We start from the raw sequence: 57,671 nt of genomic DNA, 5'->3' as shown, positions 1-57,671 counted from the left end.
GGACAGAACGTGGCCCTAATAATGTAGGAGGGCGTACTCGTGCTTTGATGTGGGACCCCAACGATGCAACAAAAAAGAAAGTTTGGGCAGGTGGAGTATCAGGAGGCTTATGGTATAACAATGATATCACAGATGCTAATATGGCATGGACAAAAGTGAATGATTTTTGGGATAATGTAGCTATTGGTTGGATAACCTATGACCCCAGCAATACTCAGATCATGTATGTTGGCACAGGAGAAAGAGGGGCTTCGGGCAATACCGACAACACTGGTGCAAGTGGCACAGGTGGAAATGGCATCTGGAAATCAACTGATGGAGGAGCATCGTGGACAAGGCTGGCTTCAACCACCCCTGACTTTGTTAATTCTGAGAATGCGGCCTCTGGTTGGAGAGAAATCTTTAAAATTATTGTCAATTCACAAGGACACATCTTTGCACTTAATTTTCAGGGAATCGTTAAATCAACTGATGGTGGAGCGACTTGGACTACTTTGACTGGTACTAATGCCCCTGACCTTGATTATGCCAATCCAAGAATTATGAACGACATTGAAATGGGATCAGACGGTATTCTCTACATTGCTGAGGGTGGTGTAAATGACCCAAAAATCTATAAATCAACAGATAATACAGTTTCGGCTTTTACGATTATCACGCCACCGAATGCCAATGTAAATGGTGTAGGAAGGGTAGAAATTGCCCTTGCTCCGAGTACGAATGGAGCGTCACAAGTCATATATGCAGTTTGTGCTTCAAGCTCTGCACCTAATATCAAATTTTTCAAGAAAAGTGTTAATGCAGGTACCACTTGGACAGATATGACTGTACCTACTTATGACGATCTAAATAATGCAGGTGAAAAACCATTTGTGGGCGATCAAGGAGACTATGACCTTATTTTGGGAACGCACGAAACTAACCCTAATATATTATATGCTGCGGGGGTTTGTATGAGTATTTCGACAAACGGAGGCACAAGTTGGTTACCTAAAATAGGGTATTCGGCTCAAGGAGCATTGATGCACGTTGATCATCATTCGTTTGCAACTCGACCAGGATTTCCGAATGATGCTATTTTTGGTAATGATGGAGGAGTTTATTATTCTGCTAATTGGGCAAATTCGGGAGCAAATACCTATCCTAATTTTATAAAAAGAAATAAAAACTACAATGTTACTCAGTTTTTTAGTATTGATATCAATAGTGTGGCCAATAACGGAACAATCATTGCTGGTGCTCAAGACAATGGAACTCAGACACTTACATCGTCTTATGGCACTGTAAGCGGAAGTTTTGAAATCAACTCAGGAGATGGTGGATTGGCATTTATTGATAAAATAGATTCTACTATTGTTATCAGTAATTATACGAATGTAACGCCAAAACTAAATAAAGCGGGCCCAGTCAATGGAGAAGCTTTTGAGGAAATGAATCCGCAGTTTAGCAATAGAGGAAAATTCATTAATCCATGCGACTACGACTCACCGAATCATACACTCTATCATAATAATACGCTGGCTTCGGAGGCGGATACAAAAATTATTCGTTACCATATCGCAGGTTCGTCACCAAACCATACCTACACCACCTCTACCCTCACAATAACTGGTGTAGGAGCATTGAGTATTTCATTTCTAAAACTTGGAAAAACACAAGGAAACATGTATTTGGGAACTTCTACGGGCGATGTTTACAAAGTTTCGGGTATTAATGTTTCGGGAGATCAAACACTGGCGAGTATCGCAAAAATTATGGATGCAACCAATACTTCGGCAGGGAATGTATCATCACTTGACTTTGGCACTGATGAAAATACAATTATTGTCACAAAATCAAATTATAACATTAAATCGGTTTTTTACACAACCAATGCTGGTACAAACTGGGCTTCAAAAGATGAATCAGGTCATGGTTTAACAAATATACCAGTACGTTATGCACTCATCAACCCAGTTAACACGAAGCAAGTGCTTTTGGCTACTGAATTAGGCGTGTGGTCAACCAACGACATCACAGCAACCAATCCGCAATGGGCTCCAACCAATACTGCTTTGGCCCATGTACGTTGCGATATGCTCAAGTACCGTTCTTCTGATAATACAGTAGTCGTAGCAACTCATGGGCGTGGTGTTTTTTCAACAAAACTCAACCAAAACGGTACTCCATGCCCAACTACTTTGGTATTGATTAGCACGGCAGATAATAAAACGACAGGCACAACCTCTTTCCAAGCCTCAGAAACTATCTCAGCCAGTAATAAAATTACAGGCAACGCAAACGTAACAATGAGAGCAGGAAAATCAGTTGAACTTAAACCAAGCACTACAGGTGGAGGGACAACTTTTGAGGCAGCCAATGGCACAGTTTTCCAAGCCTTTATCCAAGGATGTGCTAACTAATATTGGTTAAAAGAATAATTTTAAGTAAGAGGTATCCAAAGAAGAGAAGTCTTTGGATACCTCTTTTTTTTGGAAAAGCAGCACAAATTACTAAGATTCTCCTTTCATTAAATTTCTCTCACGTTATAAACTCTACCATTCACGTATAAAACTCTACCACTCACGGTGTAGTTCGTACATGACTATTGCATATAGGGTTTTGAAAAGGTAATCTTTGCACACATCAAATGCTATTGAGTGAATAGCAAATCTAAAACAGGGGTTTCCCCCTACTCTGTCTAAAAAACCTTCACCATACCTTTGTATTGTGATACTTTAGCGAAAAAGGGGATACAAAAAAACAATTCAAAAAATGATTTTAGGCTTTCTCAAAAAGCAGAACATTATTAATTGAGTGGCCTTTTTTCTATAAAAGTAAAGATTTCGCCGAATATACTATTAAAAAAATCGCTGTATGAAACGTAACTCAAGAGTAATTAAACCACAAGAACACCAAAATATTCTCTACATCAAGCATCTCGGACAAGAACCTTACAACGAAGTTAAGTTTGACTGTGGTAAAAAACTAATTGTCAGCTATAGCCTTAGCTATTGGCAGAGTGTTTTTCAAGATTTTCACCGAATCAATAAAGGGGTATTGATAAATCCCAAAAAAATCATTAGCCAGCAGGGAGTTATAGAAGTTGAATTGTGTGATAATTCAAAATTTACTTATTCTCGTCGCAAGCATAAAACTGCATTTTCATAACCATAGCCTACTTTTAAAAATTAAGAAAGCACTTAGTATATGGTTATCCAACTAAACTCTTTTGTCTTAAATTAAACAACAAATACAATGAAAATATCCTTTACACTTTCAAAATTAATTCCGTTAGTATTTATTTTTGCCATAGTATTTTCGGTTGGAGCATCAGCCCAGCAAGCAAAGAAAATATCACTTCAAGGCTTCTTAAAAGATGCCAATGGTAAAGCCGTGGCCGATGGCTCGCAAACAATTACATTTAAACTCTACACGCAAGAAGCAGGCGGCACTGCCGAATGGACAGAAGAGCAAACCATCAATGTTTTTGGTGGAGTGTATAGTACGCATCTCGGCAAGACTGTTCCGCTCGAAAATCTAAATTGGGGGGCGGCTACTTACTACGTAGGTGTAACGGTACAAGGTACAGAACTTACACCACGTACCGAACTTACTTTTGCCCCTTACTCTCTCGGTTCGCCAAAAGCCCAAGAAGTAGTTTGTTCGGGTGCAGTAGGTGATATAAAGCACTCCATTTTGAACCCAACCCAATTTGCAGCCGTAAATGGCAATTGCTGGGTGCCGATGGATGGACGTGCATTGTTAGCAGCCGATAAATTAAGACAAATTACAGGTATGACTACCTTACCAAATGGTGGTGGTTTGTTTATCCGTAGCCAAGAATTTGCCAATAGCACAAATTTCGATGATAGTAGAGATGTCAATACGCCTATTGCTTCATTCCAGTCTGAAGATTATAAAAGCCATGCTCACTCTGCGAGTTTATCAGTTAGCGGTGGGACTTCCGGTTCTGGTTCACACTCACATACGACGGGAGTTCCGGGCCGCTCAGAAGATGGAGGATTCATTGGTTCGGGTCAATCATTTGCTACTTTTAGTGCTACTGACAGAACTTCAGGGATGTTTTATCACAACATTACATCATCTTCAAACGGCGACCACTCACATTCTATTTCAGGGACTGCTTCTGGAAGTACAAGTAATGCGGGAGGTGTCGAAACCCGCCCCGATAACTTAAACTTCTGGGTATATATCCGTATCAATTAATAGTATTAGTCAATTCTTAAATTAAAAATTTTATGCAAAAGAGAATACTCTACGTTCTCTTGGGTTGGCTCATGCTGTTTGGTTGGCAAAAAACTTTTGCCCAAGCCGATACATTATGTGACCCAAACGAGAATAAAAAAATATTCGGCGAGCTGTATTTCAATTATGGCTCTGTCACGAATGCCTACTCGGCATTCAACCGCTCTACTTTTGTGGTAGGTCAGCCTTTGGCCACCCGTCAGAATATGCTTTCACAGAGCTATCAAGCAGGTTTTGGTGTGTATAGTCCGTGGTTTTTACCTCCACAGCCACCAATCTTGATAGCCTCGCAGGGAGATTTCAAAGACAGAATAAAGGTTGCATGGAATGTGAACCCACTTTCTACGCCACCAACTGGCTTTGTCTTATACCGAGATGGCTCATTCTTAGCCGATTTAGGAGAAGATGTACGTGAGTTTTTAGATTTTAATACCCAAGCAGGTGAGTTTTATGAATATAGCATCATAGCCAAAAATATCTTTGGGGTTGGTAGTCCTTCTAAATTTGTAGGTTTCGTAAACCCCAATGGAGTTGTGAGCGGAAAAGTTGAAACCAATTCGGGTAATCCAGTACCCGGAGTTGAAGTTCGTCTGACTCCACTCACAGGAAATTCGATGGCTTTTGATGGTGTAAACGATGAACTTTGTGTTACATACAATGATGAATTCCCGACCGATAAATTCACGGTTTCGGCCTATGTAAAACTCGGCGATGTAAACAACGAAGGAGCAATTATTGACTGGGGTAGCTCATTAAACAAAAACTGGTGGATTACGACAACACCAAGCAATGAAGCCAAAGGTTATATTTTCCACATCGGTAATGGCACAGGAAGCGATTCATTAAAGTATTATTTACCCAACTTGCCAACCAACCCATTTAACGTAACCGACTGGCACCAAGTGACGATGGTTTATAATGGCACAGCGATGTCGGTAATGGTTGATGGTGTTTTTATTGGAACAAAACCAGCAAGTATCGTTCGTGAAAAAAACTACCTGAATATCGGTAGTAAAATCGGAAACAATGGTTTCTTCAAAGGAAAAATTGATGATATTAGAGTCTATAACCGCCCACTTACTCAGACTGAGGTCAATAACACTAAAAACCGCTCGGTATCAAAATCTGAGTTGGGTTTGGTTTCTTACTGGAAAATGGATGAAGGCATTGGCGTAAAAGTGTTTGATAATACAACACTTCCGACTAATGCCAATGTCTATGGGGCAACATTTTCATCTGATAAACCAGAGGTTTATAGTGCGGGTATAACCGATGTAACGGGTTATTATGTAATTGACGGTGTAAACTATAGCCAAAACGAAGGCTTTAGAGCAACCCCCATCAAAAACTTTGAGTTTAACTCCGCTCTCGAATTTAATGCTGTTGATAAATCTTATGGTAATCTAACTGATTATGACATGCCTGATACTTCGACTGTTGAGGTATTATTTTATCCATTCGACTTAAAATCTCGTCAAACTGTACTTTCAAAAGGTAACCTTTACGAAGCCTACATTGACAATGGTAAACTTTTCTTAAACCTAAACGGTACTACTACTGATTTGGGAGCAATCAGAGCCAAATATTATCATTTGGCGGTAACTCTTGATAATTCGGCTGGTAGTGCAAAGGTCTATTTAGAGGGCGAATTGAAAGGAACTGTTTCGTTTGCTGGTACATCCAACTGGCAAAATGGAAGTCCGTGGCTGTTGGCTACTAATTCAACCGATGCCGCTACTGGTAAATTTTATACGGGTTTGGTAGATGAATTTGTTATTTACAAAACAGCATTACCACAAAATACCATTCAAGAGCATTTCGTAGTAGGACTACCTAAAGATTCAACTACGGCACTACAATGGAGTTACTTCGACCTTAATGAAGGAACAGACACAAAGGTTTATGATTATGCTGCTATCAATTTCGGTGCTGCTGTACCAAGAGAGGGTACTATCACAAAAGCGTCTTGGAGCAATAACGCCCGTAGAAAAGAAACAAAACTTCATGAATTTGAGCCAAATGTACGTGTAGTCAACTTAAATACGAGTAACACGGCTGTTGGTAGTATAGATTTTAGAGATGTTTCAACAGTAAATGTCTCTGGATATGTACGTTTTGCTAATACTTTTTGTTTTGAGGAGAATATCGAAGTAAAAGTTAATGGACAAACTCACTTTCCTCCGATTTATACAGATAAAGACGGAAAGTGGAGTGCTGACTTTGAGCCAGGTCGCACTATCAAACTTGCTGCCGAATATGGTGACCATAAATTTTCGCCAAGTTTCTTTGAAATTCGTAAAATACAAGCACCTAAAGCTGGCATTGTATTCTTAGATAATACAAAACGCACCATCATGGGTCAAGTAGCAGGAAATGAGGAGTGTAGAAAATCTATTATCCCAGAAGGAGCAAGAGTCGTTGTGAAAGTGGCAACACTTGATGGGTGTTTTGAACGTACAGATACGCTACGTAACCCAGATGGAAAATTTATTTTTAGAGATTTACCAGCAAGAGCATTTAGAGTAAGTGTAGTAGAACATTCTAATTCAGTTATTTATAACTATTTCCAAGCCAAGGGTGGTTATGAAGTTGACTTGCGAGATGCTGTATCTGATACAACAGACTTTATTTACATTGCTCCGCCAAATGTTGAGATTGATAAATTTCCACTCGCTTGCGAAGACTTGACCGTACCGTTTATTCAGCAAAATACTAATACGTTCAAAACACCACATAAAAAACGTATCAAAGTTTATGAAAACTATGATGGTGGAAAATGTTATTTGAATAATGCCGAATTGACTATCAATAACCAAGTTGGTATTTCAGTAAAAACAAAAGAAGCCGTTGAAGAAGTTACGATGGATTCGGTGGTGCATGTTTATGAATTTTATGCAGGATTGCCAAATATCATAGCTCCGCACTACAAAACTATGCAAATTGTGGCAAATGTAAATGGTGCAACAGCCTCGGCAATTGATACTGTAATCGTTGTGGGTGAACGCTCTCGTACGACCACGTTCACAACCGAAGCACCTTCTACAAAACCATTCTTCATTTTGCGTGACCCACCAGGCGATGCCAGCTTTACGACACTCGAAAAGGGTAGTACAACTTGTCAAAACTGGTCGAATGCTGGTTTCCAGAGTGTATCTCTTGATAAATCATATTCTATTGAGGTTGGTAAAAAAGTTACTACCTATCAAGGTACACCATTTGGCGGTACTATTGAAGAAAATGGTGCGGTAAATACGCATTCATTCAAAGGATATTTCTCTGAAAGTGTAGGTGGTGGAGAAGACAAGAGTTTCTGCATATCAACCCTCGAAACTTTCTCGACTGCCGCCGATGACAGGATTGTGGGTAGAGATGCCGATATTTTTGTGGGAGCTTCGATGAACTTTGAGTTTGGTCTTAATGACGAAGTTTACTATGACCGTAATTCTTGCCAAATCAAGACCAACATTAAGTATAATGTATCACCAACAACATTCGGCACAAAATATGTCTATACCAGACATTTTATTGAGAATGACGTGATTCCGTCGTTAGAAGCTTTGGGCAGAACCAAAGATGTGGAAAGATGGAAAAATATAATTAATGACGACCAAGAAGGTGGCAACCTCCAAGAACTTGGGGTTATTTTGCAAAGAGATTGGTCGCTTCATCGAAACATCTCATTTGATGCTGGGGCATCATATACTGAGACCCTATCTGCTGAAAAAACAACAGATACTTATCAGACTTGGGAGTTTAACGCTGGTTTTGAGTATAGCAACGAATTAGAAGCAACATTCTTCTCAAACGATGCTACAAGTAGCTTTACTTTGGATATTGGTGGTACATACTCTGGCTCGCATGGTATAACCAATACCGAGACAACAACGTACAGCTATACACTTGCCGATGATGACCTCGGAGATAACTTTACTGTGGATATTTATAAGTCAAATTTCAATAGCGATCCTCGTAAAGAAGATGCCATGAGTGTGAGTATGAGGTTTGTTACGAAGAACGGTGAGTCAATGTGTCCGCACGAAGTCAAAACCGCTCCTCGTGAAGGTGTTGCTCTACAAATTGATAGAAATAATGCAATAAATGTGCCTGCCAATACAGATGCTGTATTTACGGTTACACTTGGTAATATTGGGCAAGCCGTAAACTCTGGCGACCAAATGACTTATAAATTGGGAGTCGTAACGGGTACAAATCCAAGAGGAGCAATCATCAAAGTAGATGGGCAGAATCTGCTACAACCAGTATCTTATGTATTGAACCAAGGCGAAGCCATTACGGCAACCGTAACGGTTGAGAAAGGCCCTGTTGACTTTAATTATAGCGATATAAAACTGGCTTTTTATAGTGAATGTGAAACAGGAGTACCAAATCAAAACTCAAAAGAAGACATTGACAGTACTTTCTATCAAGAAGTAGCCTTGAATGTTTCTTTTATCGAACCTTGTAGCCCAGTCGATATTAGTTTCCCGCTTCAAGGATTTGTAGTTACTCCTGCCGCTGAAAATAACTTGAGTGTAACACTTAATGAGTATAATAAAGGAGATGATGACCTCAAATTAATACGTTTACAATACCGTCCTATTGGTGGTGATGGCTCATGGATTAATATCAACGAAACCCCCAAAGCCGATTTAGGAGATGTTTTTACAATCAAACAATGGAATACATCCCTTTTAAAAGATGGTCCTTATGAAATTCGTGCTGTGGCAGAGTGTTTTAACCCAACTTTAGCACCAGGTATTTCAACCGTTGTGAAAGGGGAAGTGGCTCGAACCCCACCAGTAGTGTTCGGCGTACCAGAGCCAGGCGATGGCACTTGGGACCCAGGTGATGAAATTTCTATTACTTTCAACGAAAATATTAATTGTGATAAGGTAGTACAAGCCGATATTTTGGCTAATAATACCATTGGTCTTTACGATGCCACAACCAATGCACTCGTTGATGCAACTATCACTTGTGTGGGTAATAAAATTATCATTACACCAAATATTAACCCTGTTTTCTTCGAGAACCGTGCGTTTAGGGTAATAGTAAGTGGAAAGGATTATGACGATGCCATGTTGGTTCAAAACCCTAACCATCAAGCGGCTGCAATCAGAGATAAAGCAGGTAATATGATTGCCAAAACCATCAAATGGGAGTTTGCTGTTAACCAAAATAACCTTGAGTGGATAGGTACTGATGTCATAGAAACTAATGAAGTATTAAAACCTTTCTCGGTGAAGCGTCAGGTACGTAATCGTGGGGGTAGTATCGCCAGTTTCCGTATGGAAAATGTGCCTTCATGGTTGACAGTTACCCCTTCAACGGGTACATTAAACCCTGGACAAACAGCAGATGTAACACTCACATTCCAAGAAGACCTCTTGATTGGTGATTATACTGCTACATTTAACTTAGTTGGTTCGAAAGGCAAAGAACCTTTGAGTATCGACTACCGTGTGCGTTGTCCACAACCAAATTATGTAGTTGACAATCCTTCGCAGTTTGAGAGTTCGATGAATATCGTCACAAGATTGAGCATTTTCGATAAATTCTCGGTTGACCCTTCAGATGTCATCGTTGCTAAAATTGATGGTCAGATTAGAGGTGTTGGTAAGGTAAGCTATTACAGAAATATACCAGCCGCCGATGCTACTATTGATGGATTAACGGGTAAACCCAAAGATGAGAGTAATCGTTGGTTAGTATTTATGACCGTTTTTGGAGACGAAGCAGACAACGATAAGCCAATCGAATTCCGTGTTTGGGACGGAGATAAATGTAATGAGTACGTTGAGGTAATCAATCGAATAAACTTCCAAACTGGAGCATTAGTTGGTAGCCCAATTGAGCCTGATACTATTAAGGTGATCAATGTTGTCAAGAAATGTATTCCATTAAATAAAGGATGGAACTGGGTATCGTTTAATCTTAATTTGCCAGAAGGAAATACAGTATCGAATGTACTCGCTTCTTTAAAGTTAAAATCTGGTACACTCATCAAGAGCGAAGATTTCAGTGCGAAGTATTATGGTAGCCCAATCAATGATTGGAAAGGTAGTTTGATTGACATCACACCTCAGAAACGCTACATGATTAATGTGGCTGAAAAAGACACCATTTGTATGAAAGGGAGTCCGTATCTCACTGAAGAGTTTCCAATAACTATATCTCCAGGCTGGAACTGGGTGGGTTATGTACCTTCAACGGGCATGACGGTCACTCAAGCATTCCGAGGTCTAACGCCGCTAAATGGAGATATCATTAAAAGCCAAACTTTGTTTGCTCAGTATGTGGCTGGGATTGGTTGGATTGGTAACTTAAATTTCTTAGAACCACTCAAAGGATATCTGTTGAAAATCAGCAATGCGGGAACACTTGTCTATCCGACAAGCACAGGCAACCGACCAGTAGAAGCAATTAGGCCAGAGACCTTAGCAGCACAGGCTGTCCAAGAAGCCCCTATGACTTTTGACTTCACCAAATACCAATTAACAATGAACCTAATTGGTAAAGTCAACGGAATGACAATTGATGCTGATGACGAATTAAGAGCATATATTAATGGCCAATTGGTTGGTGTTAATAAATCTATTGCATACACAAAAGATAGATTATTTTTCCAGACTATCTATTTTGAAGATGAAACAACTATCAACTTTAAATTGTACAAAGCTGATAGACAAAAAGAGTATAACCTCAATAGAACGATTTCGTTTAAATCAGAAACACTGGCGGGTTTAGTTGAAGATCCAATTGTTTTTGATTTAGAGACTGCCAATTTGGTACCGATTACAATTAACATTAAAGACCAATTAATCTGGCAACCAACGAAAATTTTCCCAACTGTTTCAATACCAAGTGCGGTTAGCGGACAATCAACCGCATGTGGTTCATTTACATTTAGTAGTGTATTGCCAATTAGCACTGAAACCAAGCCAGTGTGCGTTTCACAAACAGGGCTTGAAGGCAACATGACAGGTGTAATGAAAATCAAGTACAATGAGCGTTCTACTTTCGTTTCGAATAATGACGTACTATCATTTGTCAACCCAACAACTGGCTTGACAGTAGGTTGTGCTACGTTTGATAGTCAATTCAGCGTCTTCAACTTTACCATAAAAGGAGGGGTTACTTCAACAGAGACACCAATTGATGTGAAGTATTACTCAAGTGTAATGAAGAAAACCTTTGTAGTAAAATCGGGTGTGATGTACAAAAACAATAAAGAATTGGGTGATTATATCACTCCTACTCCTTTGGATGTTTCGCCTTTATCAATCACAAACAATAACGGCGTTATTACGGCGGTCATGCGTGATACATCATGGACTGGTAAATATTGTATTGATGCCTTTGCCTTGAACTGTCCGAACTTTGGTGATGGGCAGACTACCTTCTGTTTCCAACGAATGAAACAAGGTGCTTGTCTGGATATAGTTGTGCGAAATGTTACAGAAAGTACTAATGATATAGTAAAAGCCGTATCTATCTCATCACAAGCAGTTGTCAATTCGGGTATCCGTTTAGAATACAAAGGTGGAAATACGATTGAGTTAAAGCCTGGCTTTGAAACAAAATCGGGTACTGTTTTCACTGGACGAATAGAAGGTTGTAATAACTAAAAACACAAAACCTCAAAAACAGTATTGTTTAGTTAAAGATTTTTATAAACTCTTGAGAATATTCCAATCTTTAACTAAACGATATCTCTTTGGTGGTAAAATAATGTCGTTTATTCCACTCTTTTTAAGGGTGGAATATTTTCAAAATATCAGATAGGCATTCTGAAGCATTTTCTCTACAAAATCGCAATCATGAAAAATAAACATCTACTTTATATTATACTATTCTTTAATAGCATAATCATTGCTAAAGCTCAATCTATTTGTGTGAATTCACCTTCCGTAAGTGTGAATTTTACTGGTTTCTGTGCGGGGAAAAGTGAATTACTTACAGCTACACCAACCAATGGCGGTTTAACTCCATTTTATACATGGAAATTAAACAATGTCATTCAACCAATCTTCACCAATAAAACCACCGAAACAGGTTTGAGTGATAATAATATCCATGAAGTGTATGCAATAGGAAGTAATATCTACGCCGCCACTAACCTTGGTCTGAGTATTTCGGCCAACTCGGGCAGTACTTTTAGTAATAAAACCAAAGCTGCTAACGGTTTAGGAAACGACCTCGTTAATGGTCTTTTTGTGAGTTCGACTAAGATATATGCAGCCACTGCTGGTGGTTTAAGTATCTCAGATAACAATGGAGCTACTTTCAGTAATAAAACAACTGCTAATGGTTTAGGTAGTAATATTGTCAATGATGTTTTTGTAGATGCTGCGGGTAATAATATTTATGCCGCCACTTTATCTGGACTTAGTATTTCGATTAACGCAGGTGTTAGTTTTACTAATAATGCGATAGGTAGTGTTCGTGGAGTCTTCGTCGAAGGTACTAATATTTACGCAGCCACCGCTACTGGATTGAGTATTTCAACTGATGCCGGAGCTAATTTTATTTCTAAAACTACTGCCAATGGTTTAGGTAATAATAATGTAAACGATGTATATAAAGTTGGTAATGTACTTTATGTAGCAACATCGGGTGGACTAAGCATTTCAACAGATAACGGTAATACCTTTAGCAATAAAACTACTGTTAATGGTTTAGGTAATAACAATGTCTCAAGCGTTTTTGCCATTGGAGGTTTCGTTTATGCTTCCACAGTAGGAGGTCTGAGTTTGTCAAATGATAATGGCAATACCTTCTTTGTCAATAAAAATACAACTGACGGTTTAGGAACAAATACCATAAATTATGCTTTTTCCTTAGGAAATAATATTTATGCGGCCACTACTGGCGGTCTGGCTATTGCTACTATCAATGTTTTACAAGTAAATGATGCAAAAGCAAATGATGTTTATTCGGTAACAATGCTACCCTCTACTGAAGGTTGTCCAAGTGCTTCAGCAGCAGTTTCTATTTATCCTTTACCTATTCCAAATATTACTACTAATTCGCCTGTCTGTACGGCAATGCCTTTGACTCTTAATTCTTCCAACGTGAGAAGCAATACAGGTAATACTTATAGCTGGACAGGGCCGAATGCTTATTCATCAACCAGCCAAAATCTTTCATTCTCAGAAACAACCGTTGCTTTATCGGGTGGGTATAGTGTAACCATTACTGATGTAAATGGATGTACAGCTACAACATCTACTCCTGTGATAGTCAATCCATTACCGATTCCAACGATTGGAAGCAATACTCCTATTTGTACTGGTTTTACGCTCAATCTTACGTCGTTGAATACAAGAAACATAAATGGAAACTTTTACTCTTGGACTGGACCTAATACCTATACTTCAAGTAATCAGAACCCATCTATAACGAATGCGAATACTTCGATGTCGGGTACTTACAGCGTAACTATTACTGATGTAAATGGATGCACAGCTACTGCTATCACAAATGCGATTGTAAATCCTCTACCAACACCAAGTGTATCTAATAATTCACCAATTTGTACTGGGTTTACTCTCAATCTTAACGCAACAAATACAAGAAGTGAAACTGGAAATTCTTACGCTTGGACGGGGCCTAATGCTTATACTTCAAGTAATCAGAACCCATCTATAACGAATACTAATACTTCGATGTCTGGAACTTATAGTGTCACGATTACTGATGCGAATGGGTGTACAGCTACTGCTACTACAAGCGTAACCGTAAACCCTTTACCAACACCGGGTGTAGCTAATAATTCACCAATTTGTACTGGGTTTACTCTCAATCTTACCGCAACAAATACAAGAAGTGAAACTGGAAACTCTTTCGCTTGGACGGGGCCTAATGCTTATACTTCAACTAATCAAAACCCATCTATAACGAATGCGAATACTTCGATGTCTGGTACTTACAGCGTAACTATTACTGATGCGAATGGGTGTACAGCTACTGCTACTACAAGCGTAACCGTAAACCCTTTACCAACACCGGGTGTAGCTAATAATTCACCAATTTGTACTGGGTTTACTCTCAATCTTACCGCAACAAATACAAGAAGTGAAACTGGAAACTCTTTCGCTTGGACGGGGCCTAATGTTTATACTTCAACTAATCAAAACCCATCTATAACGAATGCGAATACTTCGATGTCTGGTACTTACAGCGTAACTATTACTGATGCGAATGGGTGTACAGCTACTGCTACCACAAATGCGATTGTAAATCCTCTACCAACACCGAGTGTAGCTAATAATTCACCTATTTGTACTGGGTTTACTCTCAATCTTAACGCAACAAATACAAGAAGTGAAACTGGAAACTCTTACGCTTGGACGGGGCCAAATGCTTATACATCAGCCAATCAAAATCCATCTTTTGCCAATGCCACAACTACATTATCAAGTATTTACAGCGTAACTATTACTGATGTAAATGGGTGTACAGCTACTGCTACTACAAATGCGATTGTAAATCCTCTACCAACACCGAGTGTAGCTAATAATTCACCAATTTGTACTGGATTTACGCTTAACCTTACCGCAACAAATACAAGAAGTGAAACTGGAAATTCTTACGCTTGGACGGGGCCGAATGCTTATACGTCAGCCAATCAAAATCCATCTTTTATCAATGCTACAACTTCATTATCGGGTGTTTACAGCGTAACTATTACTGATGTAAATGGATGTACAGCTACTGCTACTACTTCAGTAATTATCAAACCCAAGCCCCCTGTTCCTGTGATTAGCATGCCGAGCCAAGCAGTTGTTTGTTTTCCAAGTACATTAGCTTTAACAGCAAGTGGTTGTGCTGGAGCGGTTACATGGTCTGATAATTCAACTGGTTCAACAATCACATTATCAGCAATTGGAACTTACTCTCTATCTGCAACATGTACCGTTGACGGTTGTGTGAGCGAAGCGAGTTTACTTATCACAGGTTTAGAAATAAAAGTAGCTCCAACAGCACAAGCAAGTAATGGAGGTCCATATATTGTTGGTCAAACTATCAATCTAAATGCCAGTAATGGGCCTAATTATTCTTGGACAGGTCCCAATAATTTTACAAGTCTGGTTTCATCACCAACGATTCCAAATGCATCCTTGCAAAACAGTGGAATTTATAGCGTAACTGTTTCGATAAATGGTTGTACAGCTACTGCAACAACCAATGTAATAGTCAATGATTTTTCTCCGTGTAGCCCACAGAGAATCGTTGATTACAGTTATGTAAAAGCTGGAAATCCACACCAAGCAGTATTTCCGTTGAGTAATGGAATGGTTCTCCAACAAATTCCAGAACAATCTTCTATTCTTGTGACCCCTGTTTGTCCGACAGTAAATATTGAAAGTTTTGAGATGAAAATCGTTGGGCCAGAATTGAACTATTTAACGGTTCAGAACTTACCATATTTTGCTCTTTTTAGCAATGAAGGGGAAGATGTTTTTGGTAGAAACTTCATCCCTGGTGATTATACTTTGACAGTAACTGGATATGCTCAAGATGATAAAAATGGAGCAATTGTCTATGGCCCAGTTGTGACTACCTTCAAAGTCGTTGGAGCACTTGGCATTATTTCAATGCCAACAATTTCATCACAAAGTATTTGTGCGGGCAGCAACATTGATGTAAGTTTTACTACTTCTGGAAATTTCAACCAAGTTAATCAATTCCAAGTACAATTATCTGATGCCAACGGCTCATTCCAAAACCCAACTACTATCGGAACATCTAATACGACAGGTACCGTTTCTTGTTTTATACCCGCAAATATCGCTGAAGGAACAAATTATCTGATTCGAGTGGCATCTTCTAACCAAATAGCAGTCGGAAACCCAACAATGAGTGCGGTAACAGTCAATCCAGTCACTTCAAATATTTTGCAAAATATATCGACTGGCACAGTGACCAACAAAGCTACCCAGACATTATCAGCGAGTAATAAAATCATTGCCCCTGCGAATGTCAGCTATCAAGCAGGGAATGCAATTTCATTAAATGCAGGCTTTGAAGCAAATAGTGGAAGTGTATTTAAGGCAGAAATAAAAGGCTGTAATTAATTGACTATCAATAAATTAAAATACTCTCCTTTTTTGTGGCAAAAAAATGGGGTGCAGATTATACAGATGCAAGCACTGCAGATTTTTCGTAAACATTTATTAGTAAAAGACCCTAAAAGCCAATGCTCTTAGGGTCTTTTTTTACCAGTAATTAATCAACCGATAACTAATAACCATGCTCTCACTTTACACAATTTTCTTTCCTACGGGTATCAACAATACCCACAATTTTCCAGCCCTTATCGGTTTTCATCATTGTAAATAAATCTACCCCACAATGATTAAATTTATCATTGACATAAAACTCATAAGGAGTCCAAGCCATTGCCATTTCTCCATCAACTTTTATATCATAACTTGTCAATCTTTCATCCAAAATTACACCTTCTCGCTTAGTTCCTATTTGTTTTAGCCAACCCAAAATTGCATCTTCTTGCAGACGCACTTCTCCAGTTTTACTTTTTCCAATAGATTTGAGTGAACAAGATGGATGTAAAGCTGCACGCACAAGGCTCGAATCGCTCTTACGCATACCATCGAACACTTGATTAATGGTTGCTTTTATTTGCTCTTCGTCGGTTTGAGCAAATGATTGAGTTGCTGCCGTGAGCATCAATAAAGTCAATAGTTTTTTCATAATGAATAGTTTAGAGTGAATGATGAAAAAATTTACAACCAAAAGTACAAAAAAGATTGAATCTCAAAATAGATTCAACTGTTTCGGGTAAATTCTTGGTAATAAATGCTCAAAAAATATTTCCCTGAAATGATTAGGTGGGTACAAAATTTGCTTATTTTAGTGCCAAACGTAGGGTTCAATAATAATTTCCTCCAGCAACTTATTATTCTTCCATACTAAACCAACACTTTTCTTAAACTCATTTCTTTATGCTGAAAATTATTACAACTCTTTCTGTGTGCTTCTTAGTGACATCATCATTATTTGCTCAAAAACCTGCTCCTGTGAAATTTGGAGACGTACTGCCTGAAACCATTAAAATGAAAGTTTACCCTAAAGATTCTTCGGCCGAAGCCGTAGTTTTGTATGATGGCGGCGAAACCTATTTCGAAATTATGGGCAGTAATATTTTTATCACTCAAATCATTCATGAACGCATCAAAATTCTAAAAAAATCAGCTTTGGAGCGAGGATCTATCAAAATTCCTGTGGTGCGTGTCAATGGCACTATCCAAGAATTCTTGAGTGATATTAAAGGCTACACTTACAACGATAATAATGGCTCACCTACCAAAGAAAAATTAACTAAAGATATGATTTTTCAGGAAAAAGCCTCAGAAAGTATCTATTATACAAAAATTTCAATGCCCAATATCAAGGAAGGCTCAGTGATTGAATATAGCTACAAAAAACAAACACCAATGCCAATTAGTAATAATCCAGCTACTTGGTATTTCCAACAAGGAATCCCAGTTGAACGTAGCGAATATAGAATCACTATTCCTGCATATTTCTATTATCGTATGATTATGAATGGTTATCTGCCTTTGGCTCTCAACGAAAATAAAGATGTCAATATCAGCGAATTTAATATCAATGGTTTGCAATACCACTTCGTTGTGCTTGATGCTCCCGCCTTCCGTGACGAGTCTTATATTACTACCGAAAGCGACTACCTTTCAAAAATCGACTTTGAGTTGGCAAGCGTAAACTGGCCGAATGTATTGATGAAAGATTTTTCGCTCGATTATGCAAATTTGAATAAAACGCTCCTCGAAAGCGAAGATTTTGGCCAACAACTCAAACGTACTGGTTTTCTGAAAGACATTGCTTCCGAGATAAAAACCAAACACAGAGATTCTACTGCTCGTATGCAAGCAGCCGTTGACTATATAGTGAAAACAGTAAAATGGAATGGCGAACGAAGTATTTATAGCACAGGTTTACGAAAAATCCACGACAAAAAAACTGGCGATGCCGCCGACATCAATCTCATGCTTATTGCCTTACTTCGAGAAATAGGTTTCGATGCCAACCCAGTGATTCTGAGTACCCGTGACCACGGCCGTATTCACGAGCAGTATGCTTTGATGCGTCGCTTCAACTATGTAGTTGCCCACATAGATAACAATGGAAAAGATTTGCTAATTGATGCCACCGACGAGTTTCTGAAAGTAGGAATGTTGCCTTATCAATGCCTCAATCATAATGGCTGGTTAGTACATCCAACTTTTCCACGTCTTGTATCGCTCGAACCAACCGAACGTGATGTTGAATTTGAAAAAGCCGAAATGAAAATAGACGAAGAGGGCGAAATGAAAGGGCAGTTTACGAAATCGTACTCTGGATACAGTGCTTGGGGTGCCAGACAAACTTTCAAAAAAGAAGGCAAAGAGAAATTTTTGGAAGAAGTAAAAAAAGCTAAAACTAACTGGACAATTAGCAAAGCCGAATACCAAAACAATGATGATATTAGCCAACAAATGGAAGCAAAGTATGAAGTAACAATGACCGATTTCGTAACAAAGGCTGGTAATATGATGTATTTAAAACCAATGCTTTCGGAAGGACACACCGAAAATCCATTCAAGGATACCGAACGCACCTATCCGATTGATTTTGCAATGCCAATCGATGAGACTTTCATGGCAAATTATGAAATACCAGCGGGTTATAGTGTCATAGAAAAACCGCAAAGTGTATCACTCACTCTGCCCGAAGGAGGAGGTAGATTTACTCATGCTGTAACCGTACGAGAAAATACAATTTCGGTTCTGAGTCGTTTGAGTTTTCGAAAAGCTCAATATGCTCCAGAAGAATACCCATTTTTAAAGGAGTTTTATGACCAAATCGTAAAAAAACACAACGAACAAATAGTCTTGAAGAAACAATAGAAAAAACTTTTAATTACTATTTTTCTTTCACAATCAATATAACTCAACCATGACAAAAACACTCTTTTTCCTTATAACACTACCATTTTCGAGTGTTTTTGCACAGAAATATCCAGTTTCGTCAATCCCTGCCGAACTCAAAGAAAAAGCCCATGCCGTTGTGCGTGAACACATAACTTCATTTATTGTGAAAGACATAGGTTCGGCTGTCACGAAAGTAGAGGGGGCAATCACGATTCTGGACGAAAAAGGCGAACAGCACGCCACCCTCGTGATTCCATACAACAAATTCACGAAAGTAAACGATATGGAAGCCCAACTGTATGACGAAACAGGCAAAAAAATCAAGAGCCTCAAACGTGCCGACATCGAAAGTATTGGTGGCTCATCGGGAGCAAATAATATTGATGATAGTTTTGTAAAATATGCCAGTTTGACGCATACAAAATACCCTTACACGATTGTGTTTTTTTATGAATACACAACCAAAAATATGATGTTTTACCCAAGTTGGGAAGCGATTCCGTATAATGCAGAAGCTACTTCGGTCGAGAGGTCATCGTTTACGGTTTCAATGCCCAATGGCGTGCAGTTACGTTACAAGGAGCAAAATATGCCCAGTAAAGTAGTGATGGGTCGAGATGGCGAAAAATTTCTGTATTCATGGGAAGTGAATAACCTAAAAGCTGTTGAGAAAGAACCTTACAGTCCAAGTCTGAGCGAGATTTTACCAACCGTTTACACCGCTCCTACCCTTTTCAAAGTTGATGATTACGAAGGAAATATTCAGTCTTGGGCTGATTTAGCAAAATTCTACGGCAATCTTAATAAAGAGCGTGAAAAACTCCCTGCCGAATTGATAACGAAAATCAAAGATTTGGTTAGGAGCGAAACCGATGAAACCAAGAAAATAAAAAAGGTTTATGAATATTTACAGGCCAATACTCGCTACGTGAGTATTCAGTTGGGCATTGGAGGTTGGCAGTCAATGAAGTCGGAAGATGTAGCTAACAAAGGCTACGGCGACTGCAAAGCCCTCACGACTTTTACGATGGGCATGCTCCGAGAATTGGGCATAAAATCATACCAAGCACTCGTAAAAGCAGGCGATGATGCCGACGATATTCTGACCGATTTTCCTTCGTTTCAATTCAATCACGTCTTTTTGTGTGTACCACAACCTAAAGACACTCTTTGGCTTGAATGTACGAGCCAAACCAATGCTTTTGGATATTTGAGTGATTTCACGAGCAACCGTCACGTAGTTTTGATTCAAGAAAATGGTGGAAAACTCGTAAAAACACCTACTTACAGACCAAATGATAACATGATGGTAAGAAAAGGGAAATTTGTACTGACCGAAGATGGCATGGCCGAAGCCGAAATCGAAACTCGCCTAACGGGTTTGCAACAAGACTCGCACGCAGGCGTGATTCACACGCTCGGAACGGATGAACAAAAGAAATGGCTGACCAATAATTTGAGCCTTTCGAGTGTCGAAATCAAGCAATTTTCGCTGACCGAAAAACGAGAAAAAATACCGAGTGTCAGCGAAAAAATCACTCTGTCTCTTAGAAATATCTCGAATAAAAGTGGCACAAGGATTTTCCTGACGCCCAATCTTTTAAATCAAACCCGAACAGTTCCGCTACCCAATCCCGACCGCAAAGTTGATTTTGAGTTATCGGGTAATTACATGGATGTCGATAGTATTACGTTTCAGATTCCTACGGGTTTTTCGTCGGAATATCTGCCCGAACCAAGCAAAATACAATCAAAATTTGGCACTTACACAACCACCGTGCAAATGACGGGCGATAAGATTCTATATATTCGTCAGATTACGCTACTTCAAGGGCGTTATCCTGCGGCGGCCTTCAATGAATTTGTTGATTTTCGTAAGAAAATAGTAAAAGCCGACAAAAATCAGATTGTTTTGGTGAAGAAGATGTAAATGAACTAAAACACCAAATTAATTCGTTTTATTTTTGAAATTTGCACATTTTTTGCAAATTTTAGATTTAAAATTACTTTTACTATGCTCATAGATTTCTCAGTCACAAACTACCGCTCGATAAAAGATAAGCAAACCTTCTCAATGCAACCCATCAAACGCATTGATGAATTACCCGAACATATCATAAATAATGGTAAACATTCGGCTCTTTCCTCAGCTATTATTTACGGAAGAAATGCTTCGGGGAAGAGTAATTTGTTGCGAGCAATGGGTGCATTGATTGATTTAGTTAATCATTCTCAACGAAACAAGCTTGGGAAAAAAATAGAAAAATATGAACCTTTCAAATTAGATAGAAATAGTATTAATCTCCCAACAGAGTTTGAAATAACTTTTCTAACAAGAAAAAGTATTAAATATACTTACAAAATTATCTTTGAAAGCGAAAATATCATTCTTGAAAGTCTATTTTCTTTTCCTAATGGTAGAGAGAAGAAAATTTTTATAAGAGAACAAAACAAGAAAATTGATTTTGGAAATGACATTAAAATAGGGAGATTAAACGATATAGCTGAAACACTTTTCCCAAATCAAGCATTTTTAGCTAAAATGATGATATTTTCAGATAAGGTTTTTGATGAACTTAGCATATTTTTCATGTCGTATATTGAACTCGCAGAAGAAGAAGATTTGCTTGAGTACGACTCTGAGTTATCAATTAGCAAAGGATTTAAAGAACGTCATAAAAAAATATTAGATGCTGGAGATACAGGGATAATCGGTTTTAAAGAAATTGAAGAAATTGTCAACGGTGAAAAAGTTTTAAAATTCAAACCTTTGCATAATCTTTATCAAAATGGAAGTATTGTAGGCACAGCATACTTTGACTTGGAAGATGAGTCGCTCGGAACAAGAAAGTTATTAGGTTTAACAGAGCGTATTGGTAACGCTTTAGATGATGGGGGAACAATAATCATAGACGAATTTAATAACAGCCTCCACCCACTTTTAACCAAAACTTTAATCAACCTCTTTCACAATCCAAAAACTAACCCAAATGGTGCTCAGTTGATTTTTGCTACGCACGATGTATCGCTATTGGATAATGAGCTTTTCCGCCGTGACCAAATTTGGTTTTCGGAAAAAGGCAATGATGGGGCATCTACTTACTATTCGCTGGCTGATTTGAAAGGAATTAGAGCGGGCGTCCCTCTCGAAAAGTATTACTTAAAAGGAGCTTTCGGTGCTACGCCTATTATCAACGAACACGATTTAGTATTTAACTTCAGAGAAAAAAATGAGCAGAAATAGAGCCAGAATTTCTCGTCAGATTCAACCTCCACGCCAAATTCTGATTTTAACTGAAGGCGAAACCGAAGAAATCTATCTGAAAAGTTATAAATCTGACGATGAAAATAGAAGACGGCTTTCGGGTGTGGGCATTGAAATTTACAAACCCAAAGACCATTCTCCGCTTGGTTTATTGGCCGAAGCAAAGAAAAGAATAAAAGAAGCCAAGAAAGATAAAATGCCTTACGAAAAAGTTTGGATAGTTTTTGACCGAGACGGACACGCCAATATTCCTGCTACATTCCACGAAAAACAAGCAGTCAATGAAATTGAAATTGCCTTTTCGGTTGTATGCTTTGAATACTGGGTATTATTGCATTTTGAGAAAACTACACGTTTGTTCAACGATTGCGATAGTATCGGCAGTTATATTAGACAAAAACACTTTCCCGAATACGAAAAAAGCAGAAATAATTATCATAACCTCAAAGACAAAATTAGTCTTGCCATTGAAAATGCTACTTGGACTACTAAACAAAACCAAAATGATTTGAACGATGGTTTAAAGCCTTATCAGTTACAAGCTTATACCAACGTCCATGAATTAATCTCTTTCTTGAAAGATTTAAAATAATTTTCCCACTTTCATGCAACATTCTTTTCACTCATTACATCTAATAAGAAACTTAAACATAAAACGCATGAAGAAATTATTTACATTATTTTTATTGATTAGCACTTGTAGCTTTGCACAAGAAGTAAAACGCTCTTTCAACCTCAAGGATTTCGAAAAACTCAATATGGGTAGTGCCTTTATCATTACTGTTACGCAAGGAAATACCTACAAAGTTGATGTACGAGGACGTGAGCAAGATGTCAAAGAAATCATCGGTAAAGTCAGTGGCAGTACCCTTGATTTACATTTTCCATCAAACTGGAGTGGGAATAAAAACCGTAAAGAAGTTTATGTAACCATCACAATGCCCAAACTTACTGAAGTCGATTTTTCGGGAGCTTCAAAATCAACTGTTTCGGGTTTCAGTTCTGATAAAATGTCTATCAGTATTTCGGGGGCATCTATTGGTAATTTTAAGGTCAATGCCAAAGCTTTATCAATAGATTGTTCGGGAGCATCGAGTCTTACACTCATCGGTAGTGGGCAAAGCATTGATGCCGATGTTTCGGGGGCTTCAAACGTTAATTCTTTAGATTATAAAGTTGCTACGGCCAATATTGATGCTTCGGGAGCAAGCGATATAAAACTATTCGTAACCAGTAAAATCGTGGCTGATGCCAGTGGTGCAAGTAGCGTACGCTATAAAGGAGGAGCTTCGGTGAGGTCAAGTACTTCGGGGGCAGGTTCGGTTAAGACTATGAATTAAAACAAAGAGTCACGGTTTTACTCGAAAACCGTGACTCTAAATACTTTTTGACAGAAAACTTACTTCAATTTCGCCAATTCCTGCTTTACAAAATCCATCAATTCGGCGATGTATTCTTTTGAGAAATCAAATTTTACGTTGGCTGCTTCGTAAATTTTACTGATGGTTGTAGTATAGCCCAACCTCAGTGCATTTAGATAACCATCGAGTCCTTTTTGGGCATCTTGTTTGTAATTTCGCCAAACGCTAATTGCACCCAACTGAGCCATTCCGTATTCGATATAGTAGAATGGCACTTCAAAAATGTGCAACTGACGCTGCCAATTGTATTTTTTGAATCGCTCAAAACCTTTCCATTCGGTCACAGAATCGGAGAATTGCTCAAACGTCTGCACCCAGCGGGTCTGACGTTCTTCGATGCTATGTGCAGGGTTTTCATAAATCCAATGTTGGAACTTATCGACTGTTGCAATCCACGGCAAAACCTCCAAAATATCTTCCAAATGCTCTATTTTGGCACGTTTTAGGTCTTCTTCATTCTCGAAAAACACGCCCCAATGCTCCATCGAAATCAACTCCATCGACATCGAAGCCAATTCGGCCACCTCTGAAGTTGTACTACGGAATGAATTCAATGGCAAATCACGCACCTCGAAAGAGTGAATGGCGTGTCCGCCCTCGTGAACCATCGTAACCACATCACGCAGACTCGAAGTGGCATTCATAAAAATAAACGGCACACCGATTTCTTCGAGCGGATAGTTATATCCACCTGGGGCTTTTCCTTTGCGAGATTCTACATCGAAATGCCCCATGCGTCGCATGATACGAATATAATCAGCCAGTTTTGGGTCGATTCTTCGAAAACATTCAACGGTTTTATCCAACAAATCTTCTCCATTACTGAAAGGTTTGAGAGCAGGTTTACCATCAGGGTCAACTTTCAAATCCCACGGACGAAGTTCATCGACATTTAGTTTTGCTTTGCGTTCTTTGGCCATTTCATCAACCAAAGGCACAACGGTTTCAGCCACGGCCTCGTGAAAATTGAAGCAATCTTGTGGCGTATAATCGAAACGCCCCATGGCAGCAAACATATAATCACGGAAATTCAAGAAACCCGCATTAACGGCCAATTGGTGGCGTAAATCACGCAGTTCGTTGAATAGCGTATCGAGTTTTTCGTGGTCTTGGTAGCGGCGTTCGGCAATTTTTGTCCAAGCCTCTTCACGAATCGCACGATTAGGCGACTGCAATAAATCTCCTGCTTTTGGCAAAGTCATTTCTTCGCCATTGATATTTACGGTCATTGCTGCCGTAGTTGATTGATATTCCGTTTGTTTGGTCTGAATTTGAGTTTCAATCGGAATATTTTCTTCACGGAAAATCTCAACCGATTTTTTCATTCCACGAATCGTGATGAAGAATCCTTCATCAGTCAATTCACCCAAAAATGCACTTTCAAGAGCTTTTTTATTGAGTTGGTCGCTATAAACCGAAAGTTCGGGCTGAATCTGTTCTACAAAAAACTGGTAGTTTTTTTGATTTTCTTCGCTGGCGGTATCGCAAGTCATTTTGATGTATCGCCAAGCCAAATTTTCTGATAAATACGATTCTAACTCACTACGGTCTATGAACCATTGGCGTAATTCTTGGGCATTCGTAACCGAACGGCTCACCAAATTTTCGTAAAGTGGTTTTAAATCTTGCCACGAGGTCAGGGCAAATTCTTCCCCAATAAATGTGCGTGGTTTTCGCTGTGGTATTTCTATTTCTTGCATTTTTTAGATTTGAGATATGGGATTCGAGATACTGGATTCAGGATATGAGATTTGAGATACTGGATTCGGGATATGAGATTTGAGATACTGGATTCGGGATATGAGAATTTTCTCTCTTGTGTCTTGTGTCTCCTGTCTCGTATCTCCTATCTTGTATCTCACATCCAAAATTAACGCTTAAACTCATCCAAACAACGGAAAACCTCTAAAGTCAGGTCGTAGTCGTTGGCGGTAAGCACAAAGTTATCTGGTAAATTACAAAACTTCATAAAATTCTTTAATTCTTGGCCTTTGAGTTTTGTTACAAACGAAATGTATTCGGAGTTATAACGATACTCAACCAAGAGCTTTTTGAGGTCTTCTTGCTTCATGGCTGCCAGTTTTCGGCGAGATTTTCCTTCTTTGCTGAAAAGCTCATAAAGTCCATCAATCGAAATACCGATTGTGCCAGGTGTTGAAGTATTCGTATTGATAAGGTTTGAAATATCTTTCCATTTTAGCTTCGTCGAAGCTTCGGGCGAACCCATCAACTCTTCTATTTGTTGCTTTACCTGCTCCAATCGTTTATCTCTGACCACTACTTCTTTCAATGCAATGGCATCTTGTCGCATTTCGATGATTGGTTCGAGATTTACACCGTCCCATGCAATGCCCGTTGCCTTATAACCAACCGATGTAATTTTGATTGAATCGCCTTTAGAGGCACGTACCAAAAAATTACCATTTTCACCAGTTTTGGTTACTTGTCTTGTATCTTTATTCACGACGGTTGCCGATGGTACGGGTTTTCCCGTAACTTTATCAATGGCCTTGCCAAGGACATAAGATTTTTGGGCAAATGTAGAAAACACCCCTAAGCCCTGAAGGGGAATAAGAAGCATAAGAATTTTTACTCCCCTCCCTATCGAGGAGGGGTTGGGGGCGACCGTCGCTACGGTGGGGCTATTTAATTTGTCCATTCAAGATGATATATTTCACTTCTTTATCTTTTGTAAGCAAGAAACTCGCTGTTTCGTCAAGGTTTATTTCTTGATTCTGTACTTCGTTTTCCGAAACTTTATATTTCTGCAAAACTTGTGGAAATTCTGATAACTTACTCACTCTCAATCCTTTGGCATCAATTTCTTTGAGCCCCCAAAAAGTAGAAAGGTCGCCGAGGTCTTCTATAACGCTCGAAAGCACAAAATCAGTAGCGTTGTTGATGTTTTTTTCGCTGAGATTAATGCCAATATCTTTGATGATGGTTTTACCATTATGCACAAATTCGGCATTACGAATGAGTAAGTCAAATATATAGCGGTCGTTGTTCGGAATAGCTTCGTAGGTTTTTAACTCAAAATTTGTGTATGATTGTTCAGCAATTGCTTGTAAACCAGTCAAAATTGCCACAAAATTGAGTTTTCTGATAAATTGCTTTTCTATATCTTCTTTATATCCACCCGATTCTATCAAAATCAGGCTACTTCCCCACTTAGCAATATTATCGCCAAAAGCACGTGGTTCGTGGTCGTCATTCCAGCGACCCAGATGCCCAGGAATAAATTGTTGCAGCGTTTGGTGCATACCACAAATCACCTGCATGGCTCGTGTTCGGGCAGGATTCCATTCTTTTGCATAGTTGTATGACGTTGGCAAGAATGAAATCGTTGCTTGTTTGCCGCTTGCTCCTGCACTGTATTTGGTATTTTTGTCGTGTAAATTAAACGAAAACTCAGGTTTTAGCTCGTCTTGTAATTTCTTCAAAATTCTGCCTTCGGGTGTCTGAAAACTTAGGGCATCACGGTTCATATCAATGTCGGTAGCGGTACGTCTTTGGAAACGTTCTGCCCCATCGGGGTTGAGCATTGGTACGTAATAAAGTGTACAGTTTTCAAGAATTTTGCTTCTTAGGGCATCAAATCCATCGTTTTTCCCTTGAAAGAAATTAAAAATATCAAACAATGCCATCGTGGCGGTAGCTTCATCGCCGTGCATTTGCGACCACAACAAAACCTTCGTTTTGCCACTTCCCATCTTAATTTGATAAATATCACGTTCTTCAAATGACTTCCCTGCTTTCTCGACCGAAAAAGGCAATTTTTCTATCAACGGAACAATATCTTTGTGTTTAAAACGACGTTTAATGAGGCTTTGTTCTTTGATTTGTTCGTGACTATCGAATAGTTGTTTTGAGAAATCTGGAAGTTTGGGTTGTGCAATCGCTGACATGTTGGTTAGAAATGTAATAATTACCGAAAGCACAAAGGTAAAGCGTTTGCGAAGAACTACCATAGATTTAAAAGAATATCGTGGGTAAAAACGCAAGTTATAGATTTCTGAGTTTATTTACCAACTTCAAAAGCTCTTTGGGTGGATTGTCGTGGTCGAACGTGGCAGATTGATACTTTCTTCTTCCTATTTGCACCTCAATATTAGCCTGCAAAGCGGCATCGTTTGCTCTTTTCTTCGATGGAGATTTGAGATTAGGCAACTCTTCCAAGTTGATTTTTGCACAAATTTTCATGATTTCATTCCAATCTTCGGCAGAGAGTTTTCTCTTAGAACTAACAGAGTTTTCGTCTAAAATATACTCTTTTTCTGTAATCGTAATTTCTCGCCTAAAACCACGTGTAGATTCGTTAAGCGTAATAGATGCTATTTTCTGTGAAAAGCCTTCAAAAGCGATTAAAAATAAAGAAATAAAAAATGGAGTTTTCATAAGTTTAAATAAAAAATGCACTTCAATATGAAGAACAAAATAATATTTAAAAAAGTAGAAAATCGGCTTTTTGAGATTAGAATTTAGGGGTCTAAGTAAATTCTAATCTCGCACGTATTTTTGATTAGTTTTTAGCCTATCTACCACAACATTTCTTGTACTTTTTGCCACTTCCGCAGGCACACAAATCATTTCGGTTTTGGGTTTGTGATGCTTCTAACTTACCAATAATTCCACTCAAATAATACCATTGACCATTTTCTTTGACAAACGTAGATTTTTCATGATGGATTTGTAGCATACCAGTATCGTCTAAGTAAGAAGCTTTAAATTCCACTTCACCATCTTCTTCGTTGAATTTTCCTTTTTTTGCCGCAATAACCTCCAGTTTTTGCCATTGATTGGCTACTGCCCACGCCCGAATATCGGCTTCATCGAAGTTTTTTTGTTGAGTTGGGTAGGTAGTTGCTATCAAATATTTCACATCGACCACCACATAAGCCGAGTATCTCGAACGCATCAATTGTTCAGCAGTTTGGGCAGTTTTTTCACCCTTTATGATTGGTTCGCAACAGTCGGAGAATGGTTTGGCTTCGCCACAGTAGCACATAAGTAATTCAGACAAGAGATTTGAGACAAGAGACAAAAGATAAAATACTTTGGTCATTGTCTGTGAGGACACAGACAATGACTACTCATTATTAATGCTACAAATTACGTCAATAAATCAATTGAAAAATACTTCATCGACAAAAAACCAACCTTTCTGACCTTTGCCTGGGTGCCAAACTGGAAGTTTTGATACTGGTTTAATAACCAATTTTATTAGTTTATATGAGCCTTGTGCAAGAGGAATTTGCAGCCCCAGATTAGCGTTTCCTTCCATTTTTTCAGCTTGTTTTGGCGTGATTTTCTGAATGAATTTCAAATCAGCTTTGCTATTTCCAGCCCAAATCTCCACCGCCAAAGGTGGCATAATGAAAGAATCCATTTTTTGTAAATAACTGATTGTTAGACCTTTGACTGGTTGAACTTTCTTAAATTCAAAAAGTCCGATAAATTCTTTTTCACGATAACCCAACCATGCTTTATCACCAAAATTATCAGTAGGGCCTTTTTTCAAATCATTTAGCGTACTTCCACCTTTACCCGAATATTTTGGGTCGGGTAAATTGAGCAAATAGACACTATCAGCCACAAAACTCGACTTGAAAAAACTGAATTCTACTTTCCGGCTGGCATACCAGTTTTCTTTGGTTGCGATGGCCTTAAATTTTGTGTAACTATCAATGATGATTGGTTTTTCGTAGATATTTACCGTTGTTGAGTCTGGTTCAGAACCATCAAGCGTGTAGCGAATCTTTACATTTTTGAGGGTATGTTTCAACGAAATTGGTGTATTGGTTTTAATGATGAAATCTTCATTGACCAAAATTGGTGGATTGAGTTGCAGAATTTCATTTGGGTTGTCGAGCCTTCCTCTATCGAATTTGATTTTTGGAAATTTCTTTCCCAATTCTGCTAAGGCGGCTTCGTTGATGGAGGTATTCCACACAAAGACTTCTTTTAATTTCGGTAAATCAAGTATTTTTTGAAGGTTTTCTTTAGAAACTTTCGTTCCTGCCAAAGCCACAGACTCCAAATTCTTACATTTGTTGAGTTGGTCTAAAGTATTTCCAGTAATATCGGTTTGATTGAGAATGAGTTTTTCGAGATTTGGAAAATTGGCTATTAAAGCCAAATCTTCATCGTGTACTGGCATTTTCGATAGATTCAAAATCACCAGTTGCTCACCTACTTTCGAGAGATTTTCTAAAACTTTACGGTCGAATTTCTTAATTACAAAGAAATCAGCCTGCAATGCGGGCGAACCTGTTGCCAACGGAAAAACCGAACAAAAAGGTGTATTCACAGCTGCTAAATCTGACTCCGAAGGTATCGAAAAACTATAAACCTTGACTTCTTTGGTAGCGGATTTCATACCAACAAGTTTTGAAGCAATTTTCTTCGTTTCTGAACTTGTCAAATAGTTTCTGAAGGCTTTTTTTGTGTCTGCACCTTCGTTTATCCATGCAGATAAGAGAGCAATTTCATCAGTCGTTAATTGTGGTTTGCCTTTCGGTGGCATGTGTTCTTTGTGTTCGAGCGGTAAATTTGCTCGTTGAATAATGTGACTATTGAGAGCATCGCCCACTTTCCAAATTATTCCATTTTTTCCACCTTTCAGAATCTTCTCAATACTACTCATATTAAGTTGACCTTTGGTTTTATCATCATTATGGCAAGCCACGCATTTAGCTTCGAGAATCGGGAAAATGGCCGCTTGATACATAGGGTCATTTTCTGAAAACTGTGGAGCAGTATCAGTTTTTTGCCACGCTTCAAACAGATAATTTTCACCATGAGTAATGCCTGCCCCGAAGTGTCCAGCAACGGCCATGATGCCCAATAACACCCAGTTAGAATATGTTTTTTGATTCAGTTTTTCATCAAAAATTACTACTCCATAAGCCATTACACTCACAGCAATACCCGTGAATTTATGAACCTGTAAAAGTCGCTCATCATAGCCTCCTTCTCTTGATAAAAAGAAACCCATCAATGCTACGATTGCAGCCGAAAGTGCCGTTAGAGTTAATAAAAGTGTTCGGATAAGCTCGTAACTCTTTGCCTCAATTTCATTTTTCAAGAACGAAAAAAGCACCAATAATACCACAAAACCTATCGGTAAATGCAGTAATAATGGGTGCATCCGTCCAAGTGGACTCATCCAAAGTGGAAGGATTACTTGCTCTTCAAACACCAAAAAGAATAGCAAGAGAATATTTAGGCTTAATAATAGGTACGATGAAATTTTATAGAAACGGGTCATTTAATTATTATAATTTTGTAGAGCAATTTTTCAAATTGCTTTTTTAAAATTGCACAATTTAGAAAATTGTGTTACGCCATAAGCCCAGAAATTACATTTCCTGCCACATCGGTTAGGCGGTATCTTCGACCTAAATGTTTGTAGGTAAGTTGTTCATGATTTAAGCCCATTAGGTGCATAACTGTTGCATGAAAATCGTGAATATGCACAGGGTCACGCACGATGTTGTAGCCAAATTCATCAGTTTCTCCGTAAACAATGCCAGGTTTTACGCCTCCGCCTGCCATCCAAATACTGTATGCTCGTGGGTGGTGGTCACGGCCATAATTATCTTTTGTGAATGTTCCTTGACAATAGTTTGTTCGACCAAACTCTCCGCCCCAAATCACCAAAGTTTCGTCCAGAAGTCCACGTTGTTTGAGGTCGGTAATCAAAGCCGCAGAAGCTCGGTCAACGTCTTGGGCTTGGAGAGGCATTTCGTTAGGAAGGTTTCCGTGTTGGTCCCAACCTTGGTGATACAACTGCACAAATCTTACGCCCGATTCAGATAGTTTTCGAGCTAAAAGAGCATTGGCAGCGTAAGTTCCTGGCACTAAACACTCGGGACCGTACATTTTTATGATATGGTCGGGTTCTTTCGATAAATCGGTGAGTTCTGGCACAGCCGTTTGCATTCTGTACGCCATTTCGTACTGCTGCACTTTGGCTTGTACTTCGGGGTCGCCGTTTTCTTCAAAACCTAAATGATTAAGCTCGGCCAGCTTATCCAACATTCTTCTTCGGGCAATTTTATCTGTACCTTCGGGGTCGTTGAGATACAAAATTGGGTCTTCGCCACTACTAAAAACTACACCTTGGTGCGTGGAGTCTAAAAATCCATTCGTCCAAAGTTTTGAGTAAACCCCTTGCCCGTTTCCACGTCCACGAGAAAGCAAAACGCAAAATGCAGGAAGATTTTTGTTTTCGCTACCCAAACCATAACTCATCCATGCTCCCATACTCGGGCGATTTCCCACTTGGGCCCCAGTTTGTAAGAAAGTAAGTGCTGGGTCATGGTTAATGGCATCGGTATTCATGGTTTTGATGATACAAAGGTCATCAACAATTTTGGCCATATTCGGGAGTAAATCGCTCACCCACGCTCCTGACTGACCGTATTGCTTAAAATCAAAAAACGAACCCATCAACGGAAACTTGGTCTGATTAGAAGTCATTCCAGTGAGTCGCTGTCCATTTCGGATTGACTCGGGCAAATCTTGACCCATCATTTTGGTGAGCGTAGGCTTATAATCAAAGGTTTCGAGCTGAGAGGGAGCCCCATTCTGAAACAAATAAATCACTCGCTTGGCTTTTGGAGCAAAATGTGGCAAACCCAAAGGCAACTGGTCGAGGTTTTCTTCGCCTTTAAATAAATTAGGCATCAGCAATGAGCCTAAACCCAAAGTGCCGATTCCAGCAGCAGCCTTACCCAAAAAGTGACGGCGGGTAATGTTTAGTTTATGATTGAAGAATTCGTTTTGCATATAAATTCAATGAGTGAATAGTATAAATTGTGTTTTTACATCCTACTACGAAGCAGGGCTTGATTGGTTCTAAAATTTCCCCCGTGCGACGGTCGCTCCTTTTTTCAAGGAGGGGTGGCAAAATTCTGACAAAGTCGAATTTTGACGGGGTGGTTAAGGAGTTCAAAAGTCTTTTCAATCAACTTATACGCAAAACCACCCCGTCCGACTTCGTCAGGACACCCCTCCTTGAAAATAAGGAGGGGAAATTCAACTCAGAACTTAGAAATAATCATCGTTATCTTTGAAGGGGCAGGGGTATTATAACGTTAAATTAAGTTTCACCCCCTCACAATCGCCTCTTCCATATTAAAAATCATTTGGATAGTTTGCATGAGAGCGGCGGTTGAATTTTTGTCTTTTACTTCTTTACGTTTGAATTCGCCAATGCTGAGCATTTTGTCAGTTTTCTTGGCATTTTTAGCAAAAAACTCCTTTTCTGATTCAAAATATTGCTTCAAAATACCCAGTTCTTTGGCTTTGGGTTTTCGGCAAATGATGCGTCTAAATGCCTTTTCAAGTTTAGTTTCGAGCGGCGTATTTTCCGACATAAGATTTTCGGCTAAAACCCTTGCCCCTTCCATGGTTTGTGGGTCATTCATCATCACCAGTGCTTGGAGTGGCGTGTTGGTTCGACTGCGTTGTACTTCGCATTGGTCACGGTTGCTGGCATCAAATATCAGCATTGACGGTGGCGGAACTGTTCGCTTAATAAAAACATACATTCCTCGGCGATAAAGGTCAGATTCATGGTCTTGTACGTATCTTGCCAACGTTCCTCGCCCCGAAGTGGCTACTTCCCAAAGTCCTTTTGGTTGGTAAGGTTTCACACTCGGGCCGCCAATTTCTTCGTTCAGCACTCCGCTACTTGCCAGCACGTGGTCACGCACATTTTCGGCAGGGAAACGCATACGAGTTGAACGAGCTAAAAAGATATTTTCGGGGTCAGTTTTTAGGTGTTTTTTGGTGATTGTTGAAGATTGTCGATAAGTGGCCGACATCACAATTTGCTTTACCAAACGCTTAACGTTCCAGTCGTTTTCTCTGAAATCTACCGCCAGCCAATCGAGCAATTCGGGGTGTGAAGGTAACTCACCTTGCATTCCAAAATCACCCAAAGTTTTTACGATTCCTCTACCAAAGAACGAAGCCCAAAGGCGATTTACATACACCCTTGCCGTCAGTGGATTTCGAGCATCAAGCATCCATTTTGCTAAGCCAAGTCGGTTTTTCTCCAGTTTATTGGTATCAAATGGCATGATTGCTTTCGGAATTCCGACTCCAACCATCTCTCCGTGCGAATCATAATTTCCACGATTCAGTACATAAGTCGGGCGAACTTTCGAGCTATCTTTCATGACCATGACCATTACTTTAGCCGTATCTTTTTTATTGATAAATTTCAAGATAGAATTTACGTCTTCGGTCGTAATTTTCATGTTGGGAGGGTCGGCAAACGAAGCATCAATCGTTCCGAAAAGCCCCTTTTCTGGTACTTGATTAAAGAAAGCGAAGGTTCGATAATAATCTTTCTGCGAAATCGGGTCGTATTTATGGTCGTGGCAGTGGGCACACTCGAAAGTGAGAGCCAAGAAAGATTTTCCGAAAGTATTGGTGCGGTCGGTCACGTATTCGATACGGTATTCTTCATCAATTACGCCACCTTCTTGCGTAATTTTATGGTTGCGATTGAAACCTGTTGCCAGCAACATTTCTTTGCTCGGATTCGGCAATAAATCGCCCGCCAACTGCCAAGTCAGGAATTTGCTATACGGATAATTTGAGTTGAACGCATGAATCACCCAATCTCGCCACGGCCACATGGTGCGAAGTCCATCATCTTGATAACCGTGCGAGTCGGCATAACGAGCCACATCGAGCCACGAAATGGCCATTTTTTCGCCATAATGCTTATTTTTTAGTAATTCATCAACAATTTTTTCATAAGCATTGGGCGAATTATCTTTTAAGAAACGCTCTTGCATTTCTATGCTTGGAGGAAGTCCGATGAGGTCGAAACTTACACGTTTTAGTAAGCGTTCTTTGTCGGCTTCTTCATTGGGTTTTAAACCTTTTTCGTCCATTTTAGCATAAACGAAATTATCAATTTCATTTTTTACCCAATCTTCGTCAGCTTCGGGTAATTTTGGTTTTTGTGGTGCAATAAACGCCCAATGAGGCTTATATTTTGCTCCTTGTTTTATCCATTTGGCAATTAATTCGACTTCGTGTTGGCTTAGTTTTAGGTTCGATGATGGCGGTGGCATCAGTACCGATGTATCTTTAGCAATGATTCGCTGATAAACCTCCGATTGCTCCAAACTTCCAGCCACAATCGCATGAGCTTTGGGGTTATCTTTGAGGGCAGCATACGCACCTTCGGGTGTATCGAGGCGTAAACCAGCTTCTTGTTTACTGACATCAGGCCCATGACATTTGAAACAACGGTCGGAGAGAATCGGGCGGATATGAAAATTATAATCAACCTCATCGGGAATTGCAGCGGTTTCTACCGCAGACGAAGAAGTACAATTCCAGACAATTGTTGCCAAGCTTACACTTGCAAGCAGTAAAAGGAAAAAAGTCTTAGCCTTAAAAACTATACTTTTCATCGGTTAGTAAAATAAAATTATAGCGAATAGATTGTTGATAGTATTTTTTAAAACTTTTTAAATGACTATTCTATTCTCAAAAGTTTATTAAACACTTATCTATAAGTCATTTACTGACTTATAAACATCGAATATTATAAATAGCACTTAAAAAATAGTTTTTAAAAAATTTTATTAAAGATAGTAAGAAAGAATAAAAAAATAATATTTCTCTAAAAAAAACTTTAAAAACTCCTATTTTTACGGTATCAGAAAAATCTATCCAATCCTAACCTCAATTTTCATGAAAAACACATTTGTTCGTTCGGCCTTTACGTTTGCTGCCTTGGCAGGAAGTGTGGGTCTATTTTCTTATAAAAACATTACCGAACCACCCGTAAAGAAAACAAAAGCCGTCATTGCCGAAGAAATTAAGCTTCCTGCTGGATTTTCGGCCACTATTCTTGGCTCTGATTTAGGAGCAACTCGCCACCTTACTGTCTCAAGAAATGGAGATATTTATGCCAAATTATCGAAACTCAAAGACGGCAAAGGCATTTTGCTCATGCGTGACACCAACAAAGATGGGATAATTGATGAAACAAAATATTTCGGGAATTACCCAGGTACGGGGGTTACCATCAAAAACGGTTATTTGTATGCTTCTTCAAATACGGGTGTGCTTCGCTATAAACTCAATGAAAAAGAAGAAATTATTGATGCCGAAAACCCCGAAAAAATAGTTGATGGCTTGGTTGATAAGGGCCGAGACAATGCCAAACCTTTTGTGCTGGATAATGCCAATAATATATATGTTACGGTTGGCTCATATAACGACCCCTGTCGAGAAAAAGGAACTGGCAAGGGTATTATGCCGTGTTCGATTTTAGATTCGGCAGGTGGCATTTGGAAATTCAATGCCGAAAAATTGAATCAGACATTTTCTGATGGAATTCGCTACGCTACTGGCCTAAAAAATGCCGTTGGAACTGCTTGGAATTCAAAAACAAACACGCTTTTCGCAACCGTTCACGGACGTGGGCAATTCCATGATTTTTACCCGCAATATTATACACCTCAACAAAGTGCTGAGCTTCCAGCCGAAACACTCTACGAGCTTCATCAAGGCGATGATGCTGGTTGGCCATATATTTATTATGACCAATTTCAGAAGAAGAAAATCGTTGCTCCTGAGTATGGTGGCGATGGCAAAAAAACAGGTGGTGAAAAAGCAATCAATCCAACAGTGGCTTTCCCTGCTCACTTAGGGCCAAACGATTTACTTTTTTATACTGGAAATATGTTTCCTGCAAAATACCGCAATGGAGCATTTATTGCTTTTCACGGACAATCACCAGAATTGAAAAAAGGTTATTTTGTAGCTTTTGTACCCTTTGTAGGCAATAAGCCTTCAGGAAAGTGGGAGATTTTTGCTGATAATTTTGCAGGAATTGACCTCGTAAAGCCAACTGGCCCAGTACAACACCGCCCTTGCGGATTGGCACAAGGCCCCGATGGAGCATTGTATGTAAGCGATGATTTAAATGGCACAATCTACCGAATTGCTTATAAAAAGTAATAAGATAACTATCAGTTAAAAACAAAAATAGGTCTGCACAGAATTGTACAGACCTATTTTTGTTTTTAAATTTCCCTCCCCTTTAGGGACGGTCCGCCGCTGTGGCAGGGGGTTATCTTGCCGAAACGATTTCAATATCGAAAACCAAAGGAGAGTATCCTGGAATATCTCTACCCGCACCACGTGAGCCATAACCCAACGACGAAGGAAAAATAATTGTGCCTTTTTCGCCGACTTTTAGTTTGGCAATACCTTCATCGAAGCCACCAACTACTTGCCCAACGCCCAATATAAAACTGAAAGTGCCTTCATCAAATTGCTCATCAGATAGAAGTCTTCCTGCGTATTTTACCGTAACGTTTTGTCTTGCTGCTAATGCTGCACCCGCTTCATTTGGTGAAGTCAGAATAAAGCGTAACCCCGAAGAGGTTTTCTCGGTAATAGCCAAGTTTTTACTGCTGATATAGCTTTCTATTTGCTCATCTTCCGTACCCGAAAAACCATCCTTTCCGTATGTTGCCATTATTATTGAAGTTATAATTAAAAAATATTATTCTTGTATTATCTTGCTGAAACTACTTCTATATCAAAAACCAAAGGCGAACCTCCTGGAATACCATTGTAGTCATTCGGGCCATAGCCTAAAGTTGAAGGGAAAATAATTATTGCTTTCTCTCCGACTCTCATTTTTGCGATTCCTTCATCAAAACCTTCAACTACACGACCTGCACCTAATACAAAACTGAAATTTCCTGAGTCAAAAGATTTTCCAGACAAAAACGTTCCTGCATAATTTACGTTGATGATTTGTCCTGCTTTCAAAGCTGCTCCCGTAGGATTGGCTTTCGTGACAATATAACGCAGACCCGAAGCCGTTTTTTCGGTAACAGTCAGGTTTTTGCTCGTAACATAGCTATTGATTTGGTCTTCTTCTGGAATACCATCTTTTTGACAAGCTGTGATAGCTACCGCCAAAATAGCAAGGAATAAATAAATTTTACGCATAAAATTGAGTTTAGTGTTAGGTTCTTTGAGCCAATAAAAGTCTTAGAAAGTTCAAAATTATACAAAAAATCTGGTTAAATACTTGTACATAGCTAAAAAACGACTAATTTTGGCTCATTAAAATCTCTTTATAAAATATTGATTTCGGGCAGAAGTCTCGGTGCTTTTGCTGATTTGGGTTTGTGAAACATCACATTCCTACATTATTGTTTTATCAAATTTTATAGAGAATTTTATGCAAAAACATACAAAAATCGCCGTTATTGGCGGTACAGGCAAATCGGGTAAATACCTTGTCAGAGAGCTTATCAAACAGGGATTTTCTATCAAACTTCTTCTTCGTCCTTCGGTTAGTCGAACAGATACACCCAGCCATCCGCTCATCGAAATCATAGAGGGTAATGCCAATGATTATCAAGCCATGAGCACGCTCATTGATGGTTGTGAAGCAGTTATTAGCACTTTAGGTATGGGCATTCCTGCGAGCGAAAAAACAATCTTTAGCCAATCAACGACCAATATTATTCGGGCAATGAATGAGCATCAAATCAGGCGTTATGTGGTGATTACGGGCTTAAATGTTGATACTATTTGGGATAAAAAAAGCGACAAAAATCTTATGGCTACTCGTTGGATGTACGAAAATTTCCCTATCTCGACGGCCGATAAACAAACTGAATATACTATACTAACAGCAAGTAATATTGATTGGACTTTGGTACGGCTACCACTCATCGAGCAAACCGATGAGCAAAGACAAACCCAAACCAGTTTGGAAGATTGTGAAGGCGATAAAATTAGTGCGACCGACTTGGCAAATTTTCTGATTAAGCAATTGAGCGATGAAAGTTTGATTAGGAAAGCTCCTTTTTTGTGGAGTTTATAGTTCTTTTACAGTGAGTCCAAAGACTCACTGTTTTTTGAACAAAATTAAAGTTCAAATATTGAGTCCTGAAGTAAAAAATATACTCTAAATTTAACCTTCCATTTTAAATTTAACCAATCTACCAAAACTAATGAATTCAATAGTAAAATTTACGCTTGCTTTTTTGCTCACGTTTTCTTTCACCCAATCACTAACCGCCCAAACCACAAAAACCACTTCTGGAAATCCGATTGTTGAAGGTTGGTACGCCGACCCCGAAGGTGTGATTCTGAACAAAGAATTTTGGGTTTTCCCGACATTCTCGGCCAAATACAAAGACCAAGTTTTTTTGGATGCTTTTTCATCAAAAGACATGGTAAACTGGACAAAACACCCACGAATCATTGATACTTCGGCCATAAAATGGGCAAATAAGGCAATGTGGGCTCCGTCTATCGTAAAAAAAGACAACAAATATTTTCTGTTTTTCTCGGCCAATGATATTCAGAGTTCGGAGCGTAAAGGCTTCGGAGCGAATAATCCCGACAAAGATGATAAAATCGGGGGCATTGGTATTGGCGTGGCGTCTCGTCCCGAAGGGCCTTACAAAGATTATCTCGGCAAGCCGCTCATCAATCAGTTTTATAACAAAGCCCAACCGATTGACCAGTACGTTTTTCAAGATAAAGACAAACAGTATTATATCATCTACGGCGGTTGGGGACGCTGCAATATTGCCAAACTCAACAATGATTTCACGGCTTTAGTACCTTACGAAAATGGCGATTTGGTGAAAGAAATCACACCAAAAGGCTATGTAGAAGGCCCAACGATGTTTGTTCGTAAAGGAAAATATTATTTGATGTGGTCGGAAGGTGGCTGGACAAATGGCACTTATAAAGTAGCTTACGGGGTTTCGGACAATGTTTTTGGGCCTTTCGAGAAAAAATCTACAATTTTGGTGGCCGATGAAGCAGTGGCAACTGGTGCGGGGCATCACTCGGTGATTAATATTCCGAATACCGATGAATGGTACATTGTCTATCACCGTCGCCCGATTCCAAATCTCGACCGTGACCACCGTGTAACGTGCATCGACCGAATGTATTTCAACGAAGACGATACCATCAAAGATATTAAAATGACCTTTGAGGGAGTTGGAAAAGTGAAGTTGAAGTAAGATTTTTCTTAACCATGAAGGACACAAAGTATTGTACAAAGTCTTAAAAATTTTGAGTTCTTTGTGCATTCTCTTAGTGTTCTTTGTGGTAAACCCAAACAGCGAATATTCTATGAAAAATAATCTATTTCTTCTTGTTATTTGCCTCGTAAACCTCAATTTATTAGCACAAACTAATTATAAAGGCAAACCGTGGAATGAAGTTTTTCAGACAATTCCTGGCAGGTTGGAGTGTGAAAAATATGACTTAGGTGGAGAAGGTATCGCTTACCACGACAAAGATAGTGTTAATAATGGCAGCGGAAAACTCAACCCCAATGATGGCACTTACTTAAATACTTATCGAATCAAAGAAGGGGTTGATATTTCATACACCAAAGAAAAAGACATTGATAATAACCCTTATAATGTAGTAGAGCCTCTGATGCAACAATTATATGTAGGTTGGACTGAGGCTGGCGAATGGATTAAGTATTCGGTTGAGGTAAAGGAAGACGGCGAATATGATGGCTCATTGATGTACACCGCTAATGCTGATGCTACAATTGCGATTGAAATTGATGGTTTGCCTTGGACAGAGTTGATTTTAATCAAATCGACTTTTAATGAGAAAGACCCCGTTGCTTGGCGGCAATGGCATCATTGGAACAAACAAAGTATTTTTAAAGTCAAAAAACTCAGCAAAGGCAAGCATATTCTAACCCTCCGAACTGTCGAAAAAGGCAATATGAATTATGATTTTATTGAGTTTATAAAAATCAAATAACATGAAAAACTTCCTTCTGTTCACAATACTAATAGGTTGTATAGGGAAATTATATGCCCAAAACGATATCGAAACCACAAAAAATATTGTTTATGCACAAGATGGAGATAAAAAACTCCAACTTGATATTTATAAACCAAAAGCCGTGCAAGAGCCTCGCCTGATTATTTGGGTACATGGGGGTGCATGGCATTCGGGTAGTAAAGAGAACCCACCGTTGGGCTTAGTTCCTTTCGGATACGCTTTAGCAAGTGTCGATTTTCATGCCAGTACCGAAAAACCTTTCCCTGCTGATGTGCATGATATCAAGGCCGCAATTCGTTTTCTGAGAGCCAATGCCAGTAAATATGGTTATAAAGCCGACAATATAGTTATTTGGGGAAGTTCGTCGGGCGGACATTTGGCGGCTTTGGTAGCTACCACTAACAACAATGCTGAGTTAGAAGGAAAGCTCGGAGATTTTACCAATACTTCATCTTCGGTTCAAGGTTGTATAGATTTCTATGGCCCTACCAACTTTCTGACGATTCTCAATCAATCAACACCACATGGCCTCAATGTTCGTTTGCCAGCTTTGGCTATTTTGCTCGGAAAACCCTTAGACCAAGCTACCGAATTGGCAAAATTAGCAAGTCCTGTTTATCAAGTTGATGCCAATGACCCACCACTTTTTATTGTGCATGGCGAGCAGGATATTCAAGTACCTGTCAATCAGTCGATTGAGTTAATGAGTGCTTATAAAGCCAAAAATCTGAAAGTTCAGATTGAGTTTATTCCGAATGCAGGCCACTCCGACCCCGCTTATAGCAAGCCCGAATTGATGGAAAAAATTGCAAAGTTTTTAAAAGGAAATGGTCTTTGAGAAGTTTTCTTGATACTTTTACGCAACCTTGAAGTAGTAACAATCGTACTGATTATATTTTACATACCTAAAATGTATTATTTATGAAAAATCTTTTAATTCTTTTCTCTTTTGTAGCCATTCTGACAAGTTGTAGCTCCGATGATGTAACCAGCAGTAACAACACGGGCATCAGTGGTTCGTGGAAAATAAAATCGTTTATCGACAATAATAACCGTGACCGCACGAGCAACTATGCTACATATAGCTTTGAGTTCAAATCGACTGGTGAAATTGTAGTAACTAACAGTGCAAACAAATACAACGGTACATACGCAACTGTGATGGATAGCGGCAAGCAAAAATTCAATATCGTAATTGCAACTTCTGACAATACATTGGCCGAAATCAACGAAGACTGGATTTTGAGCGAACAAACCGATACAACGCTAAAATTCACCAAATCAAGCGGTGGAAATGGTGGAACAAAGACTTTGGTATTTGGGAAGTAAAAACAATTATAACCACGAAGGCACGAAGAATACGAAGAAACACAGAGCATCTACTCTTTGAAACTTAGTGGTCTCCGTGCCTTAGTGGTAAAAAATTACTCCAACGGATGCTCCAAAAGCAATTTTGAGACATTATAAATATCTTTCTGATTGGCTACTGAAGCACGTACAATTTTTACTTTTTCGGGCGAAATGGCCGATGCTTTATTACCAAACGAATTTCTGACGTAGGTCAAAACGGCCGCTACTTCTTTATCGTTGAGCAAACCCTCAAATGGTGTCATTGGTACTTGTCCAGGGTAAGTTTTGCCGTTGACATCAATCTGTCCCATTAAGCCTTTTAGCACGATTTTGATAGCTCGGTCTTCATTACCAGTTACCCATTTTGTGCCTGCCAGTGGCGGAAAGCCCGAAGCAGTCAAACCTTTTCCATCAGCTTGGTGACACGTTCCGCAGTAACCTTCTTTGGCATAAATTTTCTTGCCCATCGTAAACAATTCGAGTTCTTTATCTTTCAAAGCCGATTTTTCGGCAATTTCTTTCGCTTTCTTCACAGGCATTCCACTCAAGTGAGCAACGGCCGTTTCGTGGGCATGAATCATCCATTCGTCCATTGCTTTCTTTTTGGCTTCCGCTAAAATCGGTAAGCCTTTTTCTTTACCAATCCACGAAGCCGCCACGATAGCGTCTAATCGGACTCGACTATTTTCGTCACGTACGGCTTGCATCAATAAAGCCGCTTGGTCAGGCACTTGATGCCCCACAAAACGCAAAACCTCAACCGCAGCCGCTCGTGCATGATAATCTTTAGCTTTGAGCATTTGGCGAAGTAGCTTTTGGTCAACTTTGTTCAAACCCCAAGTTAACCACAAAGCCTCTAATACATGATGCTCGTAGCGAGGGTCGTTTTTATCAAGATTTGCTACCCATTTTGTAATTTTTGGTAAAACTTCGGCGGCATTTCTTCCTCGCAGTTCTCGACGTGTACGATAACGAGTACGGTATTCGGGCAGCTTCAAATTATCAAGTAACGTTTCTACGTTTGCACCATCAATCTTTGCTGGTGTTAGTAGTGGACGTGATGGATATGTAACACGATATACACGTCCGTGTACGTGGTCACGTAATGGGTCACGGGCGTTGTGCTGCATGTGTCCGATAAGAATATTGTGCCAGTCAATGACGTAAAGCGAGCCATCGGGAGCAATTTCCATATCAACGGGGCGGAAATTTCGGTCTTCGCTCACAATCAAATCTTGGCGGTGTTTGGTTTTATAACCAGTACCATCATCAACTACCGAATGCTGTTTTGTTCCCAAAAAGCCAATGGTATTATTGATAAGCATATCGCCCTGCACTTCATCGGGGAAGTGGCGACTCCACAAAAACTCAAGCCCAGAAGTTGGGCGAACCATGTGGTCTTTTTCTATGAGTTGAACGCCTTTGTGCGTAGCTTCACCATAACGTGGAAGTACAGTTCCGGGCATCATCCAACGTACATCAGGACTTGAAGTTTCGGCAAAAAATGGTTGTCCCCAATCATCGAAGGCAATTCCCCACGGGTTTGGAATAGATAACTGAGCGGTGCGTTCAAGCTTGTGTAATTGTGGAGAATATCTATAAAAACCGCCATTGGTGGCACGCACAGTTCCATAAGGAGTTTCAACATTTGTATGTAAGAAAACGCCTTCACCGCCATAGATTGCACCCGATGGGTCGGCACAGAATGCACTGTTATTATGGTGCGTATCGTGGTCGTCGAAGCCACTCAGTAGGATTTCTACTTTATCAGCTTTATCATCGCCATTGGTATCGGTAAAAAGTTTGAGGTTTGTTCCTTGCGAAACATACACGCCTTCGGGAGCAATTTCAAAACCCAAGGGCAAATGTAAACCATCAACAAAAACAGTTTGTTTGTCGGCCTTGCCATCATTATTGGTATCTTCCAAAATCAAAATTTTATCGTTTGGTTTGGCATCACCAGGTTTGTAATGCGGGTAACTTGGCATCGTAGCTACCCACAAACGTCCTTTATTATCAAACGACATTTGCACTGGATTTGCCAAATCATCAAACTCTTTTTCGGAAGCGAAAAGCTCAATTTTATAACCCGCTGGTACTTTCAGTTTATTGAGGGCATCTTGTCCGTAGAGATATTCGAGGCTACCATTTTTTTCGGGATTAAAGTTGGTTTTCACTGGCGGAAGCGTTCGGGTATTTTTGTCGGCAGCGGCTACGTCCATTTTTTCACCTTTTGAAGCTGCTAACCATATCGCATTATCTCGAATATCGGTCATTTGTCGAATCTTCTCAATTTCGGCGGGGTAATTATCTGGCCCAAAAGGATTATATCTACGACCATACGCATGAACTCCGTTTGGAATTTTGTAGTCATTGTGCCACATCCAATTTTTTTCCATTACAGCGGCATGAATCAATGCTCGGTTTGACTCGGCTTTGGCAGGAGTTTTACCGAAAATCTTATCAGAAAGTAAAAGACCGAGTTTTTTGTAACCTTCATCATTTAGTTGCGAGCCGTCAATCGTCAAAGGTTCGACTGTGCTGGCATACCATGCTTTTGAAGGAGTAAAAGCATCAACAAAAAGTACTTTATTTTGAGCCGAAACTTCACGCATGGCGTTGGTGTAAAGTAGAAGATTTTCGTTTTCTTTTACACCATTTGGCAAATCGTATTTGCTGGTCAAATCTTCAAAAGCAATGGGCGATACAATAGCCAGTTGTGGAGCGGAAACACCGTTGTATTTTTGTTTCAAAGTATATTTAATAAAAGCATCCAATTCAGCTTTGAAATTTGTCAAACCTGCTCTTCCTTGAAACGATTCGCTGTAACCAAAAAACGCAATTATTACATCAGTTTTTAGTCGAGTAAGCCATTGGTCGGGATACTCGAAATGCCCTTCACTTTCTGAGTTTTTGGCATATTCGGTCTGAAATTTTTCAGCACCTGCAAATGCCCAAGGCAGATTTCGACTGGCGTGTGGACGAAAACCTGGGGTATCGCCACCATCGCACATATTTCTGATAATCAATGAGTTGTCGGGGTAACGTACGTGCATTTCGGTCTCAAAATGGTCATAGTTCATCATCCTTGAACCAAGATTTCCACCGATGAGTGAAATATGGCTTCCTTTTTCTACTTTAATAATATCAAGCGGAGCTGGAAGAAACGAACTGATCAGAAAAACAATCAGTACGAATGTTGTGAGTAATATTTTGATGTTGAGTTTCATTATTACAATTTTTTACCACTAAGGAACTAAGATTCACAAAGCAGATTCTTAGTTCCTTAGTGGTTGATAAAGAATCATTTAACCATGCCACGATATGGCACATTAATATCTATTTTACCTTTCCATTTTTTGGGTACAGGTTTACCTAATTCCCAATGAATGGCATTGATAACAAGGCGTTGGAAAGACTCTACTTGAAAGTCTTCGGGGTGTCCCATTGTAGTAGTAAAGACCTTTGCACCGAACGAATTTTTACCTGTCCACGCAACTGGATTTTCGATGGCTGCCTTATCGGGATTCACAGCTTTTCCCATCAAAAGCCACTCAGAACCTTTGGTAGGGTAATCAGGTAAAACTCGATACAACCACGAACGCACATGAAAACTCGGAGCAACGCCCGTCAGAATTGGGTGTTTTTTTGCAGCTTCTATGACCGAAACGTCGGTGCTGCTTTCATGTCCATAGTGCGTGTGAGCAGCTTTTCCACCCCAACCTGGAGGGGCATTGAGAGCAAATTCACCAAAGGCATTCCAACGTTCGGAAACATCACCTTTCGGAAAATTGAAGGCATGAGTTGTTGTTCGGAAACCCATTACTGGTTTTCCAGATTTGAGGTATTTATCAATGTGTTCGAGTTGCTCGGGCGGAAGTTGTCGCCAACGGAGGTAGAAAACTGCCAAATCAGCTTCTTGCAAAGCCTCCAGACCTGGGATGTCTTTCTCGGCATTTTGGTTCGGATAAGCCTTCAAAACTTTGGTTCTGAAACCGTAGTTTTTTTCGAGTTCGGCAGCGATTAATGGAAGCGTGAACTCACCACTGTACTCGTGGTCGCCAGTTACGAAGACAATTAATGGCTGCTTTTTAGCTTGTGCCGTTGCCTGATGCACAAACGCACCCAGCAACACAAAACTCAGTAATAAAAAAGTTTTACGCATTAGATTTTTATAGATTGAAGGTTGAGTTAAGTAGGTGGCTAACAGTCGATTAAAGGCAGTTTTTCAGTCACCAAACTTTTACTCATAAAAATAAGTATTAATTCTATTAAATTTCATTTAGGCGAAAGAATATTATTAAGAAAATTTAAGAAAGCCTATAAAGCATTATTTATCAGAAGAATAACATAATTTTTGTTTTTAATTTATTTAAGCACAATACAAAACCCCATCAAGTACGTTAGGATAAAAGTACTGATAATTTTATAATGAAAAATCGTCTCATTTTTGCCTTTTTAGCTTTCTTTTTACTTTCTCTTCAAGCGTGCTCACAAACCACCGAACAAATCAATGGCGAAGCCCAACTCCAACAATCGGTTTTAGAGTATGTGAATCAATATCGTAGAGGAAAAGGCTTAGCTCCGCTCAAAATGATACCACTCATCACAGCGGAGGCATTAAAACACAGCAAAAACATAGCTGACGGCCGAGTAGATTTCGGACATGATGGTTTTGAAAGTCGTGCAGATAAATTGATGAGCCAAATAGAACTATCAAATGCCATTGCAGAGAATGTCGCTTACGGAAAATTTTCGGCACAAGAAGTAGTGAATCGTTGGATACAAAGTTCTGGGCATCGAAAAAATATTGAAGGCAAATTTACGCTTACTGGTGTGGGAATTGTGCGTCGGGCTGATGGTTATTTATTTTTTACACAGATATTTATCAATAAATAAATTACTGATTAAGTGGCTACATTTGGAATGGTTTTTGCTATATTTTAAGCAATAACTAACAAATAATCCATGCGTATATTTACTATACTTTTGCTATTGAAGTGTTCTATTTTTGCTTTCGGGAACGATAATACATTCACTATCAATGCTATTGGCCCAACTACTATTTGTAGTAGCGATTCGGTAAATATTGTTGCTACGGGCTGCTCAGGCAATATCATTTGGAATAACGGCAACACCTATAATCCTTCTGCGATTCATGCAGTTCAAGCTGGCAATTATTTCGCTACTTGCGTACCAACTGGCGAAGTTTCAAACACTATCACTATAACTATTCTTCCGCCGACTGCTCCAATAATCACTCAAAATGCAAATACCCTGATAGCAAACGGCTGCGAGGGAACGGTCATTTGGAATAATGGAGCGGAAGGAACAAGCATCACTGTAATGGCTGATGGCTCTTATAATGCTTACTGTCAAGGCTCACCGTGTAGAAGTACTGTTTCTAATACTATTCAAGTCAATGTTCTACCAAAGCCTCTAATCACTACTGATAAAACTTCATTATGTAATGGTGAAAGAGCAGTACTAACCGCAACAAATTGCACAGGATTAATCAATTGGAGCAATGGCTTTACGGGTAGCAGTATTTCGGTAGATACCGCAGGAGAATATTACGCCTTTTGTACGAAAGATGATAACCGTAGTCTTAATTCTGATACTTTAGTAATCTCCGCTATCAATACCAATCCTCCTGTCATTTCAGCATTAAATGGCGAATTTTGTCTAAATCCAACTGTTACATTGATTTCGAGTGCTTGTGTAGATGGCACACTCTTATGGAATAATGGAAGCACGGGAACATCTCTTATAATATCAGTAACAGGAACATATTCGGTTCAATGTCAAAACTCTTGCGGAACAAGTCCACCCTCAAACATAATTACAATTTCACAAAGTGGTGTTACACCCATAACACCTTTTGTATCTTCCAATCAAAATACAATTTGTAATGGGTCATCTGCAATACTAACCGCTTCGCTATGTAATGGCACTGTTTTATGGAATACAGGAGAAACTACATCGGTCATAACAGTTACGCAAACAGGGACTTATTCGGCCATTTGCCAAACATCGTGCGGTAGTAGCAATCCATCAAATACATGGAATATTCAGCAAGGCTTCCCACCAGCTGCACCTGTTATTTCTGCTAACAAAACTGTTTTATGCGATGGTGAATCGGCAACATTATCGGCTACTGGCTGCCAAGGCCAGATAATTTGGTCGAATGGGGCAACTACTTCTTCTATCCAATTGATTATAGCAGGTACATTTTCAGTTATTTGTAAAAATCAATGTGGAGAAAGCGGGCCTTCAAATGCCATTATTTTGCGAAGTGGCATTTTACCTACTATTCCAAACGCAACCTCTAATAAGGCATCCATTTGTGGCGGAGAAACAGCAAATCTAATTGCAAGCGGTTGTAACGGTGTAGTGATTTGGAGCAACGGAATGACTTCTACTTCTGTGCAGATTTCGCAAGCAGGTACTTATACCGTTACTTGTAATACTATATGCGGCTCGGCCGTCTCTAATAATGTTGTTATTGGAAGCACAAATATAATTCAACCTCCAAACATTACAAGTACAAAAACTGCTCTTTGTGGTACTGATAATGCGACACTCACAGCAACTGGCTGCTCGGGAACAGTTCTCTGGAGCAATGGTTCAACTGGGACAACTATTACCATTCTGAAAGAAGGTTCTTATACTGCAAGATGTCAGACATCTTGTGGTATTAGTAGCGACAGCAATTCCATAAAAATTGTTCAACTTAATAATCAATGTACGCCAATAACCGTACGAAAATTAAGGTAGTACCTCCAAAAACCGCCTCAAACTCGGATTTGGATTTTGTGGATTCCACAAAGCCGTGATTTCTGCTTTTTGCGGAATATCTCGAAGTTCAATGAATTTAATGGCAGCATTGGTTACTCGTTCAAACGAAATCGGAATGAGCGAAATCCCCAGATTATTTTCTACTAATTTGAGCGTTGTATAACCATGTACGGTTTCATGCGAAATTTGTGGAGTAAACCCTGCATCTTCACAAATACTCCATTGAAGGTTGTGGTAAATCTCGCCATCGGTTTTGATGGGAAGAATAAATTTTTCGTTGGCAACTTGTGCTATGGATTGAAAATTCGATGAATCAAGCCAATGGTTTTTGGGCAAAACCAGAGCAAAATTTTCTTGAAAAACGATTCGTTGTTGGAAACGCTTGTTGGGTGGCGGATTGCGTAGAAAAGCAATATCCAACTCGCCTTTCTGAACTGCCAAAAGTTGCGAAGCCGAAGTCATTTCTGATAAATAAGTATGAATCTCAGGGAATTTATCGTGTAAATTCCCAAGCAAACTGGGCAAAAAAGTATGAATACATGAGCCAACATAACCGATTTTCAGCTCACCTTTTTGCCCCAATTCTATTTGCTTTATTTCGTTTTTTGACTTTTCTAAATGCTCAAAAAGCTTCGCTATTTCTGTCTTGAAATACTCGCCTGCCACCGAAAGTTTTACATTTCGTTTATTTCTATCAAAAAGTATCACGCCCAATTCAGCCTCCAAATCTTGGATTTGCTTGGTTAGTGCTGGCTGAACAATAAATAGCTTATCGGCGGCACGCTTGAAGTGCAGCTCTTGGGCAAGCATCAGAAAATAACGAAGCTGTCGGAGTTCCATTTCTTATCCGTTCAATTTTAGAACCTTACTTGTCCATGCTCTTACTTCATCACACAAAGCTGGATTTTCAATCAATGGGCGGCCATACGACGGAATCATTTGTCTAACCTTCTGTTGCCATTCGTCCGACTGCATTTGTATTGGGAAACATTTTTTGATTACATTTAACATAATCGAAACCGAGGTAGAAGCCCCAGGCGAAGCCCCCAACAAAGCAGCCAAAGAGCCATCGGCGGCACTCACCACTTCTGTTCCAAACTCCAAAACACCACCGTGTTCATCATCTTTTTTGATTACCTGCACACGTTGCCCAGCAATTTCCAATTCCCAATCTTCCATTTTGGCGGTTGGCATAAAATTTCGGAGAGCCTCCAATTTAGCCTCTTCCGATTGCATAACCTCATGTATTAGGTATTTTGTAAGCGGAATATTATCCAAACCAGCCGAAATCATCGGAATCAGATTCGACCATTTGATAGAAGTTGGCAAATCGAAATAAGAGCCATTTTTCAAAAATTTCGTAGAAAAACCTGCATACGGGCCAAAAAGAAGTGCTTTTTCACCATCAATCATGCGAGAATCAAGGTGCGGAACAGACATCGGTGGAGCTCCTACCGAAGCTTTACCATACACTTTGGCATGATGAGCATTTATCACATCGGGGTTAATACATTTCAGCCATTGCCCGCTCACTGGGAAACCACCAAAGCCTTTACCTTCGGGAATATCAGCCTTTTCGAGTAAATGCAATGAGCCTCCACCCGCCCCGATAAACACAAATTTGGCTTTTACCTCGGTTTCTTCACCATTATCTAAGTTCTTTACCTCAATCGTCCATTTTTTCTCATCATCTTCTCGCTCAATATCTTCTACCTCGTGGTGTAAATGAATATTCACGCCATTTAAACCATCTAAATAGTCGAGCAAAGCACGAGTTAAAGCTCCGAAATTCACATCAGTGCCGATATCCATTTTGGTAGCTGCTACGTGCTGATTGGGGTCACGCTCTTCCATCACAATCGACATCCATTCTTTTAGTTGTGCATGGCTTTCTGAATATTGCATGCCCTTAAAAGGATGATATTTTATAAGTGCCGAATGACGTTTTCGGAGGTACGTAACGTTTTCTTCTCCCCAAACAAAACTCATGTGCGGAATACTACGAATAAAACTTTCAGGCGATTGAACAATATTTCTCTCGACTAAAAAAGCCCAAAACTGACGAGAAGTCTCAAAGGCTTCATCAATCGCAATGGCTTTTTTACAATCAATCGAACCGTCTTCGAGTTCGGGTGTATAATTTAATTCACAAAGTGCCGAATGGCCAGTTCCTGCATTATTCCAAGCATCTGAACTTTCACCCGCTACAAAATCCAGTCGCTCAAAAACCTCAATCGTGAGGTCGGGCTGAAACTCTTTGAGCATGATTCCGAGTGTAGCACTCATTATTCCTGCCCCAATAAGCACCACATCGGGCTTTTTATTGATAGTTTTTGCTATTCTTGTCATTAATTACGTTTGCTGTTATCGGTTGTGTAAAACTAAATACTTTCATTAAAATTCTATGCCAGCGGGTGAGATTAAAATGCTTTGTTCGGTTATAACACAATCAAAAAAGAAGTTCGACTCCTTCAGAGTCGTGACTTAATAACATTTTCTTCCCTTTTCCTGAATTGCATTCAGGGCTATTCATGTTTGACCACTATGTGGTCATGTATATCTTATATTAATCACTTTTATTGATTAATCAACTACAAAAATACTATTTTATATTATTAAATAGAAGCTCGAATTTTGTCAAAAAATCAGGCTTAACTATGCTAACGACAATCATCGACAAAAGCACACACATCATTGACCAAGATTGGCTCGATATTGATACTTTACAGCAAATCTCGACACATACGCACGACCTCGAACTTTCGGAAGCAGCACGCTATCGAATCAACCATTGTCGAGATTTTCTTGACCAAAAACTCAACAATAGCGATTGCCTTTTCTATGGCATCAATACTGGTTTTGGTTTTTTGCAAAACGTGGCAATTGACAAAACACAAATTGCTCAACTACAATATAATTTACTGCAATCGCACGCTTGTGGTATGGGCGATGAAGTGCCGAAAGAAATTGTAAAATGGATGCTTTTCTTGAAAATCCAGTCGCTTGCCTACGGGCATTCGGGTGTGCAAGAACAAACTGTTCAGCGATTAATTGATTTTTATAATTACGATATTACACCTGTTATTTATGCACAAGGGTCGCTCGGAGCTTCGGGTGACCTATCTCCGCTTTCGCACTTGGCTTTACCGCTGATTGGTTTAGGAGAAATAAATTTTAAAGGTAAAAAAAGAGCAGCGAAAGAAGTTTTAGACCAATTTGGTTGGCAACCTATCGAGCTACAAAGCAAAGAAGGAATTGCCCTCATCAACGGCACTCAATTTATGGCCGCTTATGGAGTTTATAATTTATTAAAGGCTCAAAAACTCCTCAAAATAGCAGATTTAATTTCGGCGATTTCGATTGATGCGTTTGATGCGTCTTTGCAACCTTTTCACCCAAAAATTCATTCGATTCGTCCGCACAAGGGGCAAGTAGAAACCGCCGAAACTATTTGTAAATACCTGATTAACAGTCAAATAATCAATCAAACAAAAACACAAGTTCAAGATCCGTATTCGTTTCGTTGTATTCCGCAAGTACACGGTGCAAGCAAAGATTCGATTGGTTTTGTGAGTAAAACTTTCTTGCAAGAAATCAATGCCGTGACCGATAACCCTAATATTTTTCCAGATGAAGACCTGATTCTTTCGGGTGGAAATTTTCATGGTCAACCATTAGCAATCGCCTTTGATTTAATGAGCATAGCAATGGCCGAAATCGGAAGCATCTCAGAGCGACGTACCTATCAATTATTGTCGGGGCAACGTAGTTTACCTTTATTTTTGGTAAAAAATTCAGGTCTAAATTCGGGTTTGATGATACCACAATACACCGCCGCAGGAATCGTGAGCGAAAACAAACAACTTTGCACACCAGCTTGTGTCGATTCGATAGTTTCATCAAACGGACAAGAAGACCATGTAAGTATGGGAGCAAATGCCGCTACCAAGAGTTTACGAGTGCTAAATAATGTAGAACGAATTTTGGCAATAGAATTACTGACTGCTACACAGGCATTGGCATTCAGAAGACCGCTCAAAAGCTCAAAAATAGTAGAAGAAATCTATGAAAAATTTAGGCAAAAAGTTACTTTCAATGACAATGACCGAGTATTGCATGCTGACATAAAATTGGCGGTCGAATTTTTAAGTAATATTAATTTACCAGTGCTGTAAATAAATACAGCACTGGTTTTGAAAAATCTTATTTTCCAGCTCTACGCTCCAACTCAGCACGTTTTAGCGTAATCAAATGACCGATTGGTTTTCCTGCACGATAGGTAATCACACGAAGTGTAATTGGGCCATCGGGTAATTCGATTGGCTGTGAATATTTCGGTGAAAACTTATCGGGCATCGAGTCGTCAATCGAATAGAAAATATCTAAATCCGATATTTCACTACCCAATTCGAGCATTAATTTACCATTTTTATAGCTTGGTGTGATAATCGCATCGTAAACTGCTTTCGAGAAACCCAATTCGGCAACCTCAGCACGGTCGAAATGAGCTTCCATTCGTTTGCTAAAATTATCCCAGTTTTTAGCCGATTTCTGCGACCAATATACTTCTGATAAAGCCCATGCACGTGGATAAGTCATGTATTCGGCATAACGCAACGTTGGCAATTGTTCACTCCAAAGATTTCCTTGTCCACCCAAGATATACTTGGCATCAACGCCATCTGGCACAGGTTCAAAACTATACGATTTACTCACACGAAGACCTGCATAAATTGGTGGGTCGATGGTATTTTCTCCTTGGTTATAATCTAAATAAGCAAAGGTTGTTGGGGTCATTACAACTTCGTGGCCGAGATGTGCCGCTTCAATTCCGCCCTTCACTCCTCTCCAACTCATTACGGTTGCATTTGGCGAAATTCCACCTTCCAAAATCTCATCCCAACCGATGAGTTTTTTACCTTTTGCCGCCAAAATTTTCTCCAAACGATTCATAAAATATCCTTGAAGATCTTCTACATGGCGAATCCCCAGTTTTTTCATCAAAGCCTGACAACCCGCATCTGCTGCCCAAAAACCTTTGTAACATTCGTCACCACCCACATGAATATATTGGTTCGGGAAAAGTGCCGCCACTTCGGTCATTACTTTATCCAAAAATTCATATACTTTTTCATCTGAAGGGTTCAACGCATTTTCATAACGCATCTTGAAAGTACCGTTTCCGTACCAATCAGCGATATTTGCCCCTGGATTTACGAATGTATTTGGGTTCTTAGTTGTACTTAATTCTGGGTACGCTGCTATTGCCGCCATGCTATGGCCTGGCACATCAATTTCGGGTACAATCGTAACGTTGCGTTCTTGGGCATATTTTACAACTTCCTTAATGTCTTCTTGGGTATAAAAACCTCCAACCGTAGCTTTTTCGCCTACTTTTGCAGGTTCACGGTCACCGAAATGTCCCGAACGAGGCACACGCCACGCTCCTATTTCGGTTAGTTTTGGTAAAGATTTTATCTCGATTCTCCAACCTTCATCATCGGTCAAGTGCCAGTGAAAAGTATTATATTTCAAGCGGGCAATATCATCAATGTATTTTTTTACTTCAGCTTTTGTGAAGAAATTACGGCTTACATCAAGCATAATTCCTCTCCAACCGAAGCGTGGATAATCAGTAATTTTTGCAACAGGAATCGCCCACGTAGCTTTCGTAACCGACTTACTTTCAATCTCTTTCGGTAAAAGTTGTAGCAAAGTTTGCATGCCATAAAACAAACCCGCAGTTTGGTTGGCCGAAATAACAACGCCTTTCGGAGTTGACTCAAAAGTATAACCTTCTTTTCCAAGCTGAGCATTTGGAGTATCATTCAAATTGAGTTGAATCGTACCAGTTTTTCCTTCTTGGGCTTTTAAAGCTAAGCCCGTAGGCACGCTCAATTTCTGCACCAACATTTCAGCCACACCGCTTGCGTCAGCTTTGTTGTAACTGATGGTGGTTTTGGCGGTTAGAGTAAAGCTTCCTGCACTCTGCGATACCTCAACGGGCTGCGGAATAAGGTTTAAGGGCGTATTTTGGGCATTTAGATTGAGAAAGGCAAAACTAAGCACCGAAAAAAGAACTTTTTTCATAGAACGAAAGAAGAGTTTTGTTGAATTGAAAATGGTTGGGGTTGAATTATACCACAATATTAAGGTAGTAAGGCCTTCTTTTCAAGTCTTTTTAAAAAATTATTTTTCAATAAATTAATATTAAAAAAATATTTTAGAATACTTGATTTTCGTTTTGAATTAAACTCAATACAGGTTAATTCGAAGCTTTTAATCTCTACGATATTCTTTTTGATAAACTAATGGCGATTTCCCGACAATTGTCTTAAATTGTCGATTAAAATTTGAGATGGTATTATAACCACTTTCATAAGCAATTTGAGTAACATTGAGCGTGCCTTCATGCAGCAGTTTACAAGCGTGACCGATGCGAATTTCGGCAATAAAATCAAAGAAAGATTTATTGGTTCGGCTCTTAAAATACCTACAAAAAGCTGCATCGCTCATGCTCACAAGCGAAGCTAACTCACTAAGACGAACCTCTTCTTTGAAATGCTTCATTACATAATCATGCACTTTTTGCATTCGCTCGGTTTCCGAAATCTTGTGCATATTTACATAACCTAAACTCGTAATAAACTCATAATCAACGGATTGAGAAAGCTCATGTAGCATCGAAAGTAGTTTCAAAACTCGTTCAAAGCCTTCGAGTTTATTCAGTTCAACCAACCCTTCTCTGATTTTATCACGCATTTTCCCCACGATGTCCATTCCACGTTGACCATTTTGCAAAAGTTGTTTGAGGCGGTGCATTTCTGATTTTTCAAAGAAATTATTTCCCAAAAAATCTTCCGTAAAATAGACCACAATTCCGTGCGTTTCTAAGCCCGAATTTTGCTCAAAATAGGCTTTATCATTCCGCCAAAGATGCGGTACGTTTGGCCCCAGAAAAACAGTATCGCCCGCTTCAAAATGCTGAATATCATCACCGATGAAGCGAGTACCACTTCCTTCAAAAACAGTAAACAGTTGATAATGAGGATGAAAGTGCCAACTCGAATCAAAATGAGATTGACGCAATTCTTGCACTTCAAACGAATAAACCTGACTTCCGAGTGTTTTTTTTAGTAGTTTCATTGAAGAAGTCCACAGTCTGTAGTCGACAGTCCACCGTGGTTTTATTGAATAATATATATATACGTATATTTGCTTATTTTTCTGTAAATATATTTAAAAATATCAAAATACAGTCAAAATTAGTTAATCAACGCACATTTTATATAATTTTATTGCGATAAATTTGTATTATTATTTTTATTTAAATTAGAATTCCCCTTTAGGGGTTAGGGGCATGACCTACGGAATGAATCTCCTTTTATGGGGAACAGAAATTAACGAAGACCTTTTTCCAGTTTTAGAACAAATCAAGGAAATTGGATTTGATGGGGTAGAAATCCCTATTTTTGATACAAATCCAGAAAAATGGTATTCTTGGCGAGCAAAATTAGATGAATTAGGACTCAAACGCATCGCTGTAACGATAAACGGCCCAGATTTCAATCAAATCAGTGCTGATGCCGAGATGCGTAAAGCAACGCTCGAACGCAACAAACGAGCCATTGACTGTGCCATGATTTTGGGTTCGGATTTACTCACGGGGCCTTTTCACTCAGCTTTGGGCGTTTTTACGGGTGTTCCACCAACTAAAGAAGAATTGCTTTGGGCAAAAGAAAATCTTTGGGATTTGGCCGAATACGCCGACAGCATGGGCATCACGCTCGGACTTGAATATTTGAATCGCTTTGAAAGTTATTTAGTTTCGTCGTCGGATGAACTTTTGGCTTTGGTCGAAGACATCAATCACCCTGCTTGCAAGATAATGTTTGATACTTTCCATGCCAATATCGAAGAAAAATCAATGACCGAAGCCATCAAAAAATTGGCCAAACACATCGTTCATGTACAGCTTTCAGAAAACGACCGCAGTACGCTTGGCAAAGGCAGAATTGATTTTACCGAAATTTTAGCCGCCCTAAAATCAATCAATTATGATGGAATGCTAAGCATCGAAGCATTCAGCATGAAGCTTCCAGCGGCCAATATTTGGCGAAAAATGTTTGATTCAGAAGAACAATTAATGAAAGATAGTCTATCGTTTTTAAAATCTCACCTATAAATAATATGTCAAAACAAATAAACATAGCCATCGTTGGACTTGGCTTCGGAGCAGAATTTATTCCCATTTATCAGCGTCACCCAAACGCAAATATGTATGCTATTTGCCAAAGAAACGTTGAAAAACTCAATGCAATCGGCAATACTTTTGGGGTTGAAGTTCGCTATTCAGATTACGACGAGTTATTGAAAGACCCAAACATTGATGCGGTTCATATCAATTCGCCAATTCCGAACCACGCCGAGCAAACCTTGAAGGCTCTTTACGCAGGAAAACACGTAGCATGTACAGTTCCGATGGCTACTTCGGTAGAAGATTGCCAAGCCATCGTAAACGCTTGCAGAGAAACTGGTAAAAAATACATGATGATGGAAACCGTGGTTTATGCCCGTGAATTTTTGTTTGTGAAAGAATTATACGAAAAAGGTGAACTCGGAAAAGTACAATTCTTGAAAGCATCTCACCAACAAGACATGGAAGGCTGGCCTGACTATTGGCCAGGTTTACCGCCAATGCACTACGCTACGCACTGCGTTGGGCCTGTGGCGGGTTTATTGAGATTAGAAGCCGAATACGTTTCGTGTTTTGGTTCAGGAACAATTTCG

Annotated in this window: 38 protein-coding genes (2 of these 38 cut by a window edge); 21 read left to right on the top strand and 17 right to left on the bottom strand. The window is 39.4% G+C overall.

What is annotated here, in order from left to right; translation table 11 throughout:
* The 5 genes from ABR854_RS06230 to ABR854_RS06210 form a co-directional block, all read left to right on the top strand.
* Positions 1-2,402, top strand: partial view of a 3-coathanger stack domain-containing protein gene (locus tag ABR854_RS06230; RefSeq protein WP_350264514.1) — the 3' portion only. It extends 217 nt beyond the left edge of the window; 2,402 of the gene's 2,619 nt are visible here — the last part of the coding sequence; its start codon lies off the left edge, out of view; it ends in the stop codon at positions 2,400-2,402.
* Between the two features lie 454 nt (positions 2,403-2,856).
* Complete coding sequence (locus tag ABR854_RS06225; protein WP_350264513.1) at positions 2,857-3,150, top strand: LytTR family transcriptional regulator DNA-binding domain-containing protein; 294 nt, start codon at positions 2,857-2,859, stop codon at positions 3,148-3,150.
* A gap of 87 nt (positions 3,151-3,237) precedes the next feature.
* Positions 3,238-4,209 (top strand): DUF8740 domain-containing protein, encoded by a 972-nt coding sequence (locus tag ABR854_RS06220; RefSeq protein WP_350264512.1) that lies wholly within the window; start codon positions 3,238-3,240, stop codon positions 4,207-4,209.
* A 32-nt stretch (positions 4,210-4,241) separates the two neighbouring features.
* Positions 4,242-11,876, top strand: a complete 7,635-nt coding sequence (locus ABR854_RS06215) for a LamG-like jellyroll fold domain-containing protein (RefSeq protein ID WP_350264511.1) — start codon at positions 4,242-4,244, stop codon at positions 11,874-11,876.
* 192 nt (positions 11,877-12,068) lie between these two features.
* Complete coding sequence (locus ABR854_RS06210; protein ID WP_350264510.1) at positions 12,069-16,328, top strand: beta strand repeat-containing protein; 4,260 nt, start codon at positions 12,069-12,071, stop codon at positions 16,326-16,328.
* Positions 16,329-16,509: 181 nt separating this feature from the next.
* On the opposite strand, the gene ABR854_RS06205 is transcribed toward ABR854_RS06210, so the two are convergent.
* Entirely contained in the window at positions 16,510-16,965 is a 456-nt protein-coding gene (locus ABR854_RS06205) for a nuclear transport factor 2 family protein (RefSeq protein WP_350264509.1), read from the bottom strand.
* A 251-nt stretch (positions 16,966-17,216) separates the two neighbouring features.
* Between ABR854_RS06205 and ABR854_RS06200 the strand changes: the two genes are divergently transcribed.
* The 5 genes from ABR854_RS06200 (at position 17,217) to ABR854_RS06180 (ending at position 23,810) form a co-directional block, all read left to right on the top strand.
* Positions 17,217-19,181, top strand: coding sequence for a DUF3858 domain-containing protein (locus ABR854_RS06200; RefSeq protein ID WP_350264508.1), 1,965 nt, complete (start codon positions 17,217-17,219; stop codon positions 19,179-19,181).
* Positions 19,182-19,230: 49 nt separating this feature from the next.
* Entirely contained in the window at positions 19,231-21,135 is a 1,905-nt protein-coding gene (locus ABR854_RS06195; RefSeq protein WP_350264506.1) for a DUF3857 domain-containing protein, read from the top strand.
* An 84-nt stretch (positions 21,136-21,219) separates the two neighbouring features.
* Positions 21,220-22,449, top strand: a complete 1,230-nt coding sequence (locus ABR854_RS06190) for an AAA family ATPase (RefSeq protein ID WP_350264505.1) — start codon at positions 21,220-21,222, stop codon at positions 22,447-22,449.
* Positions 22,436-23,062 (top strand): RloB family protein, encoded by a 627-nt coding sequence (locus ABR854_RS06185; protein WP_350264504.1) that lies wholly within the window; start codon positions 22,436-22,438, stop codon positions 23,060-23,062. The genes ABR854_RS06190 and ABR854_RS06185 overlap by 14 nt, the downstream gene beginning before the upstream one ends.
* 67 nt (positions 23,063-23,129) lie before the next feature.
* Positions 23,130-23,810: a head GIN domain-containing protein gene (locus ABR854_RS06180; RefSeq protein WP_350264503.1), complete on the top strand. Its 681-nt coding sequence runs from the start codon at positions 23,130-23,132 to the stop codon at positions 23,808-23,810.
* 59 nt (positions 23,811-23,869) lie between these two features.
* On the opposite strand, the gene ABR854_RS06175 is transcribed toward ABR854_RS06180, so the two are convergent.
* The 8 genes from ABR854_RS06175 to ABR854_RS06140 all read right to left on the bottom strand — a co-directional run bounded on the left by ABR854_RS06175 (position 23,870) and on the right by ABR854_RS06140 (position 35,335).
* A complete protein-coding gene (locus ABR854_RS06175; protein ID WP_350264502.1) occupies positions 23,870-25,591 on the bottom strand; it encodes a M3 family oligoendopeptidase in 1,722 nt (573 codons plus the stop codon).
* A 170-nt stretch (positions 25,592-25,761) separates the two neighbouring features.
* Entirely contained in the window at positions 25,762-26,472 is a 711-nt protein-coding gene (locus ABR854_RS06170; RefSeq protein ID WP_350264501.1) for a carboxypeptidase-like regulatory domain-containing protein, read from the bottom strand.
* Between the two features lie 61 nt (positions 26,473-26,533).
* On the bottom strand, positions 26,534-27,862 hold the full coding sequence (locus tag ABR854_RS06165; RefSeq protein ID WP_350264500.1) for a M14 family zinc carboxypeptidase: 1,329 nt from the start codon (positions 27,860-27,862) through the stop codon (positions 26,534-26,536).
* 34 nt (positions 27,863-27,896) lie between these two features.
* Positions 27,897-28,289 carry a hypothetical protein gene (locus ABR854_RS06160; protein WP_350264499.1) on the bottom strand — a complete coding sequence of 131 codons (393 nt, stop codon included), beginning with the start codon at positions 28,287-28,289 and terminating at the stop codon, positions 27,897-27,899.
* Positions 28,290-28,425: 136 nt separating this feature from the next.
* Positions 28,426-28,914, bottom strand: a complete 489-nt coding sequence (locus ABR854_RS06155) for a YchJ family protein (RefSeq protein ID WP_350264498.1) — start codon at positions 28,912-28,914, stop codon at positions 28,426-28,428.
* Between the two features lie 102 nt (positions 28,915-29,016).
* The gene (locus tag ABR854_RS06150) at positions 29,017-31,161 is read right to left on the bottom strand and encodes an FN3 associated domain-containing protein (protein ID WP_350264497.1); all 2,145 of its coding nucleotides are present in this window, start codon (positions 31,159-31,161) and stop codon (positions 29,017-29,019) included.
* Between the two features lie 71 nt (positions 31,162-31,232).
* A complete protein-coding gene (locus tag ABR854_RS06145) occupies positions 31,233-32,684 on the bottom strand; it encodes a DUF1501 domain-containing protein (RefSeq protein ID WP_350264496.1) in 1,452 nt (483 codons plus the stop codon).
* Positions 32,685-33,004: 320 nt separating this feature from the next.
* Entirely contained in the window at positions 33,005-35,335 is a 2,331-nt protein-coding gene (locus tag ABR854_RS06140; protein ID WP_350264495.1) for a PSD1 and planctomycete cytochrome C domain-containing protein, read from the bottom strand.
* Positions 35,336-35,618: 283 nt separating this feature from the next.
* Between ABR854_RS06140 and ABR854_RS06135 the strand changes: the two genes are divergently transcribed.
* Complete coding sequence (locus ABR854_RS06135; RefSeq protein ID WP_350264494.1) at positions 35,619-36,893, top strand: PQQ-dependent sugar dehydrogenase; 1,275 nt, start codon at positions 35,619-35,621, stop codon at positions 36,891-36,893.
* A 112-nt stretch (positions 36,894-37,005) separates the two neighbouring features.
* On the opposite strand, the gene ABR854_RS06130 is transcribed toward ABR854_RS06135, so the two are convergent.
* Both ABR854_RS06130 and ABR854_RS06125 read right to left on the bottom strand, forming a co-directional pair.
* Positions 37,006-37,416, bottom strand: a complete 411-nt coding sequence (locus ABR854_RS06130; RefSeq protein ID WP_350264493.1) for an FKBP-type peptidyl-prolyl cis-trans isomerase — start codon at positions 37,414-37,416, stop codon at positions 37,006-37,008.
* A 38-nt stretch (positions 37,417-37,454) separates the two neighbouring features.
* On the bottom strand, positions 37,455-37,898 hold the full coding sequence (locus ABR854_RS06125) for an FKBP-type peptidyl-prolyl cis-trans isomerase (RefSeq protein ID WP_350264492.1): 444 nt from the start codon (positions 37,896-37,898) through the stop codon (positions 37,455-37,457).
* 235 nt (positions 37,899-38,133) lie between these two features.
* Between ABR854_RS06125 and ABR854_RS06120 the strand changes: the two genes are divergently transcribed.
* The 5 genes from ABR854_RS06120 to ABR854_RS06100 all read left to right on the top strand — a co-directional run bounded on the left by ABR854_RS06120 (position 38,134) and on the right by ABR854_RS06100 (position 42,062).
* Entirely contained in the window at positions 38,134-38,784 is a 651-nt protein-coding gene (locus tag ABR854_RS06120; protein WP_350264491.1) for an NAD(P)-dependent oxidoreductase, read from the top strand.
* A 130-nt stretch (positions 38,785-38,914) separates the two neighbouring features.
* Complete coding sequence (locus ABR854_RS06115) at positions 38,915-39,943, top strand: glycoside hydrolase family 43 protein (RefSeq protein ID WP_350264490.1); 1,029 nt, start codon at positions 38,915-38,917, stop codon at positions 39,941-39,943.
* A gap of 112 nt (positions 39,944-40,055) precedes the next feature.
* Positions 40,056-40,709 carry a carbohydrate-binding protein gene (locus tag ABR854_RS06110; protein WP_350264489.1) on the top strand — a complete coding sequence of 218 codons (654 nt, stop codon included), beginning with the start codon at positions 40,056-40,058 and terminating at the stop codon, positions 40,707-40,709.
* 1 nt (position 40,710) lies between these two features.
* The gene (locus ABR854_RS06105) at positions 40,711-41,571 is read left to right on the top strand and encodes an alpha/beta hydrolase fold domain-containing protein (RefSeq protein ID WP_350264488.1); all 861 of its coding nucleotides are present in this window, start codon (positions 40,711-40,713) and stop codon (positions 41,569-41,571) included.
* Between the two features lie 83 nt (positions 41,572-41,654).
* Positions 41,655-42,062 carry a hypothetical protein gene (locus ABR854_RS06100; protein ID WP_350264487.1) on the top strand — a complete coding sequence of 136 codons (408 nt, stop codon included), beginning with the start codon at positions 41,655-41,657 and terminating at the stop codon, positions 42,060-42,062.
* Between the two features lie 95 nt (positions 42,063-42,157).
* Here the strand turns inward: ABR854_RS06100 and ABR854_RS06095 are convergent, their stop codons facing one another.
* Together ABR854_RS06095 and ABR854_RS06090 are read right to left on the bottom strand one after the other, a co-directional pair.
* Entirely contained in the window at positions 42,158-45,313 is a 3,156-nt protein-coding gene (locus ABR854_RS06095) for a PVC-type heme-binding CxxCH protein (protein ID WP_350264485.1), read from the bottom strand.
* A 74-nt stretch (positions 45,314-45,387) separates the two neighbouring features.
* The gene (locus tag ABR854_RS06090) at positions 45,388-46,248 is read right to left on the bottom strand and encodes a ThuA domain-containing protein (RefSeq protein ID WP_350264484.1); all 861 of its coding nucleotides are present in this window, start codon (positions 46,246-46,248) and stop codon (positions 45,388-45,390) included.
* A 266-nt stretch (positions 46,249-46,514) separates the two neighbouring features.
* On the opposite strand from ABR854_RS06090, the gene ABR854_RS06085 reads away from it, so the two are divergent.
* Together ABR854_RS06085 and ABR854_RS06080 are read left to right on the top strand one after the other, a co-directional pair.
* Complete coding sequence (locus tag ABR854_RS06085; RefSeq protein WP_350264483.1) at positions 46,515-46,982, top strand: CAP domain-containing protein; 468 nt, start codon at positions 46,515-46,517, stop codon at positions 46,980-46,982.
* A gap of 69 nt (positions 46,983-47,051) precedes the next feature.
* Positions 47,052-48,860 (top strand): hypothetical protein, encoded by a 1,809-nt coding sequence (locus ABR854_RS06080; RefSeq protein WP_350264482.1) that lies wholly within the window; start codon positions 47,052-47,054, stop codon positions 48,858-48,860.
* Here the strand turns inward: ABR854_RS06080 and ABR854_RS06075 are convergent.
* Together ABR854_RS06075 and ABR854_RS06070 are read right to left on the bottom strand one after the other, a co-directional pair.
* A complete protein-coding gene (locus tag ABR854_RS06075) occupies positions 48,852-49,721 on the bottom strand; it encodes a LysR substrate-binding domain-containing protein (RefSeq protein WP_350264481.1) in 870 nt (289 codons plus the stop codon). The genes ABR854_RS06080 and ABR854_RS06075 overlap by 9 nt on opposite strands.
* Before the next feature lie 3 nt (positions 49,722-49,724).
* Complete coding sequence (locus ABR854_RS06070; RefSeq protein WP_350264480.1) at positions 49,725-51,230, bottom strand: malate:quinone oxidoreductase; 1,506 nt, start codon at positions 51,228-51,230, stop codon at positions 49,725-49,727.
* 308 nt (positions 51,231-51,538) lie between these two features.
* Between ABR854_RS06070 and hutH the strand changes: the two genes are divergently transcribed.
* Positions 51,539-53,056 carry a histidine ammonia-lyase gene (gene hutH / locus ABR854_RS06065; protein WP_350264479.1) on the top strand — a complete coding sequence of 506 codons (1,518 nt, stop codon included), beginning with the start codon at positions 51,539-51,541 and terminating at the stop codon, positions 53,054-53,056.
* A 28-nt stretch (positions 53,057-53,084) separates the two neighbouring features.
* Here hutH and ABR854_RS06060 read toward each other — a convergent pair whose 3' ends face one another.
* On the bottom strand, positions 53,085-54,971 hold the full coding sequence (locus ABR854_RS06060; protein WP_350264478.1) for a beta-N-acetylhexosaminidase: 1,887 nt from the start codon (positions 54,969-54,971) through the stop codon (positions 53,085-53,087).
* A gap of 189 nt (positions 54,972-55,160) precedes the next feature.
* Positions 55,161-56,027, bottom strand: coding sequence for an AraC family transcriptional regulator (locus ABR854_RS06055; RefSeq protein ID WP_350264477.1), 867 nt, complete (start codon positions 56,025-56,027; stop codon positions 55,161-55,163).
* 226 nt (positions 56,028-56,253) lie between these two features.
* Between ABR854_RS06055 and ABR854_RS06050 the strand changes: the two genes are divergently transcribed.
* Entirely contained in the window at positions 56,254-57,066 is an 813-nt protein-coding gene (locus ABR854_RS06050) for a sugar phosphate isomerase/epimerase family protein (RefSeq protein ID WP_350264476.1), read from the top strand.
* Between the two features lie 5 nt (positions 57,067-57,071).
* Positions 57,072-57,671, top strand: the 5' portion of a protein-coding gene (locus ABR854_RS06045; protein WP_350264475.1) for a Gfo/Idh/MocA family protein. 516 nt of this gene lie beyond the right edge of the window; only the first 600 of its 1,116 coding nucleotides appear in the window; its start codon is at positions 57,072-57,074; its stop codon lies beyond the right edge, outside the window.

This window comes from Emticicia sp. W12TSBA100-4 (genome assembly GCF_040253585.1).
Taxonomy (GTDB): Bacteria; Bacteroidota; Bacteroidia; order Cytophagales; family Spirosomataceae; genus Emticicia.
This window is presented reverse-complemented; position numbering and strand designations above follow the sequence as displayed.

Excerpts from the sequence above, each read along its gene's own strand:
- ABR854_RS06225 (WP_350264513.1), top strand. The coding sequence starts at position 2,857 with ATGAAACGTAACTCAAGAGTAATTAAACCACAAGAACACCAAAATATT.
- ABR854_RS06220 (WP_350264512.1), top strand. The coding sequence starts at position 3,238 with ATGAAAATATCCTTTACACTTTCAAAATTAATTCCGTTAGTATTTATT.
- ABR854_RS06215 (WP_350264511.1), top strand. The coding sequence starts at position 4,242 with ATGCAAAAGAGAATACTCTACGTTCTCTTGGGTTGGCTCATGCTGTTT.
- ABR854_RS06210 (WP_350264510.1), top strand. The coding sequence starts at position 12,069 with ATGAAAAATAAACATCTACTTTATATTATACTATTCTTTAATAGCATA.
- ABR854_RS06205 (WP_350264509.1), bottom strand. The coding sequence starts at position 16,965 with ATGAAAAAACTATTGACTTTATTGATGCTCACGGCAGCAACTCAATCA.
- ABR854_RS06200 (WP_350264508.1), top strand. The coding sequence starts at position 17,217 with ATGCTGAAAATTATTACAACTCTTTCTGTGTGCTTCTTAGTGACATCA.
- ABR854_RS06195 (WP_350264506.1), top strand. The coding sequence starts at position 19,231 with ATGACAAAAACACTCTTTTTCCTTATAACACTACCATTTTCGAGTGTT.
- ABR854_RS06190 (WP_350264505.1), top strand. The coding sequence starts at position 21,220 with ATGCTCATAGATTTCTCAGTCACAAACTACCGCTCGATAAAAGATAAG.
- ABR854_RS06185 (WP_350264504.1), top strand. The coding sequence starts at position 22,436 with ATGAGCAGAAATAGAGCCAGAATTTCTCGTCAGATTCAACCTCCACGC.
- ABR854_RS06180 (WP_350264503.1), top strand. The coding sequence starts at position 23,130 with ATGAAGAAATTATTTACATTATTTTTATTGATTAGCACTTGTAGCTTT.
- ABR854_RS06175 (WP_350264502.1), bottom strand. The coding sequence starts at position 25,591 with ATGCAAGAAATAGAAATACCACAGCGAAAACCACGCACATTTATTGGG.
- ABR854_RS06170 (WP_350264501.1), bottom strand. The coding sequence starts at position 26,472 with ATGCTTCTTATTCCCCTTCAGGGCTTAGGGGTGTTTTCTACATTTGCC.
- ABR854_RS06165 (WP_350264500.1), bottom strand. The coding sequence starts at position 27,862 with ATGGTAGTTCTTCGCAAACGCTTTACCTTTGTGCTTTCGGTAATTATT.
- ABR854_RS06160 (WP_350264499.1), bottom strand. The coding sequence starts at position 28,289 with ATGAAAACTCCATTTTTTATTTCTTTATTTTTAATCGCTTTTGAAGGC.
- ABR854_RS06150 (WP_350264497.1), bottom strand. The coding sequence starts at position 31,161 with ATGACCCGTTTCTATAAAATTTCATCGTACCTATTATTAAGCCTAAAT.
- ABR854_RS06145 (WP_350264496.1), bottom strand. The coding sequence starts at position 32,684 with ATGCAAAACGAATTCTTCAATCATAAACTAAACATTACCCGCCGTCAC.
- ABR854_RS06140 (WP_350264495.1), bottom strand. The coding sequence starts at position 35,335 with ATGAAAAGTATAGTTTTTAAGGCTAAGACTTTTTTCCTTTTACTGCTT.
- ABR854_RS06135 (WP_350264494.1), top strand. The coding sequence starts at position 35,619 with ATGAAAAACACATTTGTTCGTTCGGCCTTTACGTTTGCTGCCTTGGCA.
- ABR854_RS06130 (WP_350264493.1), bottom strand. The coding sequence starts at position 37,416 with ATGGCAACATACGGAAAGGATGGTTTTTCGGGTACGGAAGATGAGCAA.
- ABR854_RS06125 (WP_350264492.1), bottom strand. The coding sequence starts at position 37,898 with ATGCGTAAAATTTATTTATTCCTTGCTATTTTGGCGGTAGCTATCACA.
- ABR854_RS06120 (WP_350264491.1), top strand. The coding sequence starts at position 38,134 with ATGCAAAAACATACAAAAATCGCCGTTATTGGCGGTACAGGCAAATCG.
- ABR854_RS06115 (WP_350264490.1), top strand. The coding sequence starts at position 38,915 with ATGAATTCAATAGTAAAATTTACGCTTGCTTTTTTGCTCACGTTTTCT.
- ABR854_RS06110 (WP_350264489.1), top strand. The coding sequence starts at position 40,056 with ATGAAAAATAATCTATTTCTTCTTGTTATTTGCCTCGTAAACCTCAAT.
- ABR854_RS06105 (WP_350264488.1), top strand. The coding sequence starts at position 40,711 with ATGAAAAACTTCCTTCTGTTCACAATACTAATAGGTTGTATAGGGAAA.
- ABR854_RS06100 (WP_350264487.1), top strand. The coding sequence starts at position 41,655 with ATGAAAAATCTTTTAATTCTTTTCTCTTTTGTAGCCATTCTGACAAGT.
- ABR854_RS06095 (WP_350264485.1), bottom strand. The coding sequence starts at position 45,313 with ATGAAACTCAACATCAAAATATTACTCACAACATTCGTACTGATTGTT.
- ABR854_RS06090 (WP_350264484.1), bottom strand. The coding sequence starts at position 46,248 with ATGCGTAAAACTTTTTTATTACTGAGTTTTGTGTTGCTGGGTGCGTTT.
- ABR854_RS06085 (WP_350264483.1), top strand. The coding sequence starts at position 46,515 with ATGAAAAATCGTCTCATTTTTGCCTTTTTAGCTTTCTTTTTACTTTCT.
- ABR854_RS06080 (WP_350264482.1), top strand. The coding sequence starts at position 47,052 with ATGCGTATATTTACTATACTTTTGCTATTGAAGTGTTCTATTTTTGCT.
- ABR854_RS06075 (WP_350264481.1), bottom strand. The coding sequence starts at position 49,721 with ATGGAACTCCGACAGCTTCGTTATTTTCTGATGCTTGCCCAAGAGCTG.
- ABR854_RS06070 (WP_350264480.1), bottom strand. The coding sequence starts at position 51,230 with ATGACAAGAATAGCAAAAACTATCAATAAAAAGCCCGATGTGGTGCTT.
- hutH (WP_350264479.1), top strand. The coding sequence starts at position 51,539 with ATGCTAACGACAATCATCGACAAAAGCACACACATCATTGACCAAGAT.
- ABR854_RS06060 (WP_350264478.1), bottom strand. The coding sequence starts at position 54,971 with ATGAAAAAAGTTCTTTTTTCGGTGCTTAGTTTTGCCTTTCTCAATCTA.
- ABR854_RS06055 (WP_350264477.1), bottom strand. The coding sequence starts at position 56,027 with ATGAAACTACTAAAAAAAACACTCGGAAGTCAGGTTTATTCGTTTGAA.
- ABR854_RS06050 (WP_350264476.1), top strand. The coding sequence starts at position 56,254 with ATGAATCTCCTTTTATGGGGAACAGAAATTAACGAAGACCTTTTTCCA.